Annotated in this window: 34 protein-coding genes and 1 pseudogene; 26 read left to right on the top strand and 9 right to left on the bottom strand. The window is 74.3% G+C overall.

Annotated features, from left to right (window positions below):
• The first annotated feature begins 11 nt into the window (after positions 1–11).
• On the top strand, positions 12–872 hold the full coding sequence (locus ACFWXO_RS01305) for a polysaccharide deacetylase family protein (protein ID WP_380521326.1): 861 nt from the start codon (positions 12–14) through the stop codon (positions 870–872).
• Between the two features lie 11 nt (positions 873–883).
• Here the strand turns inward: ACFWXO_RS01305 and ACFWXO_RS01300 are convergent, their stop codons facing one another.
• A complete protein-coding gene (locus ACFWXO_RS01300) occupies positions 884–2,053 on the bottom strand; it encodes a methyltransferase domain-containing protein (protein WP_380521324.1) in 1,170 nt (389 codons plus the stop codon).
• 296 nt (positions 2,054–2,349) lie between these two features.
• On the opposite strand from ACFWXO_RS01300, the gene groES reads away from it, so the two are divergent.
• From groES to ACFWXO_RS01285, 3 genes are all read left to right on the top strand, one after another.
• Positions 2,350–2,655: a co-chaperone GroES gene (groES, locus tag ACFWXO_RS01295; protein ID WP_014136232.1), complete on the top strand. Its 306-nt coding sequence runs from the start codon at positions 2,350–2,352 to the stop codon at positions 2,653–2,655.
• A gap of 112 nt (positions 2,656–2,767) precedes the next feature.
• Positions 2,768–4,396: a chaperonin GroEL gene (groL, locus tag ACFWXO_RS01290; protein ID WP_375882138.1), complete on the top strand. Its 1,629-nt coding sequence runs from the start codon at positions 2,768–2,770 to the stop codon at positions 4,394–4,396.
• Between the two features lie 140 nt (positions 4,397–4,536).
• The gene (locus tag ACFWXO_RS01285) at positions 4,537–5,535 is read left to right on the top strand and encodes a LysR family transcriptional regulator (protein ID WP_375882141.1); all 999 of its coding nucleotides are present in this window, start codon (positions 4,537–4,539) and stop codon (positions 5,533–5,535) included.
• 89 nt (positions 5,536–5,624) lie between these two features.
• Here ACFWXO_RS01285 and ACFWXO_RS01280 read toward each other — a convergent pair whose 3' ends face one another.
• Positions 5,625–5,951 (bottom strand): WhiB family transcriptional regulator, encoded by a 327-nt coding sequence (locus ACFWXO_RS01280; protein WP_375882144.1) that lies wholly within the window; start codon positions 5,949–5,951, stop codon positions 5,625–5,627.
• 562 nt (positions 5,952–6,513) lie between these two features.
• On the opposite strand from ACFWXO_RS01280, the gene ACFWXO_RS01275 reads away from it, so the two are divergent.
• The 4 genes from ACFWXO_RS01275 to ACFWXO_RS01260 all read left to right on the top strand — a co-directional run bounded on the left by ACFWXO_RS01275 (position 6,514) and on the right by ACFWXO_RS01260 (position 11,244).
• Complete coding sequence (locus ACFWXO_RS01275; RefSeq protein WP_014136228.1) at positions 6,514–7,125, top strand: response regulator transcription factor; 612 nt, start codon at positions 6,514–6,516, stop codon at positions 7,123–7,125.
• Between the two features lie 335 nt (positions 7,126–7,460).
• Positions 7,461–8,174: an RNA polymerase sigma factor ShbA gene (gene shbA / locus ACFWXO_RS01270; protein ID WP_375882147.1), complete on the top strand. Its 714-nt coding sequence runs from the start codon at positions 7,461–7,463 to the stop codon at positions 8,172–8,174.
• A 291-nt stretch (positions 8,175–8,465) separates the two neighbouring features.
• Positions 8,466–9,968: an IMP dehydrogenase gene (gene guaB, locus ACFWXO_RS01265; RefSeq protein ID WP_375882150.1), complete on the top strand. Its 1,503-nt coding sequence runs from the start codon at positions 8,466–8,468 to the stop codon at positions 9,966–9,968.
• Between the two features lie 148 nt (positions 9,969–10,116).
• Complete coding sequence (locus ACFWXO_RS01260; RefSeq protein ID WP_375882152.1) at positions 10,117–11,244, top strand: GuaB3 family IMP dehydrogenase-related protein; 1,128 nt, start codon at positions 10,117–10,119, stop codon at positions 11,242–11,244.
• Between the two features lie 73 nt (positions 11,245–11,317).
• On the opposite strand, the gene ACFWXO_RS01255 is transcribed toward ACFWXO_RS01260, so the two are convergent.
• Positions 11,318–11,884 carry a hypothetical protein gene (locus ACFWXO_RS01255; protein WP_380521210.1) on the bottom strand — a complete coding sequence of 189 codons (567 nt, stop codon included), beginning with the start codon at positions 11,882–11,884 and terminating at the stop codon, positions 11,318–11,320.
• Between the two features lie 252 nt (positions 11,885–12,136).
• On the opposite strand from ACFWXO_RS01255, the gene ACFWXO_RS01250 reads away from it, so the two are divergent.
• Positions 12,137–14,086 carry a serine/threonine-protein kinase gene (locus ACFWXO_RS01250; protein ID WP_380521208.1) on the top strand — a complete coding sequence of 650 codons (1,950 nt, stop codon included), beginning with the start codon at positions 12,137–12,139 and terminating at the stop codon, positions 14,084–14,086.
• 7 nt (positions 14,087–14,093) lie between these two features.
• On the opposite strand, the gene ACFWXO_RS01245 is transcribed toward ACFWXO_RS01250, so the two are convergent.
• Complete coding sequence (locus tag ACFWXO_RS01245; RefSeq protein ID WP_380521206.1) at positions 14,094–14,621, bottom strand: SHOCT domain-containing protein; 528 nt, start codon at positions 14,619–14,621, stop codon at positions 14,094–14,096.
• A gap of 57 nt (positions 14,622–14,678) precedes the next feature.
• Between ACFWXO_RS01245 and ACFWXO_RS01240 the strand changes: the two genes are divergently transcribed.
• The 8 genes and pseudogenes from ACFWXO_RS01240 to ACFWXO_RS01205 all read left to right on the top strand — a co-directional run bounded on the left by ACFWXO_RS01240 (position 14,679) and on the right by ACFWXO_RS01205 (position 27,133).
• Positions 14,679–15,758, top strand: coding sequence for a protein kinase (locus tag ACFWXO_RS01240; protein WP_380521204.1), 1,080 nt, complete (start codon positions 14,679–14,681; stop codon positions 15,756–15,758).
• A 162-nt stretch (positions 15,759–15,920) separates the two neighbouring features.
• Entirely contained in the window at positions 15,921–17,696 is a 1,776-nt protein-coding gene (locus ACFWXO_RS01235) for a protein kinase (RefSeq protein ID WP_380521202.1), read from the top strand.
• 171 nt (positions 17,697–17,867) lie between these two features.
• The gene (locus ACFWXO_RS01230) at positions 17,868–19,511 is read left to right on the top strand and encodes a succinic semialdehyde dehydrogenase (protein ID WP_380521200.1); all 1,644 of its coding nucleotides are present in this window, start codon (positions 17,868–17,870) and stop codon (positions 19,509–19,511) included.
• A 68-nt stretch (positions 19,512–19,579) separates the two neighbouring features.
• Entirely contained in the window at positions 19,580–21,370 is a 1,791-nt protein-coding gene (locus ACFWXO_RS01225) for a GMC oxidoreductase (protein WP_375882172.1), read from the top strand.
• A 271-nt stretch (positions 21,371–21,641) separates the two neighbouring features.
• Positions 21,642–23,300 carry a hypothetical protein gene (locus ACFWXO_RS01220; RefSeq protein WP_380521198.1) on the top strand — a complete coding sequence of 553 codons (1,659 nt, stop codon included), beginning with the start codon at positions 21,642–21,644 and terminating at the stop codon, positions 23,298–23,300.
• Between the two features lie 1,057 nt (positions 23,301–24,357).
• Positions 24,358–25,926, top strand: coding sequence for a glutamine-hydrolyzing GMP synthase (gene guaA / locus ACFWXO_RS01215; RefSeq protein WP_375882178.1), 1,569 nt, complete (start codon positions 24,358–24,360; stop codon positions 25,924–25,926).
• A 172-nt stretch (positions 25,927–26,098) separates the two neighbouring features.
• Positions 26,099–26,632 (top strand): annotated as a pseudogene (locus ACFWXO_RS01210) (DoxX family membrane protein); the annotation flags it as partial.
• A gap of 42 nt (positions 26,633–26,674) precedes the next feature.
• The gene (locus ACFWXO_RS01205; RefSeq protein ID WP_380521322.1) at positions 26,675–27,133 is read left to right on the top strand and encodes a ubiquinol-cytochrome c reductase iron-sulfur subunit; all 459 of its coding nucleotides are present in this window, start codon (positions 26,675–26,677) and stop codon (positions 27,131–27,133) included.
• A 15-nt stretch (positions 27,134–27,148) separates the two neighbouring features.
• Here ACFWXO_RS01205 and ACFWXO_RS01200 read toward each other — a convergent pair whose 3' ends face one another.
• Positions 27,149–27,358 (bottom strand): hypothetical protein, encoded by a 210-nt coding sequence (locus tag ACFWXO_RS01200; protein WP_375882181.1) that lies wholly within the window; start codon positions 27,356–27,358, stop codon positions 27,149–27,151.
• Entirely contained in the window at positions 27,355–28,776 is a 1,422-nt protein-coding gene (locus ACFWXO_RS01195; protein ID WP_380521195.1) for a PspC domain-containing protein, read from the bottom strand. The genes ACFWXO_RS01200 and ACFWXO_RS01195 overlap by 4 nt, the downstream gene beginning before the upstream one ends.
• 264 nt (positions 28,777–29,040) lie before the next feature.
• Here ACFWXO_RS01195 and ACFWXO_RS01190 point away from each other — a divergent pair, with 264 nt between their 5' ends.
• From ACFWXO_RS01190 to pcrA, 3 genes are all read left to right on the top strand, one after another.
• Positions 29,041–30,396 carry a PspC domain-containing protein gene (locus ACFWXO_RS01190; RefSeq protein ID WP_380521319.1) on the top strand — a complete coding sequence of 452 codons (1,356 nt, stop codon included), beginning with the start codon at positions 29,041–29,043 and terminating at the stop codon, positions 30,394–30,396.
• Positions 30,389–31,066, top strand: a complete 678-nt coding sequence (locus tag ACFWXO_RS01185; RefSeq protein ID WP_375882185.1) for a LuxR C-terminal-related transcriptional regulator — start codon at positions 30,389–30,391, stop codon at positions 31,064–31,066. Before ACFWXO_RS01190 ends, ACFWXO_RS01185 begins: the two co-directional genes overlap by 8 nt.
• Before the next feature lie 86 nt (positions 31,067–31,152).
• Entirely contained in the window at positions 31,153–33,795 is a 2,643-nt protein-coding gene (pcrA, locus tag ACFWXO_RS01180) for a DNA helicase PcrA (RefSeq protein ID WP_380521194.1), read from the top strand.
• A 24-nt stretch (positions 33,796–33,819) separates the two neighbouring features.
• Here the strand turns inward: pcrA and ACFWXO_RS01175 are convergent, their stop codons facing one another.
• The gene (locus tag ACFWXO_RS01175; protein WP_375882190.1) at positions 33,820–34,608 is read right to left on the bottom strand and encodes a M23 family metallopeptidase; all 789 of its coding nucleotides are present in this window, start codon (positions 34,606–34,608) and stop codon (positions 33,820–33,822) included.
• Positions 34,609–34,946: 338 nt separating this feature from the next.
• On the opposite strand from ACFWXO_RS01175, the gene ACFWXO_RS01170 reads away from it, so the two are divergent.
• Positions 34,947–35,354 carry a cobalamin B12-binding domain-containing protein gene (locus ACFWXO_RS01170; protein WP_375882192.1) on the top strand — a complete coding sequence of 136 codons (408 nt, stop codon included), beginning with the start codon at positions 34,947–34,949 and terminating at the stop codon, positions 35,352–35,354.
• Positions 35,355–35,477: 123 nt separating this feature from the next.
• Here the strand turns inward: ACFWXO_RS01170 and ACFWXO_RS01165 are convergent, their stop codons facing one another.
• The gene (locus ACFWXO_RS01165; protein WP_380521192.1) at positions 35,478–37,124 is read right to left on the bottom strand and encodes a DUF5691 domain-containing protein; all 1,647 of its coding nucleotides are present in this window, start codon (positions 37,122–37,124) and stop codon (positions 35,478–35,480) included.
• Between the two features lie 65 nt (positions 37,125–37,189).
• Complete coding sequence (locus ACFWXO_RS01160; protein ID WP_380521190.1) at positions 37,190–38,503, bottom strand: SWIM zinc finger family protein; 1,314 nt, start codon at positions 38,501–38,503, stop codon at positions 37,190–37,192.
• Positions 38,504–38,682: 179 nt separating this feature from the next.
• Here ACFWXO_RS01160 and ACFWXO_RS01155 point away from each other — a divergent pair, with 179 nt between their 5' ends.
• The 5 genes from ACFWXO_RS01155 (at position 38,683) to sucD (ending at position 45,794) form a co-directional block, all read left to right on the top strand.
• Positions 38,683–39,765, top strand: coding sequence for an AAA family ATPase (locus ACFWXO_RS01155; RefSeq protein WP_380521189.1), 1,083 nt, complete (start codon positions 38,683–38,685; stop codon positions 39,763–39,765).
• Positions 39,762–42,146, top strand: coding sequence for a DUF5682 family protein (locus ACFWXO_RS01150; protein ID WP_380521187.1), 2,385 nt, complete (start codon positions 39,762–39,764; stop codon positions 42,144–42,146). Before ACFWXO_RS01155 ends, ACFWXO_RS01150 begins: the two co-directional genes overlap by 4 nt.
• Positions 42,147–42,188: 42 nt before the next feature.
• The gene (locus ACFWXO_RS01145; RefSeq protein ID WP_380521186.1) at positions 42,189–43,370 is read left to right on the top strand and encodes a VWA domain-containing protein; all 1,182 of its coding nucleotides are present in this window, start codon (positions 42,189–42,191) and stop codon (positions 43,368–43,370) included.
• Between the two features lie 342 nt (positions 43,371–43,712).
• Positions 43,713–44,885 (top strand): ADP-forming succinate--CoA ligase subunit beta, encoded by a 1,173-nt coding sequence (sucC, locus tag ACFWXO_RS01140; protein WP_375882207.1) that lies wholly within the window; start codon positions 43,713–43,715, stop codon positions 44,883–44,885.
• Between the two features lie 18 nt (positions 44,886–44,903).
• Positions 44,904–45,794: a succinate--CoA ligase subunit alpha gene (gene sucD, locus ACFWXO_RS01135; protein ID WP_375882209.1), complete on the top strand. Its 891-nt coding sequence runs from the start codon at positions 44,904–44,906 to the stop codon at positions 45,792–45,794.
• Positions 45,795–45,932 lie beyond the last annotated feature (138 nt).

Here is a 45,932-nt window from a genome sequence, read left to right as displayed (position 1 = left end):
GGGGGGGGCCCGTGCTCGCCCCCCCCCGCGGGGGCCCCCCCCGGGGGGGGGCCGCCCCCCCCCCCCCGGCCGCGAGCACGGCCGGGACGGCGGAGCAGACCCGGCCGCCCGCCGGCGGCACCCCCAGCGCCGCGGCCACCACGCCCGGCGCGGCCCCGGCCCAGGGCGACGCCGCGGCCTGGGCGAAGTGGAACCTCAAGCCGCTCGCCCCGGCCCCCGCGCCGCCGGCCGACAAGCCCGTCAAGCTCGAACGCACCGGCACCGTACCGGTGTTCAGCGATGTGAAGACCACCGACAAGGTCATCTTCATCACCATCGACGACGGCGCCGAGAAGGACCCGAAGTTCGTCGAGATGCTGACCGACCTCAAGGTGCCGATCTCGATGTTCCTGACCAAGGACATCGTCAAGAACGACTACGGCTACTTCAAGCCGCTCCAGGCACTGGGCAACCACATCCAGAACCACACCGTCACCCACCCGGTGATGAGCAAGCTGTCGGCCGACAAGCAGAAGTCCGAGATCTGCGAGGACCAGGCCGCGCTCACCCAGCAGTACGGCACCGCCCCGCTGCTGTTCCGCCCGCCGTTCGGCGACGGCGCCAACACCCCGATGCTCAACACCTCGGTGCAGCAGTGCGGCCCGCGCGCGATCGTGCTGTGGCGCGAGTCGATGCAGATCCACGACATGCAGTACCAGGCGGGCGACAAGAAGCTGAAGTCCGGCGACATCATCCTGGCGCACTTCCGCGGCCCCAAGGAGCTCAAGGGCGCCACCATGACCCAGATGTTCGCGGACCTGCTGGCCCGGATCCAGGAGCAGGGCTTCTCGGTGGCCCGGCTGGAGGACTACATCCAGGCGCCGGCCTCCTAGGCCCTGTCCGCTCAGACCGGCCGGCCCAGCATCATCAGCGGCCCGTTGTCGGTGCGGCTGAGGATCACCGTGACGGAGTTCGGCCCGGAGGGCTTGAGCTGGCGGCGCAGCTCCTCCGGGGTGATCGCCATCCCGCGCTTCTTGATCACCACCGTGCCGACCCCGCGCTCGCGCAGCAGCGCCTTCAGCTTCTTGACGTTGTACGGGAGCACGTCGGTGAGCTCGAAGGCGTGCGCGTACGGGGTGGCGACCAGGCGGTCCGAGGTCACGTAGGCGATCTTCGGGTCGATCAGCCGGCCGTCGACCTGCCCGGCCACCTCGGCCACCAGGTGCGCCCGGATCACCGCGCCGTCCGGCTCGTACAGGTAGCGCCCGACCGGGCCGGCCGGCGGGTCGGGCAGGTCGCCGCCGGTCAGGCTGTCGCCGTGCGGCAGCAGGGTCGCGCGGTGCGGGCGGACCGCCCCGGTGCCGAACCAGAGCACCGCCTCCTTGACGTCCCCGTGGTCGGAGACCCACTCGGCCTCGGCGTCCGCCGGGACGGCCTCGTGCGGGATGCCCGGGGCGACCTTCAACGCGCCGATCGGGGTCCGCCGCCCGGCCTCGACCGCCCAGGACAGCGGCGGGGCGTACGCCTCCGGGTCGAACACCCGGCCGCGCGAGGTGCGCCGCGCCGGGTCGGTGAACACCGCGTCGTAGCCGGTGACGTCCACCTCGGCGACGTCCGCGCAGCGCACCTCCACCAGCTCCGACAGGCCCAGCGCGGCGGCGTTGGCGGCGGTGGCGGCGCAGGCCGCCGGGTCCTTGTCGACGGCCAGCACCCGGATCCCGGCCCGGGCCAGGGCCAGCACGTCCCCGCCGATGCCGCAGCAGAGGTCCGCCAGGCGCCGTACGCCCAGCTCGGCGAAGCGGCGGGCCCGCCACTCGGCCACGCTGCGCCGGGTGGACTGCTCGACCCCGTTGGGCGTGAAGTACATCAGGTCGGCGTCCGCCCCGAACTTCGCCCGCGCCCGCTGCCGCAGCCGCGCCTGGCCGAACGCCGCCGACACCAGCTCCGCCGGGTGCTCCCGCCGCAACCGGGTGGCCAGCGCCAGCTCCTCCTCGGGGGTGAACTCGCGCAGCTCGGCGAGCAGGGCCTGACCCTCGGGGGTCAGCAGGGGCTGGAGGTTCTCGGTGTCCACCAGGTCATTCTGACCGGTCGGCCCGTCAGCAGGGCCGGCAGCGCCGGCGCGAACGGCGTCGCCGGCGGGGCCCGGGGAGTGGATCCGGAGTGTGGCCGCTCGTCCGCGGGTCGAGCCCGCAGGGCGCGTCGTTGGCACTCTGGTTGACTGAGTGCTAACGGCAGCCTATGGTCGTCCTTGGCACTCCCCACTGGGGGAGTGCTAATGCGAAGACGTGTGCCTGACCCCCGCGACGGCAGGTACGCAGGTTCGCCCCTACCCGTTAGAAAACCCCGTAATCTCCGAAGGGGAGCTCGGACGTGACCACCAGCAGCAAGGTTGCCATCAAGCCGCTCGAGGACCGCATTGTGGTCCAGCCGCTCGACGCCGAGACCACCACGGCCTCCGGCCTGGTTATCCCGGACACCGCCAAGGAGAAGCCCCAGGAGGGCGTCGTCCTGGCTGTCGGCCCGGGCCGCTTCGAGGACGGCCAGCGTCTGCCGCTCGACGTCGCCGTGGGTGACATCGTCCTGTACTCGAAGTACGGCGGCACTGAGGTGAAGTACCAGGGCGAGGAGTACCTCGTCCTCTCCGCCCGCGACGTTCTCGCCATCATCGAGAAGTAAGTCGTTCCGACCCGCCCCGGATCCGTGTCCCTAGTGACAGGGGCCCGGGGCGTGGTTGTTGGTTCACGTAGTTCGGCGGCCGGCCGGCCGCAGCCCCGAGGGAATAGGGAACATGGCGAAGATCCTGCAGTTCGACGAGGACGCCCGCCGCTCGCTGGAGCGCGGTGTCAACAAGCTGGCCGACACCGTCAAGGTGACCATCGGCCCCAAGGGCCGCAACGTCGTCATCGACAAGAAGTTCGGCGCCCCGACCATCACCAACGACGGTGTCACCATCGCCCGTGAGGTCGAGCTGGACGACCCGTACGAGAACCTTGGCGCGCAGCTCGTCAAGGAGGTCGCCACCAAGACCAACGACGTCGCGGGTGACGGCACCACCACCGCCACCGTGCTGGCCCAGGCCCTGGTCAACGAGGGTCTGCGCAACGTCGCCGCCGGTGCCGGCCCGGCCGCCCTCAAGAAGGGCATCGACAAGGCCGTCGCCGCCGTCTCCGAGCACCTGCTGTCCATCGCCCGCGAGATCGAGGGCAAGGACGACGTCGCCGCCGTCGCGTCCCTCTCCGCGCAGGACACCCAGGTCGGCGAGCTGATCGCCGAGGCGATCGACAAGGTCGGCAAGGACGGTGTCATCACCGTCGAGGAGTCGAACACCTTCGGCGTGGAGCTGGACTTCACCGAGGGCATGCAGTTCGACAAGGGCTACCTGTCGCCGTACTTCGTCACCGACGCCGAGCGCCAGGAAGCGGTCCTCGAGGACCCGTACATCCTGATCAACCAGGGCAAGATCTCCTCCATCCAGGAGCTGCTGCCGCTGCTGGAGAAGATCCTGCAGAGCGGTGCCTCCAAGCCGCTGCTGATCATCGCCGAGGACGTCGACGGCGAGGCGCTGTCGACCCTGGTCGTGAACAAGATCCGCGGCACCTTCAACGCCGTCGCCGTCAAGGCCCCGGGCTTCGGCGACCGCCGTAAGGCGATCCTCGGCGACCTGGCCGTCCTCACCGGCGGCACGGTCATCTCCGAGGAGGTCGGCCTCAAGCTCGACCAGGCCGGTCTGGACGTGCTGGGCACCGCCCGCCGCGTGACCATCACCAAGGACGACACCACCGTCGTCGACGGTGCCGGTGACTCCGAGGCCGTGGCCGGCCGCGTCGCCCAGATCAAGGGCGAGATCGCCGCGACCGACTCCGACTGGGACCGCGAGAAGCTGCAGGAGCGCCTGGCCAAGCTGGCCGGCGGCGTCTGCGTCATCAAGGTCGGCGCCGCCACCGAGGTGGAGCTCAAGGAGCGCAAGCACCGTCTGGAGGACGCCATCTCGGCGACCCGCGCCGCGGTCGAGGAGGGCATCGTCGCCGGCGGTGGCGCCTCGCTGGTGCACGCCGCCAAGGTGCTGAACGACGGCCTGGGCCTGTCGGGTGACGAGGCCACCGGTGTCGCCGTGGTCCGCAAGGCGCTGCACGAGCCGCTGCGCTGGATCGCCCAGAACGCCGGCCTCGAGGGCTACGTCATCACCCACAAGGTCGCCGAACTGGAGGCCGGTCACGGCTTCAACGCGGCCACCGGCGAGTACGGCGACCTGCTGAAGGCCGGCGTCATCGACCCGGTCAAGGTCACCCGCTCCGCGCTGGAGAACGCCGCCTCGATCGCCTCCCTGCTCCTCACCACCGAGACCCTCGTGGTGGAGAAGAAGGAGGAGGAGGCCGACGCCGGTCACTCGCACGGCGGCCACGGCCACTCGCACTGAGGCACCGACGCCTGACCGGAGGCCCGGTCCACTCCCTCGGGGAGTCGGACCGGGCCTCCGGCCGTTGTTCGGCGGTGCGCTTGAGGCTTCAACTATCAGTAGAATTTTGCAGAATGCAAAGATTGCCTTATAACTGAGGCATGATCGAGGCCCGCCACCTGCGCGTCCTGCGTGCCGTCGCCCGCACCGGCTCCTTCTCCGCCGCCGCCCGCGAGCTGGGGTGCACCCAGCCCGCCATCAGCCAGCAGATGAAGGCCCTGGAGAAGTCGGTGGACACCCCGCTGGTGGTCCGCTCGGGCCGCGGGATGCAGCTCAGCGAGGCCGGGCGGGTGCTGCTCAAGCATGCCACCGGGATCCTGGCCGGGCTCTCCGCCGCCGAGGAGGAGGTGGCCGCGATCGCCGGGCTGCGGGCCGGCCGGGTGCGGCTGGTCTCCTTCCCGACCGCGAGTTCCACCCTGGTGCCGCCCGCGGTCGCCCGCCTGCGGGACAGCCATCCGGGGGTGCGCGTGTCGCTGGTCGAGGCCGAGCCGCCGGAGTCGCTGGCGATGCTGCGCGGCGGCGAGTGCGAGATCGCGCTGGCCTTCCGCTACCCGCAGTCCGACGGTGCGGCCGCGGCGCCCGCCCCCGCGCACGGCACGCCGCGCGAGGCCCGGGCCGAGGCGAACCTGGAGGCCCAGCAGCTGTCGGCCGGCACCGACTGGTCCGACCTGGTGGTCACCCCGCTGCTGGACGACCCGCTGGTGGGCCTGCTGCCGGCCGCCCACCCGCTGGCCGGGCGGGGCGGTCCGGTGGAGCTGGCGGAGCTGGCGGGGGAGCAGTGGATCGCCGGCTGCCCGCAGTGCCGGGGGCACCTGGTGGAGCTGTGCGCGGGGGCGGGTTTCGAGCCCCGGATCGACTTCGCGACCGACGACTACCCGGCGGTGGTCGGCCTGGTGGCGGCCGGGCTCGGGGTGGCGGTGCTGCCCCGGCTGGCCCTCCAGTCGGTGCGTCCTGACGGCGTGTCGACGGTTCCGGTGCGGACGGCCTCGGGGGCGCCGGCGGTGCGCCAGGTGGTGGCGCTCACGCTGCCGGACCTGGCCGAGGTGCCGGCCGTCGCGCTGATGCGGGAGCGGCTGGCGGGTGCGGCCGCCGATCGCTGACGATCGGTGACCGGGTTCCCCAGAGGGGGGCGGAGCGGCCTGATGCGCCGCGAAGGAACGTTTCTTCACGGCGCGCCGCGAGCGCGGGTCTAACGGTGCGCGACCGCCGGCGGGGTCAACGGGACCTCCACCAGGCGGTGCCGCGAGCGGCCCAGCATCTCCTCGCGCTCGTCCTCGGTCATCCCGCCCCAGACCCCGTACGGCTCGCGGACCGCCAGGGCGTGCGCCGCGCACTCGGCGATCACCGGGCAGCGCATGCAGACCTCCTTGGCGCTGGTCTCGCGCGAACTGCGGGCCGCTCCGCGCTCACCCTCCGGGTGGAAGAAGAGCGAGCTGTCCACGCCGCGGCAGGCCGCCGAGAGCTGCCAGTCCCAGAGGTCCGCGTTGGGACCGGGGAGGCGGGAGAAATCTGCCATGGCTCATTCCCTTCAGAGGCGGTCGGCGGCGGCCGGGCGGTTCGGCGGGCTGCTGCCGAACGGTGCCCGGCGGGGCGTCCCGCGCTGGTGTGGACACCTGGAAATATGACTTAAGGCAACTCCATGGACAAGTCACCCACACACTGGCACAACAGTCAATGACCATACGAAAGCTATAAAAACGGGCAAAGTGGGCAAGGGGTTCGGCGGGCGCGAGGTGTGGCAATCGGGTGGTCGACGGGCGCGCGACGACCCGTACCGGCGTGCGGGTCGTGCGCCCACCGCGCGCGAGCTGCGTAAAAGTGCGGCGTGTGCACCGCGATGCGGCTGATCGGTAATGGGTTGGCCACGTACAGTGGTGGAGATGGCCCGAAGGCCGTAACTCATTCGAGTGACGGTCGTTGGTAGTGCGGAGGCGGTTAGCGGGCGCCGGACGTCGGGAACGATCGCGGGCAAGTCGGGGCGATCAGGACGAAGTCCGTCGCCGATCGGCCGTGTCGGAGAGGTTCGTACCAGCCAGGAGGCTCAACGTGACGCGGATCAGCTGCGGAGGACGACGGTCATGACTTCCGTTCTCGTTTGCGACGATTCCCCGCTCGCCCGCGAGGCGCTTCGCCGCGCCGTCGCGACCGTACCCGGTGTGGACCGGGTCACCACCGCGACGAACGGGGAGGAGGTCCTCCGCCGCTGGGTGGCCGACCGCTCCGATCTCGTCCTGATGGACGTCCGGATGCCCGGCCTCGGCGGGGTCGAGACCGTCCGGCGGCTGCTGTCCGCCGATCCGGGCGCGCGGATCATCATGCTCACCGTCGCCGAGGACCTCGACGGGGTCGCGCTCGCGGTGGCCGCGGGTGCCCGCGGGTACCTGCACAAGGACGCCTCGCGCGCCGAGCTGCGGGCCACCGTCACCCAGGCCCTCGCCGACCCGACCTGGCGGCTCGCCCCGCGCCGGCTGCGCAGCCCCGACATGGGCGCGGCACCGACCTTGACGGCGCGTGAGATCCAGGTGCTGGAGGGCATGAGCCACGGGCGCAGCAACGCCGAGATCGGGCGCGAGCTGTTCCTGTCCGAGGACACCGTCAAGACCCACGCCCGACGGCTGTTCAAGAAGCTCGGCGCCTCCGACCGTGCGCACGCGGTGGCGCTGGGTTTCCGCTGGGGCCTGGTCCGCTGACCGTCGGCGGCGCCGCCGGCCGCGGCGCGCCGCCCTCGAATTCCGGAGCGGACGCCGCACGGGCGTGTGACGTTACGGTCCCGAGGTTGCACCATGGAGGAGTGGAGCACCTCGGGGACCAGCGGACAGGCACTGCGGCGAACCACGCAGCCGCAGGACACTCGGCGGACGGCGCGACGGACAGGACCACCCACGGCGGCGCGGCGGGAGGCGGCACGGTGCAGGAGGGGCCGGTGGTGCGCGGCACGCCGCACGGTGCCGCAGCGCATAACGTTCCGGTGCACAACTCCGGACGCGGTGCCGCGTTTTCCCGATCGACCAGGCACCATGGACCGATGCGCGACGATGTCGCCGGTGCGGCCGGCCAGGCGGACCCGGGTGAGGCCGAGCCCTCCGACCCGGGTCGTGACGCGTACGCGGAATCCGGCGACTCCGTGACCGGGGACGGTCCGGGCCGCCCGCCGGTGCTCGGCACGGGCGGCTCCCCCCTGGTGGGCGAACTGGTCGCGGCCGCCGTGCGCGGTGAGGGCCCGGCGATCGACGCGCTGCTCGCCTACGTCCACCCGCTGGCGCTGCGGTACTGCCGCGCCCGGCTGGTCCGGCTGCCCGGCGGGGCCCGGCACCACGTGGACGACGTGGCCCAGGAGGTCTGTGTCGCGGTGCTGTGCGCGCTGCCCCGGTACAAGGACCAGGGACGGCCGTTCGAGGCCTTCGTCTACGGCATCGCCGCACACAAGATCGCCGATCTGCAGCGGGCCGCGATGCGCGGGCCCGGCTCCACCGTCGTGCCGCAGGACGACCTGCCGGAGGTGCCGGACGAGGCGCTCGGCCCGGAGGAGCAGGCGCTGCTGAGCAGCGACGCGGCCTGGGCCAAGGAGCTGCTCTCCAACCTGCCGGCCCGTCAGCGCGAGCTGGTGCTGCTGCGGGTGGCCGCCGGGCTGTCGGCGGAGGAGACCGGCGAGGTGCTCGGGATGTCGCCGGGGGCCGTCCGGGTCGCCCAGCACCGCGCGCTCAGCCGGCTGCGGGCGCTCGCGGAGGAGTCCTCCTGAGGCCGGGCGCCGCCTCCTCCTGACCGGAGGCGCAGGCCAGGGGGCCCGGCCGGGCGGAATGAGCCCGCGGGGGCGCTTGTTGTCAAGGGCACACGAGGACACATTCGCGGTGCCAGTACCATGGGGTATCGGCGCCTGGGCAGGTTGCCAAAGTTTTGCGGGTGCACACGGGGTTCCGTTGGAGCTTCCTCCAAGCCACCCGGCTTTCGGCCGTCTGCGCGAGTGAGCGATCAACGCGCCCCCTCCCTCTGGGCGCGAGCGGATAAGGCCGGCCACGGAAGGTACCCCCAAATGTCTTACAACGCCGCAGGCGTACCCGAGAAGTTCGCCATGCTCGGGCTCACGTTCGATGACGTCCTGCTGCTGCCCGGGGCCTCCGCGGTGCTGCCGAACCAGGTCGACACCTCCTCGCGGGTCTCCCGGAACGTCCGCGTCAACATCCCGCTGCTGTCCGCGGCGATGGACAAGGTCACCGAGGCGCGGATGGCCATCGCCATGGCCCGCCAGGGCGGCGTCGGCGTGCTGCACCGCAACCTGTCGGTCGAGGACCAGGCCAACCAGGTCGACCTGGTGAAGCGCTCCGAGTCCGGCATGGTCACCGACCCGATCACGGTCGGCCCGGACACCAGGCTCGCCGAGGCCGACGCGCTGTGCGCCAAGTTCCGCATCTCCGGCGTCCCGATCGCCGACGAGTCCGGCAAGCTGCTCGGCATCGTCACCAACCGCGACATGGCCTTCGAGTCGGACCGCACCCGCCGGGTCCGCGAGATCATGACCCCGATGCCGCTGATCACCGGCAAGGTCGGCATCTCCGGCGAGGACGCGATGGCGCTGCTGCGCCGCCACAAGATCGAGAAGCTCCCGCTGGTCGACGACGAGGGCCGGATCAAGGGCCTGATCACGGTCAAGGACTTCGTCAAGGCCGAGCAGTACCCGAACGCCGCCAAGGACGCCGAGGGCCGTCTGCTGGTCGGCGCCGCCGTCGGCGCCAGCGCCGAGGCCTTCGACCGGGCCCAGGCCCTGGTCGAGGCGGGCGTGGACTTCCTGGTCGTCGACACCTCGCACGGCCACAGCCACAACGCGCTGGCCTGGATCGAGAAGATCAAGTCCGCCGTCAAGGTCGACGTGGTCGGCGGCAACGTCGCCACCCGCGACGGCGCCCAGGCGCTGATCGACGCCGGCGTGGACGGCGTCAAGGTCGGCGTCGGCCCCGGCTCCATCTGCACCACCCGCGTGGTCGCCGGTATCGGCGTCCCGCAGATCACCGCCATCTACGAGGCCGCGCTGGCCTGCCAGGCGGCCGGCGTGCCGGTCATCGGCGACGGCGGCCTGCAGTACTCGGGCGACATCGGCAAGGCGCTCGCCGCCGGTGCCGACACCGTGATGCTGGGCTCGCTGCTGGCCGGCTGCGAGGAGTCCCCGGGCGAGCTGCTGTTCATCAACGGCAAGCAGTTCAAGTCCTACCGCGGCATGGGCTCGCTGGGCGCCATGCAGTCCCGCGGCCAGGGCCGCTCCTACTCCAAGGACCGCTACTTCCAGGCCGAGGTCGCCTCGGACGACAAGCTCGTCCCCGAGGGCATCGAGGGCCAGGTCCAGTACCGCGGCCCGCTGTCGGCCGTGCTGCACCAGCTGGTCGGCGGCCTGCGCCAGACCATGGGCTACGTCGGTGCCGCCACCATCGCCGAGATGGAGAGCAAGGGCCGCTTCGTCCGGATCACCTCGGCGGGCCTCAAGGAGAGCCACCCGCACGACATCCAGATGACCGTCGAGGCGCCGAACTACTCGTCGCGCTGACCCGCTCGACCCCGGAAGGGCCCGCCACGGCGGGCCCTTCCGCGCGTCCGGGGACCGGGCCGTCGGGGCGCCACCAGCGCTGGTACGGGATACTGGGGGCGGCCGGGGTGACCCGGCGGGCATGAGCAACAAACCAGAAGGGCTCGAAGTGACTGAGATCGAGATCGGGCGAGGCAAGCGCGGCCGCCGGGCGTACGCCTTCGACGACATCGCCGTCGTCCCCAGCCGGCGTACGCGTGACCCGAAGGAGGTCTCGATCGCCTGGCAGATCGACGCCTACCGCTTCGAGCTGCCGTTCCTGGCCGCCCCCATGGACAGCGTGGTCTCGCCGCAGCAGGCCATCGCCATCGGTCGCCTCGGCGGCCTGGGCGTGCTGAACCTCGAAGGCCTCTGGACCCGCTACGAGGACCCGCAGCCGCTGCTGGACGAGATCGCCTCGATCACCGACGAGGCCACCGCGACCCGCCGCCTCCAGGAGATCTACTCCGCGCCGATCCGCGCCGAGCTGATCAAGCAGCGGATCCAGGAGGTCCGCGACTCCGGCGTCGTCACCGCCGCCGCGCTCTCCCCGCAGCGGACCGCCGAGTTCTCCAAGGCCGTCGTGGACGCCGGGGTCGACGTCTTCGTCATCCGCGGCACCACCGTCTCGGCCGAGCACGTCTCCAGCGCCGCCGAGCCGCTGAACCTGAAGCAGTTCATCTACGAGCTGGACGTTCCGGTGATCGTCGGCGGCTGCGCCACGTACACCGCCGCGCTGCACCTGATGCGGACCGGCGCGGCCGGCGTGCTGGTGGGCTTCGGCGGGGGCGCCGCGCACACCACCCGGAACGTGCTCGGGATCCAGGTGCCGATGGCGACCGCGGTGGCGGACGTCGCGGCCGCGCGTCGGGACTACATGGACGAGTCCGGCGGGCGCTACGTGCACGTGATCGCGGACGGTGGCGTCGGGTACAGCGGCGACATTCCGAAGGCGGTCGCCTGCGGTGCCGACGCGGTCATGATCGGGGCGGCGCTGGCGCGGGCGACGGACGCTCCGGGCAAGGGCTTCCACTGGGGGATGGAGGCGGTCCACGAGGAGCTGCCGCGCGGGAAGCGGGTCGACCTCGGGACGGTCGGCAGCACCGAGGAGATCCTGACCGGGCCCTCGCACACTCCGGACGGGACGATGAACCTGTTCGGGGCGCTGCGCCGGGCGATGGCCACCACGGGCTACACGGAGCTGAAGGAGTTCCAGCGGGTCGAGGTGACGGTCAACCCGGCGCTGGACCACCGCTGACGGTCCGGTCCTCGGCTGACGGCCCGTTCTCCCTCCGGGGGGAGCGGGCCGTCGGTGTTCCCGGGGGTGGGGATCAGGTGCCGTTGGCGGAGCGGCGGGTGAGGAGGAAGCCGCCGATCAGGGCGATGGCGTAGAAGGCCAGGTCGAGGGGGCGGAGGTCGCCGCGCCAGCCGGTGAGGGTCTGGGGGAGGAGCGGGTGGGGGGTGGGGGTGGTGGCGAGGAGCAGGCGCAGGTGCTGGGTGAGTTGGCCGAGCAGGAGGGCGCCGGCGGCGAGGAGGGCGCCCAGGGGCGGGAGCAGCGGGTTCCGGCCGCCCAGGCGGCCGAGGGGGAGGGCGACCAGGCCGGCCTGGGCGATGGTGAGCCAGCCGAGGCTGTCGGCGGCGCGCAGGGGCGCGCAGCCGTAGGCGAGGCCGCCGAGGAGCGTGGCGAGCAGGGCGAGGGCGAGGGCCAGGGCGGTGCGGCGGCGGGGGGCCCGGCGGCGGGGGGCGGGGGTGTCGGGGGTGTAGCCGGTGACCGGGACGCCGGGCATGCCGGGGGCGACGTAGCCCTCGGGGGTGTCCAGGACCGGGGCCACCGAGAAGTGCTGGGCGGTGCGCGGGCGTGGCGACGGGCCGTCAGCGCCCGGTGCGGGTGCGGTCATGGGCATCGAGTCCCCCCGGAAAAACGATGAGCTGCCGAACGGTAGCAGCGCTCCGGGCAGATCATGGCGAGTTTTCGATCACAGATCGGGCACGGAGCGTCGCACCCGTTCCGGTTCGTCCCGGCTTGGGACGGGGGGCGGGTGGCCGCCACCTTCCCGGACAGGGGATGATGGAGGCTTGGGCGTTCGGGCCCGGGCCGGGCCGACGCGCCGTCACCACGACCGCCAGCAGCACATGGGGGAACGTTCCGAATGACCCAGGCGCAGGGTTCCACCGGCCGCCTCCTGGCCGGCCGCTACCGGCTGAACGGCGTGCTCGGACGCGGTGGCATGGGCACTGTCTGGCGCGCCGAGGACGAGATGCTGGGCCGGACCGTCGCGGTCAAGGAACTGCGGATGAACGCCAGCGTCGAGGAGGAGGAGAAGCACCGGCTGATCGTCCGGACGCTGCGCGAGGCGAAGGCCACCGCGCGGATCCGGCACAACTCGGCGGTGACCGTCTTCGACGTCGTCGACGAGGACGACCGGCCGTGGATCGTGATGGAGCTGGTCGAGTCCCGCTCGTTGGCCGACGTCGTGCGGGAGGACGGGCCGCTGGCGCCCGCCCGGGCGGCGGAGATCGCGCTGGACGTGCTGGGCGTGCTGATCGCGGCGCACGCGCTGGGCATCCTGCACCGGGACGTCAAGCCGTCCAACGTGCTGATCGGCGAGGACGGCCGGGTCGTGCTCACCGACTTCGGGATCGCCAGTGTCGAGGGCGACGCCTCGGTGACGTCCACCGGGATGCTGGTCGGCGCGCCCTCGTACATATCCCCGGAGCGGGCGCGCGGGCAGAAGCCCGGTCCGCCGGCCGACCTGTGGTCGCTGGGCGGGACGCTGTACGCGATGGTCGAGGGGCGGCCGCCGTACGACCGGGGGTCGGCGCTGGCCACCCTGACCGCGGTGATGACCGAGGACCTGACCACGCCGGTGAACGCCGGGCCGCTGCTGCCGGTGATCGAGGGGCTGCTGGAGAAGGACCCCGCGAAGCGGCTGGACGCGACGCAGACCCGCTCCATGCTCAAGCGGGTGGTGGCGGAGGCGACCGCGCGGGCGGAGTCGACCACCGAGCACGCGGTGCCGGTCGCGGGCGGGGAGAAGGCGGAGCAGAAGGACGCCGCCGGGGAAGGCAGCGCGCAGGAGGCCCCGGCTCCGGAGGAGACGCCGAAGGAGACGCCGAAGCGGACCGTGGGCGGGCTGCTGGGGACGGTCCGGGTGGGGAGCCGGGCCAAGGCCGTGGAGCCCGTGGCGGAGGCAGCGGGGCCGGCCGAGGCGGCCGATCCGGCCGCGTCGGCGCCGGCGACCGAGCCGATCCGGCCGGTGACCAGTGAGTGGACGATGGGCGCGACCCAGGCGGCCGGGGCCGATCCGCGCAAGGGACGGCGGCGGCTGGCCATCGCGACCGTGGTGGTCGTGCTGCTGCTGATCGCCGGGATCGTCGCGGTGGTCCGGGCGGTCGGTAGCGGGGACACCGGGGCGAAGGGGGCCGGCACGCACAGTGCGGGCGCCACCTCGCCGGCCGCGACCACCGGGGAGGCCACGCCGAGCGCGGGGCCGGCGGCGACGGGCAGTGCGCCGGCTCCGGGCGGCACGCCCACCGAGGCGCCGTCCTCGGCCGCGGTGCCGCCGCCGGCCGCCACCACCCCGGCACAGCCGCAGCCGCAGCCGTCGGCGTCGTCCGCGTCGAGCGATCCGGCGCCGACCCCGCCCGGTGGGGCGGTGCCGGCCGGGTTCCACGCGTACCAGGACCCGAGCGGCTTCTCGGTCGTGCTGCCGGACTGGCTGCAGCCGGCCGGGTCGGAGGCCAACCGGCGGATCTTCAAGAACTCCGCCGACGGCAGCCAGCTGCGGATCGAGTGGACCACCACGCCCGGCGAGAGCGCCCTGGCCGACTGGCAGGAGTCCGAGCCGAACGTGCGCGGCCAGGTGACCAACTACCAGCGGGTGAACCTGGCGGCGATCACCTACCGGCAGTGGACCAACGCGGCGGACTGGGAGTGGACCAACGGCACGCCCAAGAGCCACTCGCTCAACCGCGGCTTCGTGACGGGCAGTCCGGCCAAGTACGGCTACTCGATCTACTGGATCGTCCCGGACGCGCAGTGGGCCGCGCAGGCCCCGGCCCGGGACGTCGTCTTCAACACCTTCCAGCCGGCGCCGTAGGTCCGGTTCAGCCGAGCAGGCGCTGCTTGGCGAGGGTGAACTCCTCGTCGGTGAGCGCGCCGGAGACCCGGAGGGCGGCCAGGCGCTCCAACTGGCCGATGAGCTGCTCGCCGGCCGGGGACCCGGGAGCGGGTGCCGGAGCGGGCGGGGAGGTACGGGCGAGGCGGGCGGCCTCGCGGACCTGCTCGGCGAAGACCTCGGCCTTCGCCACGTCCTCGAAGCGGTGGGAGCCGGTCAGCGCGACGACGGTCAGCACCTCGCCGTTGAGCTTGGTCCGGGCGACGGTGGCGTCGGTGACGGCGGCGAGCGGAACCGGTACCGGAGGTTTCCCGTCCTTCAGGAAGAGCAGCCGGTGGGTGGTGAGGACCAGCACCCCCTTGCGGAAGTGGTCGGGATGGCGCCCGGCCGTGGAGGCGACGGGCTTCTCGCCCCCGATGACGGACGCCTCGACGGTGCGGACCGCCTCGGCCCGGTTGGCTTGGTTGCTGTTGCCCGCCATCTTGAAGGCGGTGTCGATCAGATCGGTCCAGTCCATGGGGCCGAGCGTAAAGGAGCCGATCAGTAGGCTGCTCGGTGAGCGAGAGGAACTGGCATGCGAGGCGGCCCGGGCCAGTTGTTGGCGGGGCGGTACCGGCTGACGGACCGTCCCGAACTGCTGCGCGCCTGCGCGGTGGACGAGCGGACCGGTGAAACGGTCCTGCTGCGCGCTGTGGAGCTGCCCGCGCTGCTGACGGCGGGTCAGGACCCGGACGAGCCGAACCCCGGGCACGGGGACCGCCTGGTGCGGCGGGTGGCGGCGGTCGGCGCGGCCGCCCCGTCGTGGCACCCGCGGCTGCTGCGCGGGGTCGGCGCCTTCGTCGAGGGCGAGCTGCTGTGGACGGTCGAGGAGCGCCCGGCCGGCCGGACGCTGGCCGAACTGCTCACCGCCGGACCGCTCCCGCCCTACCGGGCGGCCGAGTTGGCCGCCGACCTGGCCGGCGCGCTGCGGGCGCTGCACGAGGCCGGGCTCGCCCACGGCAATGTGACCGCCGAGTCGGTGCTGGTCTGCGAGGACGGCGCGGCGATGCTCGGCGGCCTGCTGGACGGGGTGGCGCAGGAGGCGCTGGCCGAGGACCTCGGCGGGCCCGGCGGGCGCCGCCGCTACGAGGTCCGGGCCACCCTGGCCGGTCCGGTGGCCGAGCGCTGGCCGCTGGACGGCGGCCCGGCCGGGGACTGCTGGGCGCTCGGGGTGCTGCTGCAGCGGATGGTCACCGGGCGCTCGCCGTTCCCGGAGCTCGGCGTGCCCGAGCTGGTGACGGCCGTGCGGGACGGGCGGCGCGAACCCTCCGTGGTCTGCGGGCCGGTGGCGCCGGCGGTCGAGCGGCTGGTGCAGCCCGACCCCACGCTGCGGCCCACCGCCGCGGAGCTGCGGGAGGAGCTGGCGGCGCTGCTGGTGGGCGCGCCGGAGCCGGCCGACGGGGAGCGGGCGGCCCGGGAGGTCGAACTGAAGCCCGACGCGCCGCTGGTGCCGCTGCGTCGGCGGCGCGCCCGGCCGGCGGCGGCGCCGGAGACCGGGGCGGGGAGTGCGAGGAGCCCCCGGATACGCCCGGCGCTGCTGGGTCCGCTGCTGGTCGGAGGAGTGTTCCTGCTGCTGGTGCTGGCCGTGGTCGCCGTGGTCCTGTTCGCAGGCTGACGGCCCCGGTTCGCGCCGGTCCGCCGGTCCGGCGGGTGGGCGAGATTACCGGGCTCGGCACGGTGCGCCTAATGTGTCCGTGGGATTTGTTCGAACAGCGGTCTGCGGCGGTCGTTCGGCCGTCGTGGCGCGGGTGGAAGCGGAGAGGGGGAGCGGTCGCCGATGGGCGTGCAGGACCGGCCGGAAGCGGCCGAGGCGGAGCGGTTGCTGGCCGGGCGGTACGAGCTCGGTGAGCGGCTCGGCCGGGGCGGGATGGGGACGGTCTGGCGGGCCTGGGACCGGATGCTGGACCGCGAGGTCGCGGTCAAGGAGCTGACCGTCAACCACCTTCCCGAGGAGGACCTGCAGATCCTGCACACCCGGATGAAGCGCGAGGCCAGCGCCGCCGCCCGGATCAAGCACCCCGGTGTGATCACCGTGCACGACGTGCTGGAGCAGGACGGCCGGCCGTGGATCGTGATGGAGCTGGTCGACGGCCGCTCGCTGGCCGACGTGATCAGCCAGGACGGCACCCTGCCGCCGCGGGCCGCCGCCGAGGTCGGCAGCCAGGTGCTCGCCGCGCTGCACCGCGGCCACCAGCTGGGCGTGCTGCACCGGGACGTCAAGCCGGCCAACGTGCTGCTGGAGCGCGGCACCGGGCGGGTCGTGCTGCTGGACTTCGGCATCGCCAAGTACGAGGGCTCGACCGAGCTGACCCGGCCCGGTGACCTGGTCGGTTCGCCGGACTACCTGGCCCCGGAGCGCGCCCAGGGCGAGCGGCCCGGGCCGGCCTCCGACCTGTGGGGCCTCGGGGCGACGCTGTACGCGGCGGTCGAGGGCCAGTCGCCGTTCCGCCGGGACTCGCCGATCACCACGCTGGCCGCGGTGGTCGACGAGCCGCTGCCGGAGTCGCGCCGGGCCGGTCCGCTCGGCCCGGTGCTGGCCGCGCTGATGGCCAAGGACCCGAACGACCGGCCGAACGCGGACGAGGCGGCCCGGATGCTGGCCGAGGTCCAGGCCGGGCACACCATGGGGCTCAAGACGGTCGGGTCGACGGTCGGCCCGGTGCGGACGCCCACCCAGTCGGTGCCGGTGGTGGACCGCCCGGCCGGGCCGGAGGGGACGGTGGCCTCGGCGCCGGAGGGCTCGGACGCCCCGGCCGCTTCGGAGGCGCCGACGGACCCGCGTCCGGCCGGGACCGCGGTGGCGGCCGCCGTACCCCCGGTCGGGCCCGAAGCCCCCGGGGGAGCGCACACCGCCGTCGGCGCGCCGGTCGCGCACCCCAGTGCGCCCGTGCGCGGTCCGGCCAAGCGCCGCAACCGGATGAAGCTGGTCGCCGTCGCGGTGGCGGTCGGCCTGCTGGCGGCCGCGGCGACCTTCCTCGCGACCCGGCACGTGGTCGGCTCCTCGACCGCCGACCCCACCCCGACCACCCAGCCCGACACCGCCGGGCCCACCGAACCGGACCAGACCGGCACCCCCGCCCCGGGGGCGCCCGCACCGGCCGGCTACCGCTGGGTCGACGACCAGGCCGGCTTCCGCTTCCCGCTGCCGACCGGCGGTCCGGCCTGGCAGCGCAGCCTCGGCACCGACGCCAACCAGATCTTCTACAGCCCCGACAACCGGGTGCACTACCTGCAGTTCGCGGTCACCGTCGGCCAGTCCGTCAAGCCGCTGGACCACATGCGGCAGATGGAGGGCAGCGTCTCCAAGTCGCTCAAGGACTACAAGCAGCTCCGGATGGCGAGCTCCGTGGTCAACGGCCACGAGGCGGCCACCTGGGAGTTCAGCTACGCGGCCAAGGAGGGCGGGCGCCGGCGGGCGATCGAGACCGAGTTCATCGACGAGGACGGCACCGCCTACGCGGTCTACGCGTCCAGCCCGGACAAGGACGGCGAGTGGCAGCAGGCCGAGCAGCGCTTCACCACGGTGCTCAACCACTTCACGCCGACCCGCTGAGCCCGACCGGCTGAGCCCGACCCGCTGAGCTCGATCCGCTGAGCCCGACCCGCTGGGCCCGGGAGGGGGGAGCGGGCCGTACGGGCGGAGCGCCCCGCTTTCGCCCGACTGCGGCAGATTCTTGTTACCGACGGGTACCGCACCGGGGCCCGAAGGCCTAGGCTGCGCCGTATGTCGGACCTCACAGCAGATGCAGTGGCCACCGAACACTCCGGCGCCGCCCCGGCGGACGGCAACCCGGCCGCCCCCGGCGGGGGCCGGACCGTCGCGACGGCCGTGCCCCGGTCCCTGGTCGAGCGGCTGGCCGGCGGGGTCACCGCGACCGGCGAGCCCAGTCTGGTGGAGACCGTCGCCCCGCTGACCGGTGAGCGGCTGGCCGGTCTGCCGCAGTCCACCCCGGCCGACGTCGAGGTCGCCTTCCAGCTGGCCCGCCGCGCCCAGGCGGCCTGGGCCGCACTGCCGGTGCGCCGCCGGGCCGCCGTCCTGCTGCGCTTCCACGACCTGCTGCTCAAGCGGCAGGACGAGGTGCTGGACCTGGTGCAGGCGGAGACCGGCAAGGCCCGGCTGCACGCCTTCGAGGAGGTGCTGGCCGTCGCCATGGCCGCCCGGCACTACGGGCGCGCCGCGCAGGGCTACCTCAAGGACCGGCGCCGCGGCGGTGCGCTGCCGGTGCTCACCCACACCGTGGAGGCCCGCCGCCCCAAGGGCGTGATCGGCCACATCTCGCCGTGGAACTACCCGCTGGAGCTGTGCGTCGGCGACCTGCTGCCCGCCTTCGTGGCCGGCAACGCCGTCGTCAACAAGCCCGACACCCAGACCGCGCTGACCGGCCTGTGGGCCCGCGAACTGCTGATCGAGGCGGGGCTGCCGGCCGACCTGTGGCAGGTGGTGATCGGCGACGGCCCGGTGATCGGCCCCGCCGTGGTGGAGCACGCCGACTACGTCTCCTTCACCGGCTCCACCCGCACCGGCCGCGAGGTCGCCCAGCGCGCCGCCGCCCGGCTGGTCGGCGCCTCGCTCGAACTCGGCGGCAAGAACGCCATGCTGGTGCTCTCCGACGCCGACCTGGAGGCCGCCGCCGCGGGCGCCGTCCGGGCCTGCTTCTCCTCGGCCGGGCAGCTGTGCATCTCGATCGAGCGGCTGCTGGTGCACCGCTCGGTGGCCGACCGCTTCCTGGAGCTGTTCGTCGCCCGCACCAAGGCGCTGCGGCTGGGCGGCGGTCTGGCGTACGGCGCCGACACGGGCTCGCTGGTCTCCGCCCGGCAGCTGGACACCACCACCCGGCACGTGGACGAGGCGGTCAAGGCCGGTGCCGTGGTGCTCGCCGGCGGGCGGGCCCGGCCCGACCTCGGCCCGTACTTCTACGAACCCACCGTCCTGGACGGGGTGACCCCGGAGATGGCGGTGTGCGGCGAGGAGACCTTCGGCCCGGTCGTCTCGGTCTACCGCTTCGACACCGAGGAGGAGGCGGTGGCCGCCGCCAACTCCACGCCGTACGGCCTGAACTCCAGCGTCTGGACCAGGGACCTGCGGCGCGGCCGGGCGGTCGCGGCCCGGCTGCGCACCGGGACGGTCAACGTCAACGAGGCCTACGCGGCCGCCTACGGCTCGGTCGCCGCGCCGATGGGCGGCATGGGCGACTCCGGTCTGGGCCGGCGGCACGGCGCCGACGGCATCCTGCGGTTCACCGAGGCGCAGACCGTCTCGACCCAGCGGCTGATGCCGATCGCGCCCTCGTTCGGCCTGGACGACAAGCAGTTCGCCGCCGTGATGACCGGCGGGCTGCGGGCGCTCAAGGCGCTGCGGTTCAAGTAGCGGTGCCCCCGGCCGGGGTTCCCCCGACCGGTCCGACCCCCTTTTTCGACCCCGAGGAGCAGAGGCAGATGGTGGAGTCCGGCGGTGCGGCGGAGTTCGACTACGACGTGGTCGTGGTCGGCTCCGGCTTCGGCGGTTCGGTCGCGGCGCTGCGGCTGACCGAGAAGGGCTACCGGGTCGCCGTCCTGGAGGCCGGGCGGCGCTTCGAGCGGGACGAACTGCCCCGCAACTCCTGGGACCTGCCGAACTACCTGTGGGCGCCGCAGCTCGGGCTGTACGGCATCCAGCGGATCCACCTGCTGGCCAACGTGCTGATCCTGGCCGGCGCCGGGGTCGGCGGCGGTTCGCTGAACTACGCCAACACCCTGTACGTGCCGCCGAAGGCCTTCTTCGAGGATCGCCAGTGGCGCCACATCACCGACTGGCAGCAGGAGTTGGCGCCGTTCTACGACCAGGCGCAGCGGATGCTCGGGGTCCGGCTGAACCCGACCGTCACGCCGTCCGACGTCCACCTCAAGGCGGCGGCCGAGCAGATGGGCGTCGGGGACACCTTCCACATGGCGCCGGTCGGGGTCTTCTTCGGGGACGGCAAGGACACCGACGGCACCGCCAAGGGCGCGCCCGGCGAGGAGGTCGCCGACCCGTACTTCGGCGGGGCCGGCCCGGCCCGCAAGGCCTGCGTGGAGTGCGGCGAGTGCATGACCGGCTGCCGGCACGGCGCCAAGAACATGCTCACCGAGAACTACCTGTACCTGGCCGAGCAGGGTGGCGCGGAGATCCACCCGCTCACCACCGTGGCCCGGATCCGGGAGTCCGGGGGCGGCTTCGCGGTGGACGTGCGGCGCACCGACTCCCGGTCGAGGACCGACCGGGTCAAGGCGGGCGCGCGGACCCTCACCGCGGCCCGGGTGGTGGTCGCGGCCGGTACCTACGGCACCCAGTCGCTGCTGCACCGGATGCGCGACGCCGGCCACCTGCCCCGGATCTCCGCCCGGCTCGGCGAGCTGACCCGCACCAACTCCGAGGCGCTGGTGGGCGCGCAGACCACCGACCGGCGCTACGGCGCCAAGGCGGACTTCACCAAGGGGGTGGCGATCACCTCCTCGATCCACCCGGACGCCAACACCCACATCGAGCCGGTCCGCTACGGCAAGGGCTCCAACGCGATGGGCGCGCTGTCGATCGCCCAGGTCAAGGGCGGTGGGAAGGGCCCGCGCTGGCTGCGCTACCTGGGCAACTCGGCGCTCCACCCGGTGACCTTCGCCCGGTCGATGAACCAGCGCGGCTGGTCCGAGAAGACGATCATCGGCCTGGTGATGCAGTCGCTCGACAACTCGATCACCGTCTCGCTCAAGAAGGGCCCGCTCGGCAAGCCCCGGCTCACCTCCAGCCAGGGCCACGGCACCCCCAACCCGACCTGGATCCCGGCCGCCGAGAAGGGCGCCCAGGCGCTGGCCGACGAGATCAACGGCTTCGCGGGCAGCACCGTCGGCGAGATCTTCGACATCCCGATGACCGCCCACTTCCTCGGCGGCTGCCCGATCGGCGACGCCCCCGAGACCGGCGTGGTCGACCCGTACCACCGGCTGTACGGGTACCCGGGGATCAGCGTGGTGGACGGCTCGGCGGTCTCCGCCAACCTCGGCGTCAACCCCTCGCTCACCATCACCGCGCAGGCCGAGCGGGCGATGTCGATGTGGCCCAACAAGGGCGAGGCCGACCGGCGCCCGGAGCAGGGCGGGTCCTACCACCGGGTCGCGCCGGTCGCACCGGTGCGACCGGCCGTGCCGGAGGGCGCGTTCGGCGCGCTGCGACTGCCGCTGCTGCCCGTCCCGGAGGTCCCGAAGAAGCAGGGCTGAACCCGCCCGGGAGGGCCAACCGGCCTGCGCCGCTTCCCGGTTGACAGTCGTTCGGGTCCGATGGGATAAACGGGCTCCCTGGGGGACCAGGAACTCGTCGAGCGGGGGGACTGCGGCCATGGCCAACTGCGCATCGTGCGGCGCGACTCGGGTGGTGGGGGCGCCCGCCTGCGGCTCCTGCGGTCGGCCGTGGGCGCCCCCGCCCCCGCCCCCGCCGTCTGCCGCGCCGCCGGTGCCGCTCGGACCGCCGGTACCGCCTGCCGCGCCGCCGGTGCCGCCGGCCGGGTACCCCCCGCCGCCGGGCGCCGGGTACCCGCCGGTCGGCGGCCCGCCCGCGCTGGGCAGCTGGGGCGCCGGCCGGCCGTACCAGCCGTCCTCGCCCGGCCGGCGGCTGCTGGCCGGCCCGGACTGGCGCCCCGCCCTGCGGGCCGCCGTCGCCCCGACCCTGGTGCTGCTGCTGGCCGCGCTGGTCGCGGCGATCCCGAGCGACTACACCTACGACCGGACCTTCCCGACGCCCGACTTCGGCGACCGCCTCCTCGCCACCCTGGCGATGGCGCTGAACGCGCTCGGGGCGCCGTTCCGGCTCGGCCTGCGGAGCCCGGTCGGCCGGGGCCGCTCGGAGGGCCTGGACGTCACCTTCTGGGTGGTGCCGATGACCGTCACCGTCCTGTGGGGCCTGGCCCTCTGGCTCGGCCTGCGGGCCGGGCGGCGCCGGCGCAAGGCGGACGGCACCCAGCTGACCCGCGGCCAGGCCGGCGGCGAGGCGCTGCGCACGGCGGTGGTGCTCGGCCTGGTGACCGCGGTGCTCGGCCTGGTCGGCAGCACCAGCTGGCAGCCCGCGACGGCCGAACGGAACCCGGACTACTACGGCACCGCGCTGAGCCTGGGGAAGCCGACGTACAGCACCGACTCCGGCTGGCTCTGGGCGGTCGGCTGGACCGTCCTGCTCGGCGGGCTGCTGGCCTTCGCCGTCTACGGCACCGACGCGCTGCGCTGGGCCGCCTGGCGCAACCGCTCGGTGCGCGGCTGGGCGGTCGCGGCGCTGACGGCCGGCCAGGCGCTGGCGCTGACCCTGGGCCTGGCCTCGGTGACGGCCTTCGTGCTGGTCGCGGCCAACAGCGACCGGGGCTGGCAGACGGCGGTCTCGCTGGCCTTCCTGCCCAACCTCGGCCTGGGGCTGCTCGGCCTGGGCTCGGGCGCGACCCTCCGGGCGGGCACCAGCCTGGGCGGGGACGCCCCGGGCTGGGGCGATCCCGGCGGCCGCCGGACGGAGTTCTCCTTCTTCGACCTGCACGACCAGAGCGCCGACTGGCGCTGGGCCGCCCTGCTGGCGCTCGCCGGGGCGGTGCTGCTCGGCTGGACGGCCCACCGGCGGCGGCTGGACGCGGCCGACCGGGTCCGGCTGGCGGTGGTGTACGCCGTGCTGCTGACCGGGCTGACGGCGGCGTCCGGCGGGCTGACCAGCTCGGCGATGTCCTTCCTGGCACCGGACTCAAGCGGCTGGGGCGGCTCGAACCGCTCGGTCACCACCCAGGACACCTCGGTCGGCCTGGTGTTCCTCGGCGTGCTGGTGGCCAGCGCGGTCTGGGCGGCGGTGGGTGCGCTGCTGGTGCCCGCGCTGCTGGCGGCGCTCGGCGGTCGCGACGCGGCGCTGTACGGCGCGGCGCCGTACGGCTCGGCGGCGTACGGGACGCACGGGACGGTGCCGCCGGAGGCGCCGTACCCGGCGGGGCCGCCCTACGGAGCGGTGCCGGCCCAGGCGCCGCCGCCCGGGCCGGTGGCGGCCGCGCCGGTGGCGGAGGCGTCGGCGGTGGCCGGGGTCAGCGAGGTGATCGGCTCGCACGAGGTGCCGCCGGCCCCGGCCCCCGCCGAGGCGCGGCCGGGCGAGGAGCCGGTGGACCCGACGGTCTGGCGCGACCACCCTTAGGGCCGGCGCGCGGCGGGGAAGCGCGCGGCGGAGAAGCGTGCCGCGGAAAGGGCAAAGGGCCCCGCGGGGGAACGGGGCCCTTTGTCGCTCAGCACGCGGCGTCAGGGCTGCGCCGGTGCTGGGGGGTGACGGCGCCGGGGGAGGAGCGCCGTCGGGTCGGTCGGCTCGTGGTGCGCCCGTGCGGCGCCGGCGTGGGTGGCCGGTGGCGCGGGACGCGCGGCTCCGTGCGGCGTGGTCGGCGGGCAGGTCTGCGCCGGTCCCTTGCTCACGGAGCGTGAGGTGACGACCGCTGTCGTCGTTCCGGACGGCGACTGCGGAGGCCATGGTCCGGGGCCCCACGGGAGGCCTGCCGGCCGCCGGGAGAACCGGTCACACCGAGCATCGTGGTGGACGGAGGGGCCGTTCTGCAACCGATTCGGCACAGTTCGGCACAGTCCATTTACCGGCGGCACCGCGTCGAATGATCACGGTGAGTAGTGATCTGGGGGGTTGCGGCGCACGGGGACGCGCGTAGCAGCGCGGGACGGCGGGGGTGGTGCGCCCGGGGCGCGGCCCGGATCGAAGGGCGGATCGAAGGGCGGTGCGACGGCCGGTCCCGGGCGTCCCCGGGGAGCCGGCCGTCCCACCTCTCGGCCCAGTCGCGGCCGGGGTCGCTGTCCCCTGCTGGCCGGCCGCGGCACCCGCGCACGGTCCCACGGAGCCGCTCCCCGGCGGGCCGGGGCGGCGGCGCCACATGCGCCGGTGGACTGGGGTGAAGCTCCACGCGTGGTCCTGCACCCGCACGGCGGTGCCCCGGTCGGGGCGGTGGCGGCGCGTCTGGCGGACGCGGCGCACTCGTGCGGTCGTCAGAAGCAACGAAGGGCGGCCCCGCCCGGTCACGGTCCTTTGGACGTGCAGACGAGTGAAACCGGACAGCCCGGTAGAATCGGTGTCCAGACACCCACACCCGTCCGCCGCCGCTGCCCTCCGTCGGGGAGGCGGCTGCGCGCGACACCTCGATACCGCTGATACCGCTGCCGGAAGGCCGTCTGTGTCCTCTGCAATTCCCGTCCAGTCCGTGCCGGACAACGACACCGTCCTGGTGGTCGACTTCGGTGCCCAGTACGCCCAGCTCATCGCCCGTCGGGTGCGTGAGGCGCGGGTCTACAGCGAGATCGTGCCGAGCAGCATGCCGGTCGCCGAGATGCTCGCCAAGAACCCCAAGGCGATCATCCTCTCCGGCGGTCCGTCGTCGGTCTACGAAGAGGGCGCGCCGCAGCTCGACCGTGCGATCTTCGAGGCCGGTGTCCCGGTCTTCGGCATGTGCTACGGCTTCCAGCTGATGGCCAAGACCCTGGGCGGCACCGTCGACAACAGCGGCGCCCGCGAGTACGGCCGCACCCCGCTGAAGGTCTCCCGCACCGGCTCCACCCTGTTCGAGGGCGTCCCGGCGGAGCACTCGGTGTGGATGTCGCACGGCGACGCCTGCTCCGCCGCCCCCGAGGGCTTCACCGTCACCGCGTCCACCGAGGTGGTCCCGGTCGCGGCCTTCGAGAACGACGAGGCCCGGCTGTACGGCGTCCAGTACCACCCCGAGGTGCTGCACTCCGACCACGGCCAGCAGATCCTGGAGCACTTCCTCTACCGCGGCGCCGGCATCGCCCCGACCTGGACCACCGGCAGCGTGGTCGAGGAGCAGATCGCCCTGATCCGCGCGCAGGTCGGCAACAAGCGCGCGATCTGCGGCCTGTCCGGCGGCGTGGACTCCGCGGTCGCCGCGGCCCTGGTCAACAAGGCCATCGGCGACCGGCTGACCTGCGTCTACGTCGACCACGGCCTGATGCGCAAGGGCGAGACCGAGCAGGTCGAGAAGGACTTCGTGGCCGCCACCGGCGTCCAGCTCAAGGTCGTCGACGCCTCGGAGCGCTTCCTGGGCGCGCTCAAGGGGGTCACCGACCCCGAGGAGAAGCGCAAGATCATCGGCCGCGAGTTCATCCGGGTCTTCGAGCAGGCCCAGGCCGAGATCGTGGCCGAGGCCGGCGCCAACGGCGAGTCGGTCGACTTCCTGGTCCAGGGCACCCTGTACCCGGACGTGGTGGAGTCCGGCGGCGGCACCGGCACCGCCAACATCAAGTCCCACCACAACGTCGGCGGCCTGCCCGAGGACCTCCAGTTCCAGCTGGTCGAGCCGCTGCGCAAGCTGTTCAAGGACGAGGTCCGGATGGTCGGCCAGGAGCTGGGCCTGCCGGAGGAGATCGTCCAGCGCCAGCCGTTCCCGGGCCCGGGCCTGGGCATCCGGATCGTCGGCGAGGTCACCCAGGAGCGCCTGGACCTGCTCCGCGACGCCGACGCGATCGCCCGCGAGGAGCTGACCGCGGCCGGCCTGGACCGCGAGATCTGGCAGTGCCCGGTCGTGCTGCTCGCCGACGTGCGCAGCGTGGGCGTGCAGGGCGACGGCCGCACCTACGGTCACCCGATCGTGCTGCGTCCGGTCTCCTCCGAGGACGCCATGACCGCCGACTGGTCGCGCCTGCCGTACGACGTGCTGGCGAAGATCTCCACCCGGATCACCAACGAGGTCCGCGACGTCAACCGCGTCGTCGTCGACGTCACCAGCAAGCCGCCGGGCACCATCGAGTGGGAGTGAGCACTCCCCGCGAAGCCTGAACAGCCGCGCCGTCGTTCCCGTAGTGAAGGGAACGGCGGCGCGGCCGTTCTCGGCCCCGGCCCCGGTACGTCCCACCGAAAGCGTGCAGGAGCGGGCAGAATGCGGACCGGACCTGTCAGGGAGTGGCAGGCCGCGAGGGAAGGTGTGCGGGATGTCGGAGGTCAGCGACTCCGAGGCGATCGACGGAGGGCCGGCCGGCCGGGCCGACCGGGCGGCCCAGCGGCGGGCGTTCGCGTCCAGGTACGCGCTGCTGCCGCTGCGGCTGTTCCTCGGCGTCACCTTCGTCTACGCCGCCCTGGACAAGCTCTCCGACGCGCACTTCCTGGCCGGCGCCGGCGACCCGGCCTCCTTCGTCTCGCAGACGCAGGCCGCCAAGGCGGGCGGCAGCCCGATCGGCTTCCTGCTCGGCCCCGCGCTGGACTCGCCGACGCTGTCCGCGCTGGCCATCGCCTTCGGTGAACTGGCGGTCGGCCTCGGCACCCTGCTCGGCCTCTGGGGCCGGATCGCGGCGCTCGGCGGCGCGCTGATCAACCTCAGCCTGTGGCTGACCGTCAGCTGGAACGTCTCGCCGTACTACCTCGGCAACGACCTCGGCTACCTGATGGCCTGGACCCCGCTGCTGCTGGCCGGCACGCCGTACCTGTCGGTGGACGGCTACCTCGCCCGCCGGGCCGGCCGGGACCGCGAGCGCGGGCTGACCGAGGAGCACGTCAAGCGCCGGGCGCTGGTGGACGGCGGCATCGCGGCGGTCGCGATCGGCGGCGCCGGGCTGCTGACCGGCTCGCTCACCCGCACCTTCGGCCGCGGCGGCAAGGCCGCGCCCAAGCAGTCCGCGGCCCCGGCCCCCGGCGGCACCGCGACGGCGCCCGCCGCGCCCGCCCCCAGCGTCGCCGCGGCGAGCGTGCCGGTCGGCGGCTCGGCCCAGGTCAAGGACCCGGCCACCGGGGACGGCGTCTACATCGTGCAGCCCAAGGCCGGCCAGTACTGCGCCTTCTCCGCCGTCTGCACCCACTCCGGCTGCGCGGTGGACGCCCCGAAGAACGGCCAGCTGTACTGCCCCTGCCACGGCTCCCGCTTCGACGCCGCGACCGGCGCCGTGGTCAACGGCCCGGCGGTCAAGCCGCTGCCCCGCTACGCCGTCAGCCGGAACGGCGACAAGCTGACCCTGGGCCCGCAGCAGAGCTGAGCCGCACGGCACGCCCTACTCGTCGCGGTCCGGCCGGCCCCGCCGGGCCACCGCGGCGACCGCGCCGGCCAGGCCGCCGACGCCGAGCACGATGAAGGTGACCGGGACGACGACGCGTCCGTTCACCGACCGGTCGTTGAGCGCCGCCACCAGGTAGAGCACGGCGATCACGGTGAACAGCCCGCCCGCGATCAGCGAGAACAGGTCGAGCCGGTGCTTCCTCACTGCTGGACCACCTTGATGTCGCCGATGCCGATGCCGAGTTGGAGGTCGATGGTGCCCTTGGACGGGCGGCCGTCCACCGGGCCGAGCTGGTAGACGTGCCGTCCGGTGCCGCCGCCCTGGCCGCCGGGGACGGTCACGTTGCCCAGGCCGACCCGGGCGACCAGGTCCACCGTGACGTCGGCCGGCACGGTGACCACCAGTTCGCCGGCCCCGAGGTCGACCTTGGTGGCGACGGTGCCGCCGGCCGGGTCCAGCCGGGAGAGGTCCAGCCGGATGTTGCCGGCGCCGAGGTTGTAGCGGTCCTTGAGGTCCGTGGCCGCGGCGACCGTCCAGGTGCGGTCGCCGACGGCGTCCTGCACGGTGTGCGGCGAGTGGCCGGCGAAGGCCAGCGCCAGCGTGGTCAGCAGGCCCAGCACCGCGAGCTTGCGGGCCTTGCCGAACTTCGCGGCCAGCAGCAGGGTCAGGCCGATCACCAGCAGCCCGGTGGCCAGCACCACGGTGCTCAGCCTGGTGACGTCGGTGTGGCCGACCGAGGCGGACCAGACCGCGGTGGCGGCGCCGATCGCCAGCAGGAAGCCGAAGAAGCCGAGCGGCGAGCGCTCCTTGGGGTGCCGGACGACGGCCGGCTCGCGCCGCTCCGGACGCTCCTTGCGCAGCGGGTCGCCGGCCGGGAGGTCGGCCCGCTGCCACCAGGCCTGGGCCGGGCCGCCCGGCGGCGGCACCTTGGGGCCCGCACCGGGCGGCGGGGTGCCGCCCTGGTCGGTGGCGCCGTACGGGTTGCGCTCGGGGTGGCGGGGGTCCCACAGGTAGCCGCTCGGGCCGGGGGCGGGGGAGTCGGCGGGGACGGTCCCGGCGGCCTGCGCGGCGGCGTGCCGGGCCCGGGCCTCGTCCGACGGCCAGCCCTGGCCCTCGGCATCGGGGAAGTGCCGGTCGTACGGGCCGCCGCGGCGGCGGCCGCGGCCCCGGAAACCGCCGCGGCGGCGCTCCGGGTCGTAGCGCACCGCCAGGAAGACCAGGCCGCCGAGCAGCAGCAGCGGGAACAGCTGGTCGCCGTCGCCCATCGAGGAGAAGAACACCCCGGTGCCGATCACGGTCAGCAGGACCGCGCCGATCGACTGGCCGTCGACCCGGCCGGTCAGCACCCGCTGGAGCTCGGTGCGCCCGCCGCGGCCCTTGCCCTCGCCGGCCTCGGTCGGGACGATCAGCCAGGCCAGGCCGTACAGGAAGAGTCCGAGGCCGCCGGAGAGGCAGAGCACCACGGTGACCACCCGGAACACCACCGGGTCGATGTCCAGGTGCCGTCCGAGGCCGCCGCAGACGCCGGCCACCACGCGGTGGTGCTCGGTCCTGGTGAGCGGCGGGCGCTCCGGTTCCGGCGGGGCGGTGGGCCCGGCCTCCTGGATGTGGTCCTCGGTCATGGGCACCATCCTTCCGGCAGCGGGCGGGCGGGCCCAACCGGGTAGGGCCCTGTCCCTACCCTGACTTCTCCCTGAGAGGACTGGGGGGCGCCACCCTGATGCGCCCGGAGGCGCCCGCGTGGAACCATCGGTGACGTGGCAGCACCCGGTACCGATCCCCGCCCCCTCGCCCCCGACGCCGCGGCGCCGGCCGGCGCCGACCCGAACGCGCCCGCCGACGGTCGGCCGCCCTACCGCCGGCTCTACCGCAGCCCGCAGGGGCGGATGCTGGGCGGCGTCGCGCACGGCCTGGCGGTGCACCTCGGGCTGCCCGTCCGCTGGGTCCGGCTGGCCTTCGTGCTGCTGTTCTTCGCGCAGGGGATCGGGGCGCTGCTGTACGCGGCGTTCTGGTTCGTGGTGCCGATCGGCATCGGCGAGCCCTCGCAGCGCGGCGGCACCCACTGGGTGAACGTCAACGGCGTCTACGTCCCGACCTCGCCCTGGCTGCGGCCGGGCACCCCGGTGACCAAGTCGGGCGGCGGCGGGTGGGTCGGCCGGCTGCGCGAACTGCTCCAGCACGCGCTCCAGGGCGAGCCGGTCGCGGCCGCCACCGCCACCGCCGCGGAGGGCGAGGGCGAGGCCGGCACCCGGCCCGGCGGCCGGACCGGGCAGGGCGGCATCGGCCAGCTCGCCGCCCTGGTCATGGTCGTGATCGGCCTGATCGCGCTGCTGAACGTGCTCGGCTGGCAGACCGCCAAGCCGTACACCTGGCCGCTGCTGGCGATCGGCGTCGGCGTCGCGCTGGTCTGGCGGCAGGCCGACGACTCGCGCTGGCAGCGCTGGTTCGGCATCGAGGAGGGCGAGAAGCGCCGCAGCGCCTACACCCGGGTCGGCGCGGGCGTGCTGCTCGCGGTGGTCGGCACCATCGCGCTGCTCGCCATGCAGGGCAGCGGCTCCACCCTCGGCTCGGTGATCGAGGCCTCGCTCGCCGTGCTGGCCGGCGTGCTGGTGCTGCTCGGCCCGTACGGCCTGCGGCTCTGGCAGGACCTCGGCGCCGAGCGCACCGCCCGCATCCGGGCCCAGGAGCGCGCCGAGATCGCCGCGCACATCCACGACTCGGTGCTGCACACCCTCACCCTGATCCAGCGCCGGGCCGAGGACCCCAAGGAGGTGCTCCGGCTGGCCCGCTCCCAGGAGCGCGAGCTGCGGCTGTGGCTGTACCGCCCGGAGGCCGCCGCCGAGGCCGCGCCGGACACCATGGCGGAGACCCTGCGCGCCGCCGTCGCCGAGGTCGAGGACCGGCACGGCGTCCCGGTCGAGCTGGTCATCGTCGGCGACTGCCCGATGGACGAGAAAGTCGCGGCACAGATGCAGGCCGCGAGGGAGGCGACCGTCAACGCGGCCAAGTACGGTGGCGGGGGACCGGTCCAGGTCTACGCCGAGGTGGAGGGGAGGACGGTGTCGGTGTTCATCCGCGACCACGGACCCGGCTTCGACCCCGACACGGTGCCCGAGGACCGGATGGGCGTACGGGAGTCGATCATCGGCCGGATGAAGCGGCACGGCGGCACCGCGCGGGTGCGGCCGGCGGCGGGCGGCGGCACCGAGGTCGAGCTGGAGATGGAGAGAACGAATGACTGAGGCAGAGCCGGGGCGCACGGCCAGGGTCGTGCTGGTGGACGACCACCGGATGTTCCGGACGGGGGTCCGGGCCGAGATCGGCCGCACCGACGTGACCGGGATCGACGTGGTGGGCGAGGCCGACGACGTGGACTCGGCGGTCCGGGTGGTCGCCGAGACCAGGCCGGACGTCGTCCTGCTCGACGTCCACCTGCCCGGCGGCGGCGGCGTCGAGGTGCTGCGCCGCTCGGCCGGCGTGATGGGCGAGCAGGGGGGAGTGAAGTTCCTGGCGCTCTCCGTCTCGGACGCCGCCGAGGACGTCATCGGCGTGATCCGCGGCGGAGCCCGCGGCTACGTCACCAAGACCATCACCGGCACCGACCTGGTCGACGCGATCTTCCGGATCGGCGACGGCGACGCGGTCTTCTCGCCCCGGCTGGCCGGCTTCGTCCTGGACGCCTTCGCCGCCACCGACACCCCGCCGGTGGACGAGGACCTGGACCGGCTCACCCAGCGCGAGCGCGAGGTGCTGCGGCTGATCGCCCGCGGCTACGCCTACAAGGAGATCGCCAAGCAGCTCTTCATCTCGGTGAAGACCGTCGAGAGCCACGTCTCCGCCGTCCTGCGCAAGCTCCAGCTCAGCAACCGCCACGAGCTCACCCGCTGGGCCACCGCCCGCCGCCTGGTCTGAGCCCCGCGTCGTCGTCGAGCCCGCCCGCCCCGGATCCCCCGGGGCGGGCGGGCTTGTCGGTGGGTGGCCATAGACTCGTCATTGCCATGAGTAGCCTCTTTGACGACCTCCCGCTCCCCGGTTTCGAGGCACCCGCCGCCGGGTCGAAGCAGCCCGCCGTGCCCGTCGACGCCGCCGACGAGGAGCCCCCGCCGTACGAGGACGAAGTCCCGTACGACGCGTACGAGGAGGCGATCCCGGACGGGCTGTTCCACACGACTGCTTTCAATCAGCCGAGTGGCGCCGCCGAGGCCGAGCGGGACGCCTGGTACCGCAACGGCTCCGCGCGGACGGTGGTCGACCCGGCGCAGCTGCTGGAGGGGATGAACGACCCCCAGCGCGAGGCCGTGCTGCACGCCGGCTCGCCGCTGCTGATCGTGGCCGGCGCCGGCTCCGGCAAGACCCGGGTGCTGACCCACCGGATCGCCCACCTGCTGGGCGCCCGCGGGGTGCAGCCGGGCGAGATCCTGGCGATCACCTTCACCAACAAGGCCGCGGGCGAGATGCGCGAGCGCGTCGAGGCGCTGGTCGGCCCGCGCGCCCGGGCGATGTGGGTGTCCACCTTCCACAGCGCCTGCGTGCGGATCCTGCGCCGCGAGTCCAAGCTGCTGGGCTTCACCTCCAGCTTCTCGATCTACGACTCGGCCGACTCCCAGCGGCTGATGTCGCTGGTCTGCCGCGACCTCGACCTGGACCCCAAGCAGTTCCCGCCGAAGTCCTTCACGGCGAAGGTCAGCAACCTCAAGAACGAGCTGATCGACGAGGAGACCTTCGCCGACCAGGCCGCCAACCCGATGGAGAAGAAGCTCGCCGAGGCGTACGCGCTCTACCAGCGGCGGCTGCGCGAGGCCAACGCGCTCGACTTCGACGACATCATCATGACGACGGTGAACCTGCTGCAGGCCTTCCCGGACGTCGCCGAGCACTACCGCCGCCGGTTCCGGCACATCCTGGTCGACGAGTACCAGGACACCAACCACGCCCAGTACATGCTGGTCCGCGAGCTGAGCGGGGGCTCGGTCGCCGCCGCCCCCAGGCGCACCGTGGACGGCGAGTTCGTGAACCCGGCCGCCGCGCACCTCGCCGAGGTGCCGCCCGCCGAGCTGTGCGTGGTCGGTGACGCGGACCAGTCGATCTACGCCTTCCGCGGCGCGACCATCCGCAACATCCTCCAGTTCGAGGAGGACTACCCGAACGCGACCACGATCCTGCTGGAGCAGAACTACCGCTCCACCCAGACCATCCTGAGCGCCGCCAACGCCGTCATCGAGCGCAACGCCAACCGGCGCGAGAAGAAGCTCTGGACGGCCGGGGACCACGGCGAGAAGGTGGTCGGCTACGTCGCGGACGACGAGCACGGCGAGGCCCAGTTCATCGCCGACGAGATCGACCGGCTCACCGACAAGGGCGAGGCCAAGCCCGGCGACGTCGCGATCTTCTACCGCACCAACGCCCAGTCCCGGGTGTTCGAGGAGGTGTTCATCCGGGTCGGCCTGCCGTACAAGGTGGTCGGCGGGGTGCGCTTCTACGAGCGCAAGGAGGTCCGGGACGTCCTGGCCTACCTGCGGGTGCTCTCCAACCCGGAGGACACCGTGCCGCTGCGCCGGATCCTCAACGTGCCCAAGCGCGGCATCGGTGAGCGGGCCGAGGCGATGGTCGACGCGCTGGCCGCCCGGGAGCGGATCTCCTTCGCCCAGGCGCTGGTGCGGGTCGACGAGGCGTACGGGATGGCCGCGCGCTCGGCCAACGCCGTCAAGAAGTTCAACGTCCTGATGGCCGGGCTGCGCCAGGTCGTCGAGTCGGGCGCGGGCCCGGCGGCGGTGCTGGAGGCCGTCCTGGAGGAGACCGGCTACCTGGCCGAGCTCCAGGCCTCCACCGACCCGCAGGACGAGACCCGGGTGGAGAACCTCCAGGAACTCGCGTCGGTGGCGCTGGAGTACGAGCAGGACCCGGGCGAGCGGCCGGACGCCGGGGAGGACGGCGCGCCGCCGGTCGGCTCGCTGGCCGACTTCCTGGAGCGGGTCGCGCTGGTCGCCGACTCCGACCAGATCCCGGACGACGACGAGGAGGGTCAGGGCGTCATCACGATGATGACCCTGCACACCGCCAAGGGCCTGGAGTTCCCGGTCGTCTTCCTGACCGGCATGGAGGACGGGATCTTCCCGCACATGCGGGCGCTCAACCAGGTCAAGGAGCTGGAGGAGGAGCGCCGGCTTGCGTACGTCGGCCTCACCCGGGCCCGCGAGCGGCTCTACCTGACCCGTTCGGTGCTGCGCAGTGCCTGGGGGCAGCCGGCCTACAACCCGGCCTCGCGGTTCCTGGAGGAGATCCCGGGGGCGCTGGTCGAGTGGAAGCGGACGGGGGCGGCCCAGGCGCCGGTCCAGCGCGGCTTCTCCTCGGGCTCCTCCTGGGGCAAGTCCTCGTCCGGGGGCGGGAGTTCGCGGTCCTCGTCGTCCGCTTCGGCCGCGCCGAAGGCGGGCTGGGGGCAGTCGGTGCGGCGCGGCGGCAAGGTCGTGGAGCGCGAGGTCGCCTCGCTCGCCGTCGGCGACCGGGTCACCCACGACACCTTCGGGCTGGGCACCGTGGTGGGCGTGACGGGCGCCGGCGACAACGCGCAGGCCGAGGTGGACTTCGGCTCGGGCGGCCGCAAGCGGCTGGTGCTGCGCTACGCGCCGGTCGAGAAGCTGTAGGGCGTCCGCGGCGGGCCCCGGGGGCTACCTCGGGTCCAGCCCGTTCGCGAGGAACCAGGGCAGCGGGTCGATCGGCCCGCTGTCCTTCGGCCTGATCTCGAAGTGCAGGTGCGGTCCGGTGCTGTTGCCGCTGCTGCCGACGAAGGCGATCACGTCGCCCTGCTTCACCGGCCCCTTGCGGACCTTGTAGCTGCGCAGGTGGCAGTACCAGGCCTCGGTGCCGTCCGGCATCTTCAGCATCGACATGTAGCCGTAGAACGGGTTCCACTGTGTCCGGAGCGTGCCGTCGGTGACGGCGTACACCTCGGAGCCGCCGTCCACCGGGAAGTCGATGCCGGTGTGCCGCCGGGCCCAGTGCTCGCCGGAGGCGCCGAACAGCTCGCCCAGGCCGTGCCGGGCGACCGGCATGACCACCTTGGGCTTGACCGGCTCGGGGGTCGGCTGGGCGGTCGGGGTGGCGGTGGGCGTGCCGTCGCCGGGCTGGGTGCCGGTCAGCGGCCCGCGGGCGTCGCCGCGCGAGGCCTGGTCCTGGTCGGTGTGGGCGAGCGCCTGCCGGGCGCTCTGCGCTGCGGCCGGTCCGGTGGGGGCGTCGGGCGCCGAGGCCTGGGCCGGCGCCCGGTCGGCCTGTTCCTGGACCACCGCCGCGCCCGCCGCCCCGGCGACCCCGAGCGCGGCCACCGAGGGCACCGCGACCCGGAACAGGGCGGCCCGGGTGGCCGCCTTGGCGGCGCCGCGGCGCTGGGCGCGGGACTGCTCGCGGGCGGCGAGGCGCAGCTCCGCACGGGTGGGGCGGGCGGCTGCTTCGGGAGCCATCGGGGGCTGCCTCCTCGGTGGGCCTCGGTCACGTCGTCGGGCGAGGTAAACAGGCGTGACTGTAGCCCCACGGCCGACACCCCGGAAAAACCGCCGGTTGTCAAGGGGGCGCACGGGGGTCCGCGCGGTGTCCGGGGGCCCGTCGACGGGAGTACCCGCTGGTAGCAAGGCCCGGCGCTGTGACTTTGCCCTCCTCTTGGGAGGTGGCTCGGCCAACCGGGGCGGGTGGCGCTAATCTCCCCTCAGGTTGGTTGGTTATCGAGCGTTAACCGCGTCAACCGCACCGTGGGCCCACGAAGCCCGGTCGGATGATGGACGACGAGGTCCAGGAGGCAGTGATGAGTGTGTCGGGGCCGATCCGTGTGGTGGTCGCCAAGCCGGGGCTCGACGGTCACGACCGTGGCGCCAAGGTCATCGCGCGCGCCCTGCGCGACGCCGGTATGGAGGTCATCTACACCGGGCTGCACCAGACCCCCGAGCAGGTGGTCGACACCGCGATCCAGGAGGACGCGGACGGCATCGGGCTGTCGATCCTCTCCGGCGCCCACATGACCCTGTGCGCCCGGGTGCTGGAGCTGTTGAAGGAGCGGGACGCCGAGGACATCAAGGTCTTCTGCGGCGGGATCATCCCGGACGAGGACATCGCCGAGCTCAAGGCGATGGGCATCGCCGACATCTTCACCCCGGGCACCACCACCCGGGACGTGGTCGCCTGGGTCGAGGCCAACCTGCGGACCGCCGGCTGAGCTCCGCCGCGCGCCGAGCGGGCCGGTCCGTCCTGGACCGGCCCGCTCGGGCGTTCCCGGGGCGCGCTCCGGTACGGCCGTGCTGCCCGCCCGGCCGTACCGGCTGCCCGGCCCGCCGGTGCGTCAACCCGGCGTGACCGTCAGTTCGTCGAGCATCGCCGCCCGGAAGCGCAGGGTCCCGGCCAGCCGGGCGAAGGTCTCCGACCAGGCGGAGTCGGGCGGGGCCCCGGCGGCCAGCTCCTCCACCGCGGCGGCCGTCCCGGGGGCGAGCGCGCGCTCCGTCATCCCGAGCACCCCGCTGTGGCTCCACGGGTACGCGCCGGAGGCGGCGGCCCGGGCCAGCGCCGTCACCACGGCGGTGGACAGCGGCGGCGTCCACGGGGTGGCGCAGGCCCCGAGCAGTTGGAAGGCCTCGGCCAGGCCGTGCACCTCGACGAAGGCGGCCGTCCAGGCGGCCCGCTCCTCGGGCGGGAGCACGGCCAGCAGCTTCGCCGGGGCGCCGGTCACCCGCGCGCCCCGGGCCCGCCCGGCGCCCCGGGTCGGCGGGGCGGGGGCCGGGCCGAGCAGGGCGCGGGCCCAGTCGGCGTCGTGCTGGCGTACGGCGGCGCGCGCCCAGGCCTCCCGCAGGTCGTCGGCCCAGCTGCTGCTGGTCTCGTCCAGGCTGTCGCCGACCCGCAGCGCGAGCAGCTGCCCGGGCGTCAGACCGGTGTCGGCCGGCCAGACCGACAGCGGCGCGGCGGCCACCAACTCGCCGAACCACCAGGCACGTTCGCCGCGCCCGGTGGGGGACTTGGGGGCGATGCCGTCGCGCTGCATCCGCTCGTCGCACTCGGTGGGCGGGGTGACCAGCAGGTGGGTGCCGCTGTCGGCGAGCCGGACGGCGGCCCGGGCCCGCTCGGCCATCCGCCGGGCGAGCGCCGAGTCGGGCAGGGTGGAGAGCAGTTCGGCGGCGGTGGCGCGGACGTTCTTGCTGCGGTCGCCCAGGGCGGCCTCCAGGAAGGGCTCGTCGGCGGGGGAGAGGCCGTCCTGGAGGGCGTCCAGGAAGAGCAGCCGGTCCTCGGCGCGCTCGGTGGGCCAGGTGCTGCGCAGCAGCTCCAGTCCGGCGGCCGGGTCGTGGCGGCGCAGCAGGGTCAGGTGGGTGACCCGCTCGGCGAACAGGCCCTCGTGCCACAGCCGGTGGTCGGCCGGGTCCGCCGGGTCCGCCGGGTCGGCCGGGGTGCCCGGGTCCGCCGGTCGCCGGGCCGGCCCGGCGGCGGTGGTGCGCAGCACGAACCGCCAGTCGGGGTTCTGCGCGGCCAGCCAGCGGCCCGGCGGGCCGGCCAACGCGACGGCGTCGGAGCGCAGTTCGCTGCGGGCCCGGGCGGCGTCGAGCAGCCCGGGGATCAGCGCGGCGGGCGGCCGCAGGCCCGCGGCCCGGGCGGCGGCGAGCCACTGCGGCAGCAGCTCGGCGAGGTTGGCCAGGGTGGCGCCGCCGGTGCCGCCGGTGCGCCCGCCGAGCAGGACGGCCAGCCGGCGGGCGGCCGCCTCGGGCAGTTCGGGGCGGGGGTCCTCGGGGGCGGGTGGCCCGGGCGGCCCGGCGGCCGGTACCGGCAGGGCGCCGGCCCGGCGGCGGACGGTGGCCAGCGCGGCCAGCTCCAGCAGGGCGGTGGCCGGATCGGACGGGTCCACGGCCTCGGCGAGCGGCAGCGCGGTGGGCGGCAGCGGCCGCCGGTCGGTGCCGAGCAGGGCGCTGGTCCGCAGCGGCTCCCACGGGTCCTGGGTGAGGGTCATCGTCGGTTCTCCTGGGACGTCGGGTTCTCCTTGGGGCGCGCCCGGCGGGATCGGCCGGACAGGGCCTAGCCGGACGTGAGGCCGACCGGGCGGTGCTCGGCGGTCCAGGCGGTGACCGGGGCGAAACCCTGGTGGCCGTACTCGCCGAAGACCGTCAGCGGGCGGCCGGTGGAGACCGCGGCCAGCCGCCACAGGGCGGCCTCGGGGACGGCCGAGGGCCGTACCGGGACGGTGTGGTGGCCGTCCGTCAGGTGCCAGCCGTCCGGGGCGCGGACCGGGACGACCCCGGCGAGCACGGTCGGCCAGCTGTCCAGCCACGGGTCGTCGGCCACCGCGCCGCCGTACCCGGCGACCGCCTCGGCGACGGTGAGCCCGGCGGGCGGGGCGGCCGGGCCGGGCCCGGGGGCGCCGTAGCGGGTGCCGAGCACGGCGCGCAGCGGGCGGGCGCCGGGGTGGTAGGCGAGTTCGGCCTCCAGCAGGTGGCCGGTGGGCAGGGCGAGGTCGGGGGCCCGGCCGGGGCGGCCGAAGGCGAGCAGCAGGGCGGGGCGGCCGGTCTTGGCGCCGCGCAGCCAGACCCGGCGGGTGGTGAGCCGCTCGTCGGTCGCCCCTTCCATCGGCACGGTGCGGCTGCCGAGCACCAGCCAGCGGTCCCGTACGGTCGGGCCGGCGAGCACCTCGGCGGCGTCCAGGGTGTAGCCGACCCGGGCGCGGACGGTGGCGGCCAGCGCGGCCGGCAGCTCGTCGACCCGGGTGGCGGCGGTGGCCAGCAGGTGCAGCATCGCGTACTCCTCCAGCAGCCGGTCCTCCGGCAGGGTGTCCAACTCCCGTACCCGGGCGGCGAGTCCGGGGGCCTGGGCGTCGACCATCCGGGCCGCGACCTCCTCCCAGGGGCCGGCCGAGGACTGGTCGGCCAGGCCGTGCCGGATCCGGTCGGCGAGCCGCAGCCGCAGTTCGGCCGCGCCGGCCGCGACCCGGGCGCCGCGCCGCTCGGCCCGGCGGCGGGCGGCCTCCGGGTCGGCCGGGGCGCTCGCGCGCTTCTCGGCCCGTTCCCGCCGGGCCTCCAGCCATTCGGCCGCCCAGTCGGCGGGCTCGCCGGCCGGTACGGCCTCGGGGGCGCCGCTCCACAGCAGGAGGAGTCCGAGCGCGTGCTTGCACGGGAGCTTCCGGCCGGGGCAGCTGCACCGGTAGGCGGGCGTGGCGAGTTCGATCACGGTGCGGTACGGCGTGCGGCCGCCGCCCCGGCACTCGCCCCAGAGGGCGGCGCCGTCGGTGCCCGTGCCGGTCCAGGGCGCGGGTGTGGACAGCTCGCCCGCGGCCTTGCGCGACGTGGCGTCAGGGGCCAGCGACAGGACGTGTTCGGTGCTCCAGCGTTCCTCCATGCGACCGACGGTAGGCGGGGGCACTGACAGTGGCTGACGGCCCGTCCGGCGCCCGTCCGGCGGTTGTCAGTGCCGCGTTGCAAGGTGGTTCCCACAGGCCGGGACGCCGACCTGGCTCCCTCCGTTCACCTCACCACCGGGGCACCCGCGGGCCCGGCGGCCGACCTCAAGGAGCCCCCATGACCGACGTTCTGCGGCAGCACGCCGAGGACGCGTTCGCCGGCGAACTGGCCGCGCTGGCCGCCCAGGACGACCGCCCGCGCCCCGAGCGCTGGAAGCTCTCGCCGTGGGCCGTGGCGACGTACCTGCTCGGCGGCGAGCTGCCGGACGGCACCCGGATCACCCCCAAGTACATCGGTCCGCGCCGGATCGTCGAGGTCGCCGTCACCACCCTGGCGACGGACCGCGCGCTGCTGCTGCTCGGCGTGCCCGGCACCGCGAAGACCTGGGTGTCCGAGCACCTGGCCGCCGCGGTCAGCGGCGACTCCACGCTGCTGGTGCAGGGCACCGCGGGCACCCCCGAGGAGGCCGTCCGGTACGGCTGGAACTACGCCCGGCTGCTGACCCAAGGCCCCAGCCGGGACGCCCTGGTGCCCTCGCCGCTGATGCGGGCGATGGCGGACGGCAAGCTCGCCCGGATCGAGGAGCTGACCCGCATCCCGGCCGACGTGCAGGACGGCCTGATCACCATCCTGTCCGAGAAGACCCTGCCGGTACCGGAGTTGGGCGGCGAGACGCAGGCCGTGCGCGGCTTCAACGTGATCGCCACCGCCAACGACCGGGACCGCGGCGTCAACGAGCTGTCCAGCGCGCTGCGCCGCCGCTTCAACACCGTGGTGCTGCCCCTGCCCGGCTCGCTGGACGAGGAGGTCGACATCGTCACCCGCCGGGTCAACCAGCTCGGCCGCTCCCTCGACCTGCCCGAACTGCCCGGCGGCGCCGAGGAGATCAGGCGCGTGGTGACGGTCTTCCGGGAGCTGCGGGCCGGTCTCACCGTGGACGGCCGGACGAAGGTCAAGACCCCGAGCGGCACCCTCTCCACCGCCGAGGCGATCTCGGTGGTGACCAACGGCCTGGCCCTGGCCACCCACTTCGGCGACGGCGTGCTGCGCGCCGGGGACGTGACGGCCGGCATCCTCGGCGCGGTCGTCCGCGACCCGGTGGCGGACCGGGCGGTGTGGCGCGAGTACGTCGAAGGGGTGGTGCGCGAGCGCGACGGCTGGAAGGACTTCTACCGCGCGGCCCGCGAGGTGACGGCGTGACCTCGGAGGTCGCCCTGCTGGGCATCCGGCACCACGGCCCCGGCTCGGCCCGGGCGGTGGCGGCCGCGCTGGCGCAGTGGCGGCCGGACGCGGTGCTGATCGAGGGCCCGGTGGAGGCCGACGCCGTCGTCCACCTGGCGGCCGGGAAGGACCTGGTGCCGCCGGTCGCCCTGCTCGCCCACGCGGTGGACGACCCGTCGCGGGCCGCGTTCTGGCCGTACGCCGCGTTCTCCCCGGAGTGGGTGGCGATCCGGTACGCGGTGGACCACGGCCTGCCGGTGCACTTCATCGACCTGCCCGCCGGGTACGCCTTCGCACAGGCCGCGGGGGACCGGCCCTGGGACCGGGCGGACGACCCGGCCGAGGAGGGCGGGGAGGCCGCCGAGGAACTGCCCGCGGACCCGCTGGCGCTGCTCGCCGGGGCCGCCGGCCACGACGACCCGGAGCGCTGGTGGGAGGACGTGGTCGAGCACCGTGCCCCCGGCGCGGACGCGCTGGCACCGTTCGCCGCCGTCGCCGAGGCGATGGCGGCGCTGCGCGCCGAGGGCCTCGGCGAGTCCCGCCGGGACGAACTGCGGGAGGCCCACATGCGTCAGCGGATCCGGGCCGCCCGGCGGGCCGGTCACCGCCGGATCGCCGTGGTCTGCGGCGCCTTCCACGTGCCCGCGCTGGCGACCGCGCCCACCGTCGCGCACGACCGGGCCCTGCTCGCCGGGCTGCCGAAGAGGGTGCGGGCGGACATCACCTGGATCCCGTGGACGCACCGCCGGCTCTCCCAGGCCGCCGGCTACGGCGCGGGCGTCCGGTCGCCCGGCTGGTACCACCACCTGTTCAGCACCGAGGGCGACCCGGTGCCGCGCTGGCTCACCCGGGCCGCCGACCTGCTGCGCGCCGAGGACCACCCGGTCTCCTCCGCCCACGTGATCGAGGCGGTCCGGCTCGCCGAGACCCTCGCGGTGCTGCGCGGCCGCCCGCTCGCCGGGCTGACCGAGACCCTGGACGCCGTCCGCGCGGTGCTCTGCGAGGGTTCGGACGTCGCGCTGGAACTCGTCCGGGACCGCCTGGTGGTCGGCGACGCGCTCGGCGAGGTGCCGGACGGCGCACCGGCGGTGCCGCTGCAGCGCGACCTGGCGCGGCTGCAGCGCTCGCTGCGGCTCAGACCGGAGGCCGCGCCCCGGGACCTCGACCTCGACCTGCGCAAGGACACCGACGCGGCCCGCTCCCGGCTGCTGCACCGGCTGCGGCTGCTGGGCGTCGGGTGGGGCGTGCCGGCCCGGTCCCCGGTCCACTCCACCGGCACCTTCCGGGAGAGCTGGCGGCTCTGCTGGCAGCCGGAGTTCGCGGTCCGGATCGCCGAGGCCGCCCAGTGGGGCACCACGGTGGAGCAGGCCGCCGTCGGCAAGGCGGTCGGCACCGCCCGCGCCGCCGTCGAACTCGCCGAGCTGACCGGCCTGGTGGAGACCTGCCTGCTGGCCGGGCTGTCCGGTGCGCTGCCCGCGGTGATGCGGGTGCTGGCGGACTGCGCGGCCCTGGACACCGATGTCGCGCACCTGGCGGCCGCGCTGCCGGCGCTGGTCCGGGCGCTGCGCTACGGCGACGTGCGCGGCACCGACCACGGCGCGCTGGCCGGGGCCGCGGCCGGGCTGGCCGAGCGGGTCTGCGTCGGGCTGCCACCCGCCTGCGTCGGCCTGGACGCGGACGGGGCGGCGGCGATGCGGGCCCGGATCGACGAGGTGCACGGCGCGATCGCCCTGCTCGGCCCGGGCCCGGCCGCCGCCGGTACCACTGTTGTCGGTACTGCTGCTGTCGCCGATGCCGCCGGGGCCCCCGACGGACTGCCCGACGGACTGCCCGAGCGCTGGGCCACCGCCCTGCGCTCGTTGGCCCGCCGCGAGCCCGCCGGCTCCCCGGCCACCGGCGTCCCCGGCCTGCTGCGCGGCCGCGCCGTCCGGCTGCTGCTCGATGACGGCCGGTTGGACGCGGAGGAGGTCGGCCGACGGCTCCGGCTGGTGCTGTCGACGGCCAACGCCCCGGCCGACGCGGCCGGTTGGGTCGAGGGCTTCCTCGCCGGCGGCGGCGCCCTGCTGCTGCACGACCCCCGGCTGCTCGCCCTGCTGGACGAGTGGCTCTGCGGGGTCGGCGGCGAGGTGTTCACCGATGTCCTGCCACTGCTGCGGCGCACCTTCGCCGGGCTGGAGGCGGGCGTGCGCACCACCATCGGCGCCCGGGTCGCCGCCGGTCCGCTGGACGCCGCCCCGGCGGCGCCCGGGACCGGCGGCGCACTGGACCCGGACCGCGCCGACGCGGCCGTCCCGGTGCTGGCCGTCCTGCTCGGCGTCCGCCCGCGGATCCCCCGCCAGCCCGCCGGCCGCGACACCTGACCCCGCCCGCCCCCGACCCGCCCGCCGCACCAGGAGGACCCGATGGCATCGACCCCGACCGACGAACGGCTGCGCCGCTGGCGCCTGGTGCTCGGCGGCGCGGCCGACGGGACCGGCTGCACCCTGCGCGGTCGCGACGCCGCGATGGACGGCGCCCTCGCCGCGCTCTACCGGGGTGCGCCGGAGGAGGGCGGCAGGACGCCCCGGGGCGGCCGCCGCGCGGCCGGGCTGGGCGGTTCGGCCCCGCAGGTGGCCCGCTGGCTGGGCGACATCCGGGAGTACTTCCCGTCCACCGTCGTCCAGCTGATGCAGCAGGACGCGATCACCCGGCTCGGCCTGGACCGGCTGCTGCTGGAGCCGGAGATGCTGGAGGCCGTCGAGCCGGACGTGCACCTGGTCGGCACCCTGCTGTCGCTCCGGCACGCGCTGCCCGAGACCACCCGGGAGACCGCCCGGGCCGTGGTCGGCAAGGTGGTCGCCGACCTGGAGCGCCGACTGGCGGACCGGACCAGGACCGCCCTGGGCGGAGCCCTGGACCGCAGCGCCCGGGTGAACCGGCCGCGCCACCGGGACATCGACTGGGACCGGACGATCCGGGCCAACCTGAGGAACTACCTGCCCGAGCACGGCACCGTCGTGCCCGAGCGGCTGGTCGGCCACGCCCGGGCCCGGCGGGCGGTGAGGAAGGACGTCATCCTCTGCGTCGACCAGTCCGGCTCGATGGCGCCGTCCGTCGTCCACGCCGCGGTGTTCGGCGCGGTGCTCGCCTCGATGCCCAGCCTGGACACCCGGCTGGTCGTCTTCGACACCTCGGTGGTCGACCTCACCGAGCAGCTGACCGACCCGGTGGACGTCCTGTTCGCCACCCGGCTCGGCGGCGGCACCGACATCGACCGGGCCCTCGCCTACTGCCAGTCGAGGATCACCCGGCCGTCGGAGACCGTCGTGGTGCTGATCAGCGACCTGTACGAGGGCGGTGTCCGGGACGGCATGCTGCGGCGGGTCGCCGCGATGAAGGCGGCGGGCGTCCAGTTCGTCGCGCTGCTCGCGCTGTCCGACGAGGGCGCCCCCGCGTACGACCACGCCCACGCCGCCGCCCTGGCCGCGCTCGGCGCCCCGGCCTTCGCCTGCACCCCGGACGCCTTCCCCGGGATCATGGCGGCGGCGATCGAGAAGCGTCCGATCCCGCAGCACCCGACGGGGGCGGCCGACGGGGAGCCCTGACCGGGAGCCCCTGACCGGGAGCTTTGACCGGGGGGTGACGACTTCACTCGAACGTGTGAATCACTCGATCGGTGGACCGCGGGTGCCGTCGACGGCCGGAGGCCGATCTGTGACGGTTCTCACCCATGGCGGACAGGCCCCGGGCGGAACAGTCCCGTCCCACGGGGATAACCTGCCAGACGGACGTGACGCGCGTGTTGATTGACGTGTGCGCCCGTGGCTGTGTGGGCCGCAAGGCCGTACCTCTGCGTACCCGCACCGCTTCGACGACCCGCAGCGAAGATCCTGCCGTGGCACGCTCGTAGAGACACAATCCGCGACCACGAACAAGGACGAACACACGTGGACCTGTTCGAGTACCAGGCGAGGGACCTCTTCGCCAAGCACGGCGTGCCCGTGCTTGACGGTGATGTCATCGAGACCCCCGAAGCCGCTCGCGCCATCGCCGAGCGCTTCGGCGGACGCGCCGTCGTCAAGGCTCAGGTGAAGGTCGGCGGCCGTGGCAAGGCCGGTGGCGTGAAGCTCGCCGCCGACCCGGCCGACGCCGTCGCCAAGGCCGAGGCGATCCTCGGTATGGACATCAAGGGCCACACCGTTCACAAGGTGATGCTGGCCCAGACCGCGGACATCAAGGACGAGTACTACGTCTCGTTCCTGCTGGACCGCACCAACCGCACCTTCCTGGCCATGGCCAGCGTCGAGGGCGGCGTGGAGATCGAGGTCGTCGCCGAGCAGAACCCCGAGGCGCTCGCCAAGATCCCGGTCGACGCCAACGAGGGCTGCACCCCGGAGAAGGCCGCCGAGATCGTCGCCGCGGCGAAGTTCCCGGCCGAGGTCGCCGACCAGGTCGCCGACGTCCTGCAGAAGCTGTGGACCGTCTTCATCAAGGAGGACGCCCTCCTCGTCGAGGTCAACCCGCTGATCAAGTCCGGCGACGGCAAGATCATCGCGCTCGACGGCAAGGTCTCCCTGGACGAGAACGCCGAGTTCCGTCAGCCCGAGCACGAGGCGCTCGAGGACAAGGCCGCGGCCAACCCGCTGGAGGCCGCTGCCAAGGCCAAGGGCCTGAACTACGTCAAGCTCGACGGCCAGGTCGGCATCATCGGCAACGGCGCGGGCCTCGTCATGAGCACCCTCGACGTGGTCGCCTACGCCGGTGAGAACCACGGCGGCGTCAAGCCCGCCAACTTCCTGGACATCGGTGGCGGCGCCTCCGCCGAGGTCATGGCGAACGGCCTGGAGATCATCCTGGGCGACCCCGACGTCAAGTCGGTCTTCGTCAACGTCTTCGGTGGCATCACCGCCTGTGACGCGGTCGCCAACGGCATCGTGCAGGCCCTCGCGCTCCTGGAGAGCAAGGGCGAGAACGTCACCAAGCCGCTGGTCGTCCGCCTGGACGGCAACAACGCGGAGCTGGGTCGCAAGATCCTCGACGACGCCAACCACCCGCTGGTCCAGCGCGTGGACACCATGGACGGCGCCGCTGACCGCGCCGCCGAGCTGGCCAACAAGTAAGGAAGGGGACTTAACACCATGGCTATCTTCCTTACCAAGGACAGCAAGGTCATCGTCCAGGGCATGACCGGCGCCGAGGGCATGAAGCACACCCGCCGCATGCTCGCCTCCGGCACCCAGATCGTCGGCGGTGTCAACCCGCGCAAGGCCGGCACCACGGTCGACGTCGACGGCACCGAGATCCCGGTCTTCGGCTCCGTCGCCGAGGCCATGAAGGAGACCGGCGCCGACGTCTCCGTCCTCTTCGTGCCGCCGGCCTTCACCAAGGCCGCCGTCATCGAGGCCATCGACGCCGAGATCGGCCTGGCCGTCGTCATCACCGAGGGCGTTCCGGTGCACGACACCGCCGCCTTCTGGGCGCACGCCGGTTCGAAGGGCAACAAGACCCGGATCATCGGCCCGAACTGCCCCGGCCTGATCAGCCCCGGACAGTCGAACGCCGGCATCATCCCGGCCGACATCACCACCTCCGGCAAGATCGGTCTGGTCTCGAAGTCGGGCACCCTGACCTACCAGCTCATGTACGAGCTGCGCGACATCGGCTTCTCCTCGGCCGTGGGCATCGGCGGTGACCCGGTCATCGGGACCACCCACATCGACGCCCTCAAGGCCTTCCAGGAGGACCCGGAGACCGAGATCATCGTCATGATCGGTGAGATCGGTGGCGACGCCGAGGAGCGTGCCGCGGCCTACATCGCCGAGCACGTCACCAAGCCGGTCGTCGGCTACGTCGCGGGCTTCACCGCCCCCGAGGGCAAGACCATGGGCCACGCCGGCGCCATCGTCTCGGGCTCCTCGGGCACCGCCCAGGCGAAGAAGGAGGCCCTCGAGGCCGCCGGTGTCAAGGTCGGCAAGACGCCGTCCGAGACCGCCCGCCTGGCCCGCGAGATCATCGCCGCCAAGGGCTGATCCCGGTCACCCGCGCGCCGAGCGCCCCCCCCCCGGGGGGGGGGGGCGCGCGCCCCGCCCCGGGCCCCCGGGGCCGCGGCGCCGTGCGCCCCGGCGGGGGGGCCGGGCCGCGCGCGCCCCCGGGGGGCGAGCCCCGCG

Source organism: Kitasatospora sp. NPDC059088 (genome assembly GCF_042738155.1).
Classification (GTDB): domain Bacteria; phylum Actinomycetota; class Actinomycetes; order Streptomycetales; family Streptomycetaceae; genus Kitasatospora.
This window is presented reverse-complemented; position numbering and strand designations above follow the sequence as displayed.

What these genes read in the sequence shown, in the direction of transcription:
- groL (WP_375882138.1), top strand. Translation starts at nt 2,768, where the DNA reads ATGGCGAAGATCCTGCAGTTCGACGAGGACGCCCGCCGCTCGCTGGAG.
- ACFWXO_RS01285 (WP_375882141.1), top strand. Translation starts at nt 4,537, where the DNA reads ATGATCGAGGCCCGCCACCTGCGCGTCCTGCGTGCCGTCGCCCGCACC.
- ACFWXO_RS01280 (WP_375882144.1), bottom strand. Translation starts at nt 5,951, where the DNA reads ATGGCAGATTTCTCCCGCCTCCCCGGTCCCAACGCGGACCTCTGGGAC.
- ACFWXO_RS01275 (WP_014136228.1), top strand. Translation starts at nt 6,514, where the DNA reads ATGACTTCCGTTCTCGTTTGCGACGATTCCCCGCTCGCCCGCGAGGCG.
- shbA (WP_375882147.1), top strand. Translation starts at nt 7,461, where the DNA reads ATGCGCGACGATGTCGCCGGTGCGGCCGGCCAGGCGGACCCGGGTGAG.
- guaB (WP_375882150.1), top strand. Translation starts at nt 8,466, where the DNA reads ATGTCTTACAACGCCGCAGGCGTACCCGAGAAGTTCGCCATGCTCGGG.
- ACFWXO_RS01255 (WP_380521210.1), bottom strand. Translation starts at nt 11,884, where the DNA reads ATGACCGCACCCGCACCGGGCGCTGACGGCCCGTCGCCACGCCCGCGC.
- ACFWXO_RS01250 (WP_380521208.1), top strand. Translation starts at nt 12,137, where the DNA reads ATGACCCAGGCGCAGGGTTCCACCGGCCGCCTCCTGGCCGGCCGCTAC.
- ACFWXO_RS01245 (WP_380521206.1), bottom strand. Translation starts at nt 14,621, where the DNA reads ATGGACTGGACCGATCTGATCGACACCGCCTTCAAGATGGCGGGCAAC.
- ACFWXO_RS01240 (WP_380521204.1), top strand. Translation starts at nt 14,679, where the DNA reads ATGCGAGGCGGCCCGGGCCAGTTGTTGGCGGGGCGGTACCGGCTGACG.
- ACFWXO_RS01235 (WP_380521202.1), top strand. Translation starts at nt 15,921, where the DNA reads ATGGGCGTGCAGGACCGGCCGGAAGCGGCCGAGGCGGAGCGGTTGCTG.
- ACFWXO_RS01230 (WP_380521200.1), top strand. Translation starts at nt 17,868, where the DNA reads ATGTCGGACCTCACAGCAGATGCAGTGGCCACCGAACACTCCGGCGCC.
- ACFWXO_RS01225 (WP_375882172.1), top strand. Translation starts at nt 19,580, where the DNA reads ATGGTGGAGTCCGGCGGTGCGGCGGAGTTCGACTACGACGTGGTCGTG.
- ACFWXO_RS01195 (WP_380521195.1), bottom strand. Translation starts at nt 28,776, where the DNA reads ATGACCGAGGACCACATCCAGGAGGCCGGGCCCACCGCCCCGCCGGAA.
- ACFWXO_RS01190 (WP_380521319.1), top strand. Translation starts at nt 29,041, where the DNA reads ATGCTGGGCGGCGTCGCGCACGGCCTGGCGGTGCACCTCGGGCTGCCC.
- ACFWXO_RS01185 (WP_375882185.1), top strand. Translation starts at nt 30,389, where the DNA reads ATGACTGAGGCAGAGCCGGGGCGCACGGCCAGGGTCGTGCTGGTGGAC.
- pcrA (WP_380521194.1), top strand. Translation starts at nt 31,153, where the DNA reads ATGAGTAGCCTCTTTGACGACCTCCCGCTCCCCGGTTTCGAGGCACCC.
- ACFWXO_RS01175 (WP_375882190.1), bottom strand. Translation starts at nt 34,608, where the DNA reads ATGGCTCCCGAAGCAGCCGCCCGCCCCACCCGTGCGGAGCTGCGCCTC.
- ACFWXO_RS01170 (WP_375882192.1), top strand. Translation starts at nt 34,947, where the DNA reads ATGAGTGTGTCGGGGCCGATCCGTGTGGTGGTCGCCAAGCCGGGGCTC.
- ACFWXO_RS01165 (WP_380521192.1), bottom strand. Translation starts at nt 37,124, where the DNA reads ATGACCCTCACCCAGGACCCGTGGGAGCCGCTGCGGACCAGCGCCCTG.
- ACFWXO_RS01160 (WP_380521190.1), bottom strand. Translation starts at nt 38,503, where the DNA reads ATGGAGGAACGCTGGAGCACCGAACACGTCCTGTCGCTGGCCCCTGAC.
- ACFWXO_RS01155 (WP_380521189.1), top strand. Translation starts at nt 38,683, where the DNA reads ATGACCGACGTTCTGCGGCAGCACGCCGAGGACGCGTTCGCCGGCGAA.
- ACFWXO_RS01145 (WP_380521186.1), top strand. Translation starts at nt 42,189, where the DNA reads ATGGCATCGACCCCGACCGACGAACGGCTGCGCCGCTGGCGCCTGGTG.
- sucD (WP_375882209.1), top strand. Translation starts at nt 44,904, where the DNA reads ATGGCTATCTTCCTTACCAAGGACAGCAAGGTCATCGTCCAGGGCATG.